The following is a 57,671-nucleotide window of genomic DNA, read 5'->3' on the forward strand; positions in this document are numbered from 1 at the left end:
ACATCCCCGTTTCAGATCTCAGCTTCTTATTAAAACACAAAACCCGCAAGATGGACACTTTTTTCAAAGTGTCCATCTTGCGGGTCACAGTTCAGTCTGAACTGGCGGGGCCGCTTTCTGTAACGCTGTATACTTGTGAAAGAGTTAAGCTTTAATGTTGTCTGCCTTCTCTTCCTTCTTCTCCACGACTGGCGCCGGTGCTGCTTGTACAGCTGCGCTTGCGGATACGACGTTGTTGATTGCGCTGCGATCAAACGTAATCTTCGTTGCGTCGTTTACGCGCAACACAACCGTGTCGTCGGTAAGCTCAAGAATCGTACCGTGCATGCCGCCGATCGTGACGATCTTGTCGCCTTTCTTGATCCCGCTAAGCATGAGGTTACGCTGCTTCGACTTACGCTGCTGCGGGCGAATGAGCAAGAAGTAGAATACCGCAAACATAAGTACAAATGGAAGTATCGATGCTGCTCCTGACATAATAGATTCACCTCTTTCCTCAAATTAAAAGCCTTTACTATTCTCGTTCAAGCCGTAAGTTTCAAAAAATTCGTTACGGAAATCAAGCAATCTGTCTTCCATAATCGCTTTGCGCACATTACGCATAAGCTCCAGCAGGAAGTGCAGGTTGTGAATCGTCGTAAGCCGGATGCCGAACGTCTCATCAGCCTTGATCAGATGGCGGATATACGCACGCGAATAGTTCGTACACGTATAACAGCTGCACTCCGGATCGAGCGGGCCGAAATCATCGGCAAACTTGGCATTACGGATAACGAGCCGGCCTTGGCTAGTCATCGTTGTACCGTTACGGGCAATACGAGTTGGCAGTACGCAGTCGAACATGTCGACACCGCGAATCGCGCCGTCAAGCAATGCGTCTGGCGAACCGACGCCCATCAGATATCGCGGCTTATTCGTAGGGAGAAGCGGAACCGTACAATCAAGCACATTGTACATCAGATCCTTCGGTTCTCCGACACTTAATCCACCAATAGCATACCCCGGGAAATCCATGGAAGTCAACTCTAGCGCGCTCTGGCGGCGCAGGTCCTCGTACATGCCGCCTTGGACAATGGCGAACAATGCTTGGGTCTCTGGGCGGGCATGTGCAGCAAGGCAGCGTTCCGCCCAGCGAGTTGTCCGCTCCAGCGATTTCTTCACATAATCGTACTCAGCGGGATATGGCGCGCATTCATCGAATGCCATCATGATGTCGGAGCCGAGCGCATTCTGAATCTCCATCGCCTTCTCCGGGGAGATGAACAGCTTGTCCCCGTTCAGATGGTTGCGGAACTCGACGCCTTCTTCATTGATTTTGCGCATGTTGCTAAGGCTGAACACTTGGAAGCCGCCGCTGTCCGTCAGAATAGGACGGTCCCAGTTCATGAACTTATGGAGCCCGCCAGCTTGGCGGACGATTTCATGACCCGGGCGGATGAACAGATGGTATGTATTGCTGAGAATGATATGCGCATCAAGCGTCTTCAGTTCTTCCGGGCTTACCGTCTTCACCGTTGCCTGCGTGCCGACCGGCATGAAGGTTGGTGTTTCGATGACGCCGTGAGGCGTATGCACGCGGCCAAGTCGTGCTCCGGTTTGTTTACATGTTTTAATTAATTCATAGGTGATTGCCACTGCAGCACGTCCTCTTTCTATTCCTAGTAAATAAACATGGCGTCGCCGAAGCTGAAGAACCGGTATTCCTGTTCGATCGCTTCCTTGTACGCATTCATCACAGCTGAACGTCCGGCCAGCGCGCTTACGAGCATCACGAGCGTCGACTTTGGCAGATGGAAGTTCGTCAGCAGTGCATTCACAAGCTTAAATTCATAGCCCGGGAAAATAAAAATGTCGGTCCAGCCGCTGCATGCCCGTATGTCTTCATACGTAAAACGGGATGCAACGGTTTCAAGAGTTCGGCAAGAAGTTGTACCAACGGCAACAATTCGTCCGCCCCGCGCCTTCGCATCACGCAGCATCGCGGCTGTCTCTTCGCTTAGCTCATAGTACTCGGAGTGCATCGTATGCTCTTCCACGGTGTCGACGGACATCGGACGGAACGTTCCGAGGCCGACATGCAGCGTGATATAACCGATCTGCACGCCTTTTGCTTGAAGCTGCGCTAGAAACTCTTTGGTGAAATGAAGCCCCGCCGTCGGTGCGGCCGCAGAACCTTCATGCTTCGCGTACACCGTCTGATAACGCTCACGGTCATCCAGCCGCTCCTTGATATAAGGCGGCAGCGGCATCTCGCCAAGGCGATCCAGCAGCTCATTGAAAATGCCTTCATAGTGGAACTCGATCTCGCGTCCACCCATCTCGCCTTCTGCAACGACAGTCGCCCGAAGGAGCGGCTCGCCATTCCCATCGTCGCCGAAGGAGAGCTGCGCGCCAACCTTCAGCCGTTTGCCTGGCTTTGCGAGTGTCTCCCAGCGGTCGCCCTCAAGTTGTTTGAGGAGCAATAGCTCTACCTTTGCTCCTGTGTCCGACTTCACACCCATCAACCTCGCCGGCATGACCCGCGTATCGTTCAAAATTAACGTATCTCCTGCTTGCAGCATTTCTGCAAGATACGGAAACGTATGGTGCCCGGCTTCGCCAGTCGCCCTGCTCAACGTGAGCAGCCGTGAAGCTGTTCGATCCGCAAGCGGCGTCTGAGCAATTAACTGCTCTGGCAATTCAAAATCAAAGTCATTTACATTCATAGGTTATTGTCATTCCTTAACGATCTGCACGTCTTTATAGTAGTATTGCATTATATATTTATAGTCATACCCAAGCTCTGCCAATCCGCGAGCTCCGTACTGTGACAGACCGACGCCATGGCCATTGCCTCCGCCTTCGAAGCGGAAGCCCGGCTCCTTCGTCGCAGCCCGAACTTGTCCATCTCCACTCAGGATAAAATAGTTCGGCTCCTTCAATTCTCGTGCCGAGCCGTCTCCCCCTTGGATATAAACAGAACCGCCGTCCGCAGGAAGATTGCGTACGGAATCATCTGCCCCCGACATCGTCACTCTCGCCGTCTCGTCGATCGTGAACAATGTGCTCGGCAAGCCGCCGAATGCAGAACGGAATCCGTCCGGGTTCTTCACTTGCAGCTTCTGCCCGTTGACCATAATTTCAGTCGGTCTGCCGGAAGGTCCGCGCTGGCTGACTTCAAGCGTCGATATCTTCCCGCTGATCGCCTTCTGAAGCTTCCCTTGCGTAAACCCGAGCAATGTATCGGCCGAGTACGTACCGCGCACCCACGACATCTCATTAGACTGCGTCACCTTGTCCAACTGAACAACCAGCGAGCCGCTGTTGACCGAATCTACGATGGGCACGTCGTCTTGAATGAGCGGGATTGGACGGACCTTCGAACCGTCTGACTTGACGCGCAGCAGAGGTTGCCCGCTCGCCGAGAATTGGTCAGTCGTATCAAGCAGATCCTCACGCATATAACCGACAGAACCGTCCGGTGTTACGATGCGATACCACTTGTAGAGCCCCTTCTCCGAAACTTCATCCGGACTTGTGACGCTCTTCAAGTAAGCAACATCGCTTCCCCAAATTTCTTTGGAATCCGCCGTAACGCCTCCTGCGCTTGAGGAAAATACCGTCTCGATCAGCTTCCCATTATACATCGCCACTTCGCCGTTTGTCGCATCAACCGCAGCGATCGTCGTCGGCTTCTCGGAGCCGATGCCCCCATAAGCCTGACTTAGTGTCGTATCGACGACATGCGCGATTTGAAATCCGAACCCTTGATAAAGGGCATATGTACGCGCCGCAATCGCTTGCGATTTCAGCGCTTCTGCCGGCCAGGACGCAGGCATCTCTGCACCGACTACAGCATAGACGTACTGCTCGAATGGCAGCTCATTAATAACAGCGAGCTTGTTGTTCAGCCCGCTCACCTCGAAGCTCCCCCGATAGCTGCGATTATATCGCTCGGTTAGCTTAATGCCCGTTGCCCCTGTTGTGGAAACCCACAGCTTCGCGCCTGCAGCAGGAACCGAATAGAGTGCAACCGGAGGCTTGGAGGCCGACTCAGCTGTCGTGTAATCGTCACGGATCAGCGAATAGATCGATGCTGCATCTGTCACACGCAGTGCCAGAGCGGGGTTCGCTTGCAGCGCCCCTGCCTTCGCCTTGCTAAGCGCCGTCTGGTCGCTTTCGGCACCGATCAGTACCGTGTACACTGCAGCTGCGCTGCCTGTCTGTTTCAATGCTGCATAAGCCTCGGCGCCGCTCGCGCTAAGCGCTCCAGCCGCTTTTACCGCATCGCTCTTCGACGCGTACGTCATACCGGTCTCCAGATGCAGCGGACCGATCAAGCTGGCGTTGCTTGATTTGCCGGCATAGCTGGCGACTGTTGCGTCTTTGAGCCAGCGGTCAGCCGCCGACTTCGCTTCCGCCGCCGTCCCGTAGGAGCCTTCAAGGATCTGATAGACTTTGCCTCTCGGATCACTTGACGCCGTCATCATGCCCGACCCGCCCATAGCCTTCAGCCGCTTGATCAGAGCAAGCGCCGTCTGGTAATTCGTCGTCTCCAGCAGCATTGGCTTGTAATCATCCATCGTGAATCGGATCATCTCGCCGCTCGCTGTTTCGAACATTGGTATGACGCCTGACGGCAGCCTCAGACCAACCTGCAGTGCCGCTGCTGAACTGAACGAAGCTGCAGCGGTATTCAGCTTGTACTTGCTCGTATCGAGGAATATCCCAACGCGTATCGTATCCAGATGAGGTACAGCCGCTCCGTTAGATGGGAGCGCCGTCCACACGGAAAGTCCAATTACACCAGCCAAAATCGCGGTAACCGTTCGCATCGTCTTCGGCATCGGAAACTGCATTCGTGCCGGCTCCTTCGTCTCGTTCGTATGAACGTTAACGCCATTCATCGGCCTCATTATCCTCCTCGCACTTAATCCTTTCGCGGCAGCGAACAAGCCCCTTCATGGCAGCTTTGGTCCGCTTTGCCGAACCATTCATAGCGTCTTGCTGCAATAATCCGGTACAAGCCATCAGCAGCAATGCGCAGGCCTGGTACACGGTACAGCCACGCCAGCCATCGCAGCCCTCTCGTCGTTCGCAGAATACGGACAATGCCTGCCGCTCCGGCATGCAGCGTCCCATTCATCTCTACGACATGAATCTTCGTTAGCAGCTGTTCGGTTGAAACATGATCAAGACCAGGAACCGTCTCATACGTCTCTTCCAGCGCTTGCACGGCGATAAAACGAATGGTCGCGCTAGACTGCAGCTCCTTCAAGCGCTTCACACTTGCCAAACATAAATTGCATTCTCCGTCATACAGGACAATCAGCTTCTCGCGACTTCGCTCCTCCGACTGTTTCTGTTCTCGGGCCATTAGAGGATGACGCCTCCTTCATCGGTATCGCTTTCCTGCTCCGCAGCGCCGCCTTTCTCTTCCGGAACGGGCAGCCCGAGATGCCGGTAAGCAAGGGGCGTCACCATCCGGCCGCGCGGTGTGCGCTGCAGGAAACCGATTTGCATCAAATACGGTTCATACACATCTTCAATCGTCTGGCCTTCTTCACCGATCGTCGCCGCGATCGTATCGAGCCCTACAGGTCCGCCGCGATAGATCGTAATCATCGCGCGGAGCATCTTATGGTCGATGCTGTCGAGGCCGAGCGGATCGACTTGAATGAGGCTCAGAGCGGATCGCGCCAATTCATGCGTCACAATGCCGTCGCCCCGGACTTGCGCGAAATCACGCACCCGCTTGAGCAGACGGTTCGCAATCCGCGGCGTTCCGCGGGAACGCATCGCAATCTCTTGCGCAGCTTCACCGATAATGCTCACGCCGAGAATTTCCGACGCACGCGAGACGATAAATGCCAGCTCATCGACCGTGTAGAACTCGAGCCGGCTTACAACGCCGAAACGGTCGCGAAGCGGAGCCGACAAGAGGCCTGCCCGCGTCGTCGCCCCGATCAGCGTGAACGGCGGCAAGTCGAGGCGAACCGATCTTGCGCTCGGGCCTTTGCCGATCATAATATCAAGCGCGAAGTCCTCCATCGCCGGATAGAGCACTTCCTCTACCGTACGGTGGAGTCGGTGAATCTCGTCGATGAACAGCACATCGCCTTCCTGCAGGTTCGTCAGCAGCGCGGCAAGATCGCCTGGGCGCTCAATTGCCGGTCCGCTCGTCGTACGCAGATTAACGCCAAGCTCGTTGGCGATGATATTCGAGAGCGTCGTCTTGCCAAGCCCCGGCGGCCCGTACAATAGCACGTGATCCAGCGCTTCCTTGCGCAGCTTCGCCGCTTCGATAAAGACTTTCAAATTCTCTTTCACTTGCGATTGGCCGATATACTCAGACAAATAGCGGGGACGTAAACTAAACTCCACCGCTTGATCTTCCATCATGAGGTTGGCGGAAATTATCCGATCGTCCATTTACGCTTACCTCCTTCAATCAGCCTTTGAACAGCTGCTGCAATGCCCGCTTCATGAGCGCATCAACGGTTTCATTCGGCACTTCGGTCTGCTTCATGCTCTGCCATGCGCGGTCAAGCTCTGCCGCGGTATAACCAAGCGCCATGAGCGCTTCACGCGCCTCTCGCCATACTTCTCCGCCTTCGAACAGCGTGCCGCTTGTGCCCGCATCATCAAGCGAGACGGCTGCTGCCGCGAAGCTGAATCCGCCTGGAATATGATCGAGCTTATCCTTCAGATCAAGCACCATCCGCTGCGCGGTCTTCTTGCCAATGCCCGGCAGCTTCGTAAGGAACGTCAAGTTCTCTTGCTGAATCGCCGCTGCAATCGTCTCCGGCTTGCCGCCTGCGAGAATGCCGAGCGCAACGCGCGGACCGATGCCCGAAACGTCAAGCAGCTTGCGGAACATCGCCTGCTCCTCGCGGTTCGAGAAGCCGAACAGCAGATTCGCATCCTCACGCACATGGTGATGCGTGTATATCGTAACCACATCTTCGCTCTTCACAAAAGCATACGGATTCGGCGTAAACACCTGATAGCCGATATCACGCACATCTACGACGACATATTCCGTATCCAAATGGACGACACGGCCGCGAATATAATCGATCATCCTCGGTTCACCTCGTTTATTTTATGTGTCAGAACCGACGAATGGGCATGGCAAATCGCCACCGCGAGCGCATCCGCAACGTCATCAGGCTTCGGAATGGCGGACAGCTTCAGGAACATCTTCACCATCTCTTGCACCTGACGCTTCTCGGCTTTGCCGTAGCCGACAATAGCTTGTTTCACCTGCAGCGGCGTATATTCCGTCACCGGCAGTCCGCGCTGCGCAGCGGCAAGAATCATGACGCCGCGTGCCTGACCGACCGAGAATGCTGTCGTGACGTTCTTGTTGAAGAACAGCTTCTCCACCGCAACGGTGTCAGGTTTGTAACGATCAATAAGTGCGCAGGTTGATTCGTAAACCTGCTTGAGCCGCTCCTCTTGAGGCGTATGCGCCTCCGTCTGAATGCAGCCGTATTGAACGGGAACGAGCTTGCTCCCGATTTTGTCAATAAATCCGAAACCGACAATCGCAATCCCCGGATCGATACCTAATACGCGCAAATCTACTCTCTCCCCAGGCCAACTTCATCCTTCTATCAAAAATTGGCTTCCCCCCATTATATCAAATGATGAGCAGTATGAGAACACGCGTTTTGTCCCCCGAATCGGCGGCAGGCAATCGAGTAGGAGGGGGCTGCTAGCCCCCGACCTCTCACACCACCGTACGTACGGTCCCGTATACGGCGGTTCGTCAAACTTGCCCAACCATGACCACACCATGACCACATGGTTGATGGGAGGAGTGGCGGTTCATGCCGGAGCCGATTAAGCCCACTTTTATGAGCCGTTCGGGCTTCACCCTTCTTTCTCATAACGTGTTCCAAATTTGGAATTCTGCTCTTGAACACCTGCTCACGAAATCCCCGCTTATTTCCACTGTCTGACGTTCGGTCCTTCCGTATTTCTACGTACTATGACCTCTGCTGACTTCTGCCAGTGTAGTCTTGCCTTCCGACAAGGGTTATTCCGAAGGAACACTTGGGCCTTCTTCACTTTCTGACAGATCTCCCCGGGTAAGAGCGATAACTTTCATTCCATGTACCCGCCCAATTTACTGCTGTATCCCTTGGCTGTATGGGGCTTTGTCTTGTCTTGGAGACTCGCCCAGATACAACAGCCTCACCTTGGGTTCGTGGTCCTCGGGTCGGAACTTTGCCGCCGGCTTCCTTCAGATCCCACCTCACGGTCGGCACCCTTGCCTTAGGCTAACGGTTGGTACAGCCAACCTCCGTTCAGGACTTTCACCTTAGAGTTATCGCCCATGCCGGGCGCACAAGAAGAAGGACGGACCGGGTTACCGGACCGTCCTTCTAGCTGTTTGCTCTGGTCAAAACGACCGTTTCATCACTTTCTCGACCTTCTCATTGCGGTCGAGCGCATAATCGCTGAACGTTGAAATCACACTGTTGAACTCATCTTTATCCGTGATGCGGATGCCGTTCATGAGCTGGTCAATCCGCTCCTTAGGCAGGCTGCTCTCCATGTAGTGAACATCGAGCTGGAAGAAGGTACGCATCACCTTCTTCTCCTTCGGCGAGCCGTCGAACAGCGTCAAATTCCCCGCCTTATCGAGGCTGATATAACCGTTGCGCTTGCAGGATTCGGATAAATCGTCGATGCGCTGTTCCATGACAACTGCACCGTCCGCATGCATGACCGCATTCCACTCCGGATGCTGCGAAAGCATGCGGAGCGCGGCTTTGGCACTCATTTTGCCGAGCGTTTTCATCTCGTCACCGCATAAGTAGATCATACGCAGCCTCACATTGACCTGTTCGGACTGCCCCGATAGTGTCTCGATGACACTGTTAGGAGCGTCATTCTGAGGCTGAGGCTTGTCCGGTTCAGCAGCAGCTGCACTGCCGCCCGTATAGCTGCTGATTAGTATCAATACGGCAGCGATTATACTGCCAAGCTGCCATATCGGGCGGCGGGAACGGCGCAGTTTCTGTTTTATTTTTTTCCACAGGCTGAATTCCATGTTGGGAACTCCCCTTTTTACCTTTTTTGCTAGTTTTTCATTAGCGCTGGAGAAATATGCATGGATTTCTTATAAAGTTATCCCCTTGCCAAAAAGCCCCGGCTTGCGCTCGGCATACGAGATGCCAATCGCTAACGCGGGGCTGTTTGATTATTGCTGGAGTCGATTATTGATTAATCCATGGAAAGCTTCCGCGGCGTTTCGGTTTTGTCGTGCGCACGGTACGGATGACTGGCTTTTTCTTGCGAGCCACTTTCGCTTTCGGCGCATTCAACTCGATGTTCTCTTCATCAACAAGCTCTTCTTCGTCTTCGCGGCAGCCGCAGTTGCCATTCTTATCGTTTGCGCCTGCGACGATTGGCGACACTTGACCGTTTCCCATGTAAGTGTAGCCTTGCGGTCCCATGTTTGCTGGCGATACCATCGAAGGGTCATAGCCGTAGCCATAGCCGCCTTGCGGGCCAACGTTAGCCGGGGATACCATCGAAGGGTCAAATCCGTAGCCATAACCGCCGTGTGGTCCCATTTCTGCTGGCGACACCATCGTTGGGTTGAAGCCATAACCGCCCTGTGGTCCCATCTCCGCTGGCGATACCATCCACGGGTTGAAGCCGTAACCGCCTTGTGGTCCCATTTCTGCTGGCGATACCATCGAAGGGTTAAAGCCGTAGCCGCCTTGTGGTCCCATCTCTGCTGGCGATACCATCGAAGGGTTGAAGCCGTAACCGCCTTGTGGTCCCATCTCTGCTGGCGATACCATCGAAGGGTTATAGCCGTAACCGCCTTGTGGTCCCATCTCTGCTGGCGATACCATCGAAGGGTTATAACCATAGCTTGGCGCGCCCCATGGCAATGTCATTGGAGGACCCCATTCCGGCCCTTCTTGTGCAGGGCTAACTGCAGTCGGTCCCATGTCGAAGCCATAGCTGCCCCCTGTTGATGCTGGGGACACTGCCGTCGGGAAGCCGTAGCCGCCTCCTGTCGATGCTGGCGATACCGCTGCCATGTTCATGCCGTAGCCGCCTGTCATCGCTGGCGACACCGCTGCCATGTTCATGCCGTAGCCGCCTGTCATTTCCGGCGACACAACGGTCGGATTGCTGAAGCCATAGCCATGCTTCATCGGTCCTTGCGATGCCGGCGATACCGCTTCAGGCATCTTCGGCATATCATAAAGCGACATCACTTCTGTTGCAGGCACGCCATACTGCTTAAACAGGTCAACATGCTGCTGCGCTTGGTATACTGGATATTTCTTCTCCACTACCGGCATTGGAGCTGGTAGCGGTGTAGGTACTGGTTCAGGAATCGGCATCGGAGTCGGTTCAACTGCTTCCGGAAGCACTTCTGGAATTGGCATTGGCATTGTGCTTGGCTTTTGGCCAGTTGGCTTCTTGCCTGTCGGGATCTTGCTCATCAAGCCTTGAACGCCTTGCATAACCGAGCTTGGCGACAGATGATGGTGGTGGCCTGTGCCTTTACCGTTGTTCTCGCTCATCTCATGCATCATCATACCCGAAGAGCCCGGCGTCGGAATGTTCACGATCTCGCCTGTGAGCAGTACGTTCGGATTTTTAAGCTGCGGATTCGCTTTGATCATATCGCCGAGCGGAACGCCCCACGCCTTCGACAGCTTCCACAACGTGTCCCCTTGCTGCACAACATGCTGGTGCATGATGTCCATTTGGCCGTTATGATGATTCGAGCCAGTAGGGACTTTCACTTTCATGCCGATGTCGATTTGGTCCGGATTCGTGATCTCCGGGTTAAGCTTAATGATTTCTTCCAGCGATACATTGTACTTCTGTGCAATTAGGTATAAGGTATCGCCTTTTTTTACAATATGGATTTTCACCCGCTGAAACCTCCTGTCACGTTCATGCGCCTTACCCGAAAGACGCGGCAAACGCCCGTTATCAATCCCTACATCCTATGCATCAGCTAGGCGAGTGTCACCCATCCACATAAAAAAAAGTTGAAGTCCTGTTGGCCTCTAAGCCTCACAGAACTTCAACTTTCCGTTAATTTGCCGCTATTCGTATACTTTCACGCCATCCACTTCAACTGTTTTACGGAATTCGCCAAGCAGATGAGTCGTAATCGGGCCGGCTTTGCCGCCGCCGATCGTACGTCCGTCCACTTCGCGAACCGCGATAACTTCCGCTGCTGTACCTGTGAAGAAGACTTCATCTGCTACGTAAACATCATGCAGTGTGAACGGCTCTTCCTTCAGCGAGTAGCCCAGCTTCTCGCAAAGCTCGATAATCGTAGCCCGCGTAATACCTTCTAGCGCGCCTACGTAGCACGGTGGTGTATATACGACGCCACGCTTGATAATGAAGATATTATCGCTGGAGCCTTCCGCAACATAACCTTGGGAGTTCAGCATAATCGCTTCGCCGACACCTGCAAGGTTCGCCTGGATTTTTACGAGAATGTTATTCAAGTAGTTCAGCGATTTGATCTTCGGATTCAGTGCATCCGGGATGTTGCGGCGCTGCGATACCGATACCGATACGAGACCGTCGCGGTAAGCTTCTTCCGGATAGATGGCAAGCTGTTCTACGATGATGATGACCCATGCTTTCGGGCAGCGCTTCGGATCAAGACCCAGGTTACCAGGACCGCGGGATACGACCAAGCGGATGTAGCCATCGCGCAGAGCGTTCTTACGGATCGTCTCGATCAACGCTTGCTCCATTTCATCGTATGCCAGCGGGATGTCCAGCATGATGGATTTTGCCGAGTCATAGAGACGGTCCAGATGTTCTTTGCATTTGAAGATGTTGCCGCCGTAAATACGGATTCCTTCAAAAATACCGTCGCCATAAAGAAAACCATGGTCAAATACGGAAATTTTCGCGTCTTCTTTGCTTACATATTCACCGTTTAAATAAATGACTTGCTCTGCCATGACTGCTCATGCACCTCCGGAATATTTGGTTCACCTATACGTTAACGACTGCTGCGACTCTTACTTCAAGCCCCCGCTGTTTCGTATTTAAAGCTAGGATAGCTTCCTAATACACGAACCTGACAACCGATTGCTTCGATTTCAGCAATTGCCGACGGAAGCAGCACAGTATCAAGCGACATCTCGATGTCGATAAGAAAATAATAATTGCCGAGCTTCTTCTTCGTCGGACGCGATTCGATCCGCGACAAGTTGATTCGGCGCCAGGAGAATGCCGAGAGCACCTGATGAAGGGCACCCGGGTAGTCTTCAGGCATCGTAATCAGAATGCTCGTCTTATGAGCTGCTGATTCGCGAACTGTGAATGGTTTATCGCCGACAAGCAAGAATCTCGTGAAGTTGTTGTCGTGATCGGTCACGGCGGTCTCTAGAACGGACAAACCATTGTCCGCTGCTGCGGTCACTTGGCCAATCGCTGCCCAGCCAAGGCCTGGATTGTCTCTTACAATTCGAACGGCTTCCGATGTACTGCCGACATGCTCAAGCTCTGCGTGTGGAAGATGACGCTTCAAATATTGCGTACATTGCGCCATCGCTACAGGGTGGCTCATTACTTTCGTAATCCGCCCGTAAGCAAGCCCTCCAGCATCATCGAGCAATTCGGTGGATGAACCGATCAAGTTCTGAATGGATGGATACACCCACTCCGCTTGAATCGGCAAGTTCACCTCATCTACGAGCCAATCGGTATGTAAGCTCACCGAGCCGTCAATTGTATTCTCAATCGGAATGATGGCGTAGTCGGTTCTACCTTCCGCAGTCGATAGAAACACATCTGCAATCATTCGATGGTACGTATAGTTGATATCATCATTATGCGCACCGAACAAATATTTGGCCGCCTCGTCTGAGGTGGAGCCTTTCGTCAAACATGCTACGCTTATCATGCCCTGACTTCTCCTTTAACCCGTTCCATGAACGATTGTCCACTCGGCTCTCGTACAATTGTGAGCTCCGGTCCCTGGCTGCATGGCTCAAGCCACATCGTCTCTGCTTTAATGCCATGCCCCTTCAGCGTGTCGACCAAGAATACTTCAAGATCCGCCTTCCGCGTGCTGCTGCGTTTCACAAGCGTCAGCAGCGTCGGCCCCGCTCCGCTAAGCGCAACCCCCAGCGCGCCATGCTCAGTGGCACGCTCAAGAATCTCCGCCATACCCGGCACGAGCGCCGCCCGGTAGGGCTGATGGAGCCGATCCCGCATCGCATGCGGGATCAAATCGAGATTGCCGCTCGCGAGAGCTGCCACTAGCAGCGAGCTGCTCGCCAAGTTGAAGACGGCATCCTTCATCGGAACTTGCGTCGGGAGCGCATGCCGCGCCTTCTCTGTCGCGAGCTCGAATGCCGGAATCGCAACGAGCACCTCCAGATCAGCAGGCGGATTAATGGTCACCTTCTCCGCACGGTTGCCGTCCCAAGATGCAACGACGATACCGCCGAACAGCGATGCGCCAACATTATCCGGATGGCCTTCGAGCTCAGTCGAGAGCTGGAACAGCTCGTCCTGGCTCAGCGGGCTGCCGATCAGGGCATTCGCGGCAACGAGGCCGCCAATAATAGCGGATGCGCTGCTGCCAAGCCCTCTCGTCAGCGGAATTTCAATATACATATCGATGGCGAGCTCAGGCACGGATACGCCTGCTCTGTCGAACACAAGCTGCGCCACTTTGAATATCAGGTTCGATTTATCAACGGGGATACCGTTCAGTCCATCTCCGTGCAGGTTGATAACGGTCTGGCCATCCTGGGGAATTGCCATCTCGATCCAAGCATATAGTGACAACGCCATGCCAAGCGCGTCAAAGCCAGGACCTAGATTCGCCGTGCTGGCCGGGACCTTCACCATTACCCGGCGGTTCATCACTTTGCAGCTCCTTCAAGCTGGCGGATGGCATTCATAACCGCTTCTTCCGTATCTTCAACGACGATCGGCTCGGCTTGTACGCTCTTGATCGCTATGTTCGGATCTTTCAAGCCGTGACCAGTAAGAACGCAAACCACAGTCTCGCCGCCTTGGAACTTGCCTTCGCGCTTCAGCTTGAGTACACCAGCGATCGATGCTGCAGATGCCGGCTCAGCGAAGATGCCTTCGCGGCTAGCGATTAGCTTGTACGCGTGCAGAATCTCTTCGTCTGTTACATAGTTGATTTGACCTTCGGACTCTTCCGCCGCAGCAACCGCTGTTTTCCAGCTAGCTGGGTTACCGATACGGATCGCCGTTGCAATGGTTTCAGGCTCAGCGATTGGCTCGCCCTTCACGATTGCCATTGCGCCTTCCGCTTCGAAGCCGACCATCTTCGGCAGCTTCGCGATCCGACCATGCGCATGAAGCTCCTTGAAGCCTTTCCAGTATGCCGAGATATTGCCCGCGTTGCCCACTGGAATTGCCAAGTAGTCAGGCGCTTCGCCGTTCAGTTGATCAACGACCTCGAACGCCGCCGTTTTCTGGCCTTCAATCCGGTACGGGTTAACAGAGTTCACGAGTGTAATCGGGTGCTTCGCCGTAATTTCACGAACGATTTCGAGTGCACGGTCGAAGTTGCCGTTGATCGCGATCACTTTCGCGCCATAGATAACCGCTTGAGCAAGCTTGCCCAGCGCAATGTTATTATTCGGGATGAGAACGATACAGTTCAGTCCGCCGCGAGCCGCGTATGCCGCTGCAGCTGCCGAAGTGTTGCCAGTCGATGCGCACATAATCGTTGTGCTGCCTTCCTCCATGGCTTTGGCAACAGCCATTACCATACCGCGGTCTTTGAACGAGCCTGTCGGGTTCAAGCCTTCATACTTGAAGAACAGGTTCAGCCCAAGCTCCTTGGACAAGTTCTCTGCGCGAACGAGCGGCGTATTGCCTTCTTGCAGTGTGAGCATCGGAGTTTTGTCCGTAACAGGCAAATATTCTTTGTACGTTTCAATCAAGCCAAGGTATCTCATTGTAGGTAATGCTCCTTTATGTCCATGTAATTAGTTAGCATTCAAGTCTTAAGCCTTCGATCCTTCTATCCTTCGTTCCTTTTAGCCATCTAGCCTTCTACGCGATAAACGCTCTTGATCGTCTTCACGACTTCCATATCCTCGAGCGAGTTCAGCACTTTCTTCATGGATGCTTTGTTCGCATCATGCGTAATGATGATGATTTCTGCTTCCGGATTGCTTGGGTTCGGCTGCTGCAGCACAGACTCCAGGCTGACTTCGAACTCGGCAAATGCTTGCGTAATCCGCGCCAGTACACCCGCACGGTCTGCAACATGAAGCAGCAAGTAGTACTTCGAAGCGATTTGCTCGTCAGTCTTCAGCTTCTTCTCTTTATACGCGATTTTCTCTTGCTTGCCGTTCACGCCGAGCTTGAGGTTCTTCACGACTGCTACAAGGTCTGCCACGACCGAAGTTGCCGTCGGCAGCTCGCCTGCGCCTGGACCGTAGAACATCGTCTCGCCCACTGCTTCGCCATATACATAAACTGCGTTAAATACGCCGTTAACCGAAGCGATCGGGTGCGAACGCTTCACCATCGTAGGCTGAACGCTTACGCTGATATAGTCATCTTGACGCTCTGCGATACCGAGAAGCTTCACTTCATAGCCCAGACGCTTCGCGTACAAGATATCTTCACGGGAAATCGCCGAAATCCCTTTTACATCGACATCTTCAAGCGCGACGTTGGCACGGAAGCCAAGCGTTGCGAGAATCGTCATTTTGCGAGCTGCGTCAAGACCTTCCACGTCCGATGTTGGATCTGCCTCTGCGTAGCCAAGCGCTTGCGCTTCCTTCAACACTTCGCTATAGTCTGCGCCTTCTTGGCTCATCTTCGTCAGAATGTAGTTCGTCGTACCGTTGACGATACCCATAATCTTCATGATACGGTCAGAAGAGAAGCCTTCAATCAGCGTACGGATAATCGGGATACCGCCGGCTACGGAAGCTTCATACAGCACATCGCAGCCATGCTCCTGTGCTTTAGACAGAATTTCAGGGCCATGCAGCGCCATCAAATCTTTGTTGGCTGTAACGATATGTTTGCCGCGAGAAAGCGCCTCAAGGATGTAGCTGCGCGTCAGTTCAATGCCGCCCATTACTTCTACGATGACGTCAATCTCCGGATTATGAATGATTTCCCATACATCGTCTGTCAGCTTATGCTGATCGATGCTGATCGAACGAGCTTTGTCCTTATTCTGAACGAGTATCTTCTCAATGACGATTGGGGAGCCGACTTGGCTTTCCAAATCGCTTTGATGCTTCTCCACGATGCGAACAACACCTGTTCCCACTGTTCCAAGGCCAAGCAATCCTACTTTAATCGGTTTCATTCCAGTTCCTCCACGTATGAAAATTTCTGTTTATCCCTGACCAATAATCGACGCCTTGCGGACGCCGTCATGCTTACGAATGTCATCCATCATTTCGGACATCGGCTTCGTCATCAATGACGTTTCGACCGAAATAATGACACTGGCTAATCCTTGCAGCGGAATCGTCTGATGGATCGTCAGCACATTGCCTTCGGAGCTGGCTACGAGACCGAGCACTTTGGACAAAACGCCTGAGCGATGATCCAGATCCATGGAGATCGTAACGATTGCTTCTCGCTGCAGCTGGTTCTGCGTATAAACGCCGTCTTTGTACTTGTAGAAAGCGCTTCGGCTTAAGCCCACCCGCTCTGCTGCTTCATGAACGGTAGCCGCTTCCCCGCGACGGAGCATTTCCTTAACCTGAATCGTCTTGACGATCGCTTCAGGCAACATATCCTCACGGACGACAAAATATCGTTCCTCCACTCGCCGTCCTCCTACAAAAGACATCTGTTCTTCCATAGAGGACATTATATCGAATATCGGCGAATGCGGCAATAGAAAATGTGCCATCCACAACATTTCTATTATACCTGAATGTTCCTGCATGCGTAATGAAAGAAAAGCTCCTTCAGCAAGCAAGCCTGCAGATTAAACTGCAAACTTGGCCAAAGGAGCCTTGAATCTGTTATTCGTGCTGTTATTCGTGATAATAGAAGTCGCTTCCCTCGAAGAACTCGAATGAAAAGTCGCCGATCCGAACAATATCGCCGTCCTTCGCACCAATCTTACGCAGCGCTGCATCGACACCCATCTGCCGCATCGTCCGTGCAAAACGCATGATGGCATCATAGGAGTTGTTCAAGTTGACGCGCTTCATGAACTTCTCGATATAAGCACTCTCGACATAGAAGCCTTCGTTCTCCTTGCCAACCTTGAACGAACGATCCTCCGCCGCATCGAGCGTATATACTTTACGTTCCGCAACATCCTTCACTTCTTCGATGGTCCGTGTCTCTGGAACCGTCTCAAGAAGATCTGCCGCTTTGTACAGCAGCTCCTGAACGCCTTGCTTCGTCAGCGAAGACATCGCAACGATCTTGTGATTCTCCGCAAGACCCGCTGCTTCCAGCTGTTCCTTGAACAGCGCAAGCTGCTCCTCCGACTCCGGCATGTCCATCTTGTTCGCTACGATGATTTGCGGTCGTTCAGCCAGGAGCGGATTGTACAGCTTCAGCTCCTGATTGATCTTCACCCAATCCTCGTATGGATCGCGGCCTTCGGAGCCGGACATATCAAGCACGTGCAGGATGATGCGCGTACGTTCAACGTGACGCAAGAAATCGTGTCCGAGACCAACGCCTTCGTGCGCGCCTTCGATGAGACCTGGCAAATCCGCCATGACGAAGCTGCGGCCATCACCGACATCAACGACGCCAAGGTTCGGCGTAATGGTTGTGAAGTGATACGCACCGATCTTCGGCGTTGCTGCCGATACGACAGACAGCAGCGTCGACTTGCCTACGCTCGGGAAGCCGACAAGTCCGACGTCAGCCATTACCTTCAGCTCAAGCGTAATCCAGCGCTCTTCGCCTTCTTCGCCGTTCTCGGCAAAGTCTGGCGCAGGGTTCGCCGCCGTCGCGAACCGGCAGTTGCCGCGTCCGCCGCGTCCGCCTTTCGCAACGATGATCTCCGAACCGTGCTGCGTCATATCCGCCAAAATCTCTTCCGTATCGGAATCCAAAATTACGGTTCCAGGCGGAATCCGAATGATCGTATTCTCAGCGTTCGCACCGTGCATCGACTTCACTTTGCCGCGCTCGCCCTTCTCGCCTTTAAAGTGCTTCTGGTAACGGAAATCCATCAACGTACGAAGCCCTTCGTCTACACGAAAGATCACGTGTCCGCCTTTGCCTCCGTCACCGCCGGCAGGACCGCCGTTCGGCACGTATTTCTCGCGACGATACGACACGATTCCGTTGCCGCCGTCGCCGCCTTTTACAAAAATTTTCGCCTTATCGACAAACATGTGTCAGCCTCCGTTTAGTTCCCAAGCTGCGCCTGCAGCCTCATGTATCCGCTGTCTAGTTCGCTCTCCGCCAGCTGCAGCGGCGATCCTTCCAGCGCTTTGTTGCATTGTGTTCTCCAATTGTCTATTTCGCCTATAGCTGTATCACAGCTGAACGTCACAAGAAGCTTCCGGTCTTCTTCCAACAAGTCGATGCACAGCGTAGCTGCATCGCCCAAACCCGGTTGCACCGTATACCGATAGGCATTAATCACTTCAATAATCGTCTTCGCACAGGCTTCCCCGTCCACATTCAGATCCGCCAGATTTAATTCCCCGTCAATATCCCAATCGATGACTAATGAGTGCGTTAACGTGCGAAAGGATTGAATAAATAAGACGAGCGACGGAATGCCAAGCTTCGCGATCTTGCTCTCCGTCATCATTCTTTCTCTTATCTGTTCCACGTACTGAACGGTTCTATCCGTCTTGTTCATTCGAATATAGCCATAAATCACCTGGAGATCATTCATCCAGTCGTGACGATGATGATTGAGCGTGCGAATTGCGATCTGCTGAATGTCAGCACTCGCCGATTCGATCCGCGATTCATATGCTTTGCGCTCCGTCCAAATCCAGTAAACCGAAGCAAGTGTAAGCCAGACTACGAACACAGCCAGCAGCCACAGCTGTGACGGCCAGATAATAACTGCAGCCGCAGGCACCACAATCGATGCAGCCGCCAGTTGTTTGGTGGGTTCGATCCGATTCATTCACCGAGCCTACTTTCCTATTCTTTCCTAGCTTAAACAGTATAGCACAAGCTGTCCCTTTTTGCCGTCTCCTGCGGTCTAAAAAATTTCGAGCTGTTTCGCCAAGAAAGACCATCAAAAAAAGAAAACCCCGGCCTGCAAGCAGACCAGGGAGAACTCTCTTATTCTGCTGCCGCTACAGGAGCAGCTGCAACCGGGTAGACGCTAACTTTCTTGCGATCGCGTCCCCAACGCTCAAACTTCACAACGCCTTCCACTTTCGCGAAGAGTGTGTCGTCTTTACCGATACCAACGTTGTTGCCCGGGTGAACTTTCGTTCCGCGTTGACGAACGAGGATGCTGCCCGCTGTTACCGTTTGGCCGTCAGCACGCTTTGCACCAAGACGTTTCGATTGGCTGTCACGTCCGTTCTTCGTGGAACCTACACCTTTCTTCGAAGCGAAAAGCTGGAGATTCAGTTTCAACATGGATGTTCCCTCCTTTATTCCCGAAATTGTTGACGAATATCAACATACTTACCGTACGAGGCTGCAATTGAATTCAGCATCACGATCATCCCTTCGAGCAGCAGCTGCGCCTTCTCGTCCGAGGCTGCGTCAGCTGTAACCGGAATATCCGAACGGAGCCAGCCGCTCTTCATGGAAGCTGGCAGCTCAATACCCGCCAGCTCCTCAATCGCGTTCACCGTACCGACCGATACAGCCGATACGCCGGCGCAGACAATGTCCTTGCCGGGCTTCGCAAACTTGGCATGTCCTTCAATTGCAAACGATACGATCCGTGCATTAGCAGCCGATTGGCGCTCAATCGTGACCGTGATCATAATGGAACCTCTTACGCTTGGATCTTGCCAATCGTTACTTTGGAGTACGGTTGACGGTGACCTTGCTTACGGCGGTAGTTTTTCTTCGCTTTGTATTTATAAACGATGATTTTTTGTCCTCTGCCATGTTTCTCAACAGTTGCTGTTACAGTAGCGCCGGAAACAACCGGAGTTCCTGTTACGAGCTCTGCACCTTTGGAAACAGCCAGTACGCGGTCGAAAGTTACCTCTTGACCTTCGAACTGTTCTAATCTCTCGATGAAAAGAACGTCGCCCTCTTGTACTTTATACTGTTTACCACCAGTTTCAATAATCGCGAACATATGTGTTGCACCTCCTTGTATCGAAGACTCGCCTGATGCAGGTGTCGGCTCGAGCCATGAGCTCAAACTGAGCTTATGTACCTGTTCTGTGCGGTACATGCGAGTAAAAGCCGAGCTTTCACAGGCACCAAAAAATAATATCACATTTAGCTGGTCTGTAGCAATCTTTTTCATAAATTATTTTACAATACGTTAGTTCATCGACTATACCATCTCTATAAAACTCTCATATGTTGACGTATACGTATCTATCAATGGCAGCTGCTAGATACCTATAAATGCCAAGGGAGGCGAATGAGATGCTCGTTCTGTTCATCATTGCGCTTGCAGGAGCTGGTGTTTTCTATATGCTTACGCCGACTACCGCCGCCAAACAGGAAGTTGTGATTCATGGAAGCACGGAGCTCGAGCTTAGTCAAAAGCTGCACGAAAGTCCAGTTCTCACCAAACCGCAGCTGTAATTACGACTGCAAACGACCAGATAGGGGTGATAACAAACCATGTACGGTACATTAGCGAATACGGTGACCATCTTCGCCTTCGTCATGACCGTTATCCTCATTCTGTGGCGGCCGAAAGAGATCAATGAAGCGATTCCTTCTACAATCGGCGCAGTGCTTGTCGTGCTCAGCGGGACGGTCTCCTTCTCCGACTTCATGGAGATCACCGAAACGGTCAGCGGCGCAGCGATTACCATTATGGCAACAATCGTCATGGCGGTCGTTTTAGAGAGCTTCGGCTTTTTTATTTGGGCCGCGGAAGGACTAGCCGCTCGGGCGAAAGGCTCCGGCATTCGTCTGTTCTGGTATGTGAACCTGCTTTGCTTCTTAATGACGCTGTTCTTCAACAATGACGGCAGCATCCTCATCACAACACCGATACTGCTTATTTTGCTGCAAAACTTAGGGCTTAAACCGCATCAGAAAATCCCTTATCTGCTCTCGGGCGCCCTCGTCGCGACTGCGTCCAGCGCTCCAATCGGCGTCAGCAACATCGTCAACTTAATCGCGCTGAAAATGGTCCATATGAGCTTGTACATGAACACGCTGATGATGTTTGTTCCTGCCACGCTTGGCCTGCTTTTCATGGTGCTGCTGCTGTTCCTGGTTAACTATCGTGCACTGCCGAAGCGTCTCCCGGCGATGCCGCGAGTGCACAGCAGAGGCAGACTCCACCTTCCAGGCGAGCATCCGTTGAAACAGCCGCAGCAAGCAACCGTTCCGATATTAAGTACGATGTCGGGCGATGCTCGGAACCGATTTATGCAGAAGGTGCTGCTGTTTGTGTTCGTTGTCCGTATCAGCTTGTTCATCGCTTCGTACTACGGCATTCCGATCGCATACGTGTCGGTGCTCGGATCCCTTATTCTGCTCGGCTGGCGCTGGTATTACTTACGAATTACTCCTGCCGACATGCTTCGCAAAACACCTTGGCACATCCTCGTATTCGCACTTGGCATGTACGTTATTATTTTCGGCATCCATAACATCGGCTTCACGAATTGGCTGGTCCATTTCTTTGAACCGGTTGTGAGCGGCAGCTTGCTTAATGCCAGCCTTGTCATTGGCGCTATTCAAAGCGTGATGTCCACTCTGTTCAATAACCATCCAGCGCTGATGATTGGAACGCTCACCTTAACATCGATGCATCTCGATCCGCTCACGCTGAAGATTGCCTACCTTGCGAATGTCATCGGCAGTGATATTGGCTCTCTCCTGCTGCCAATCGGCACGCTGGCTTCACTCATCTGGCTCCACATTCTGCGCAAGAACAAAGTCAAGCTCAAATGGACGGACTATACGAAAGTAACGATTCTCGTCATTCCGCCCACCGTGTTGTTTACGCTCGTCGTGCTTTATTATTGGGTTAGCTGGCTTTTCTGATTGGCTTATGTAAAAGAGCAATCAGCTGCCGCCCGAATAACTGCTCTGCTCGCGCACTTTCTTCCTCGTCATCTCGAGGAGTCCGAGCCTCGTCCAGCCTACGACTTGGCATTTGGTCCGGTCGGATCGGACGAGGCGCTCGAGCAGCTGCATCACCTGGTCACGATGCTCTTCTTTGTCCATATCGATAAAATCGACAATAATAATGCCGCCGACATCGCGAATGCGCAGCAATCTTGCGATTTGCTCAGCCGCCTCCAGGTTCGTACGAAAAACGGTATCTTCCAGATCGCTTGTCCCTACAAATTTGCCCGTATTCACATCAATAACGGTTAACGCTTCGGTCTGATCCCAGACCAGATAGCCGCCGCTCTTCAAACGGTAACGCCGCTCGAACGCTTCGTGCAGCTGCTCACGAATCCGGTACTGATGGAATAGTGAAGCGGCGTTGCCATGCTTCTCAAACTGCCTCAGCTTTGGCAGCATCGCCTTCGCCATCTGATGCATCATTGCCTCGGTCTGCTCATACGCAGCAAGGTCGTCGATCCAAACCTCGTCTATCGCAGACGTGAGCAAATCGCGCACGAGCCGATGTACGAGATCTGCCTCGCGGTGCAGCAATGCTGGTGCTGCAGCCTTATGAGCTGCCCCGTCAATTCGCTGCCACACTTCACGCAGAAACTGGACGTCATTCGCGAGAGAATCGCTGCACTCTCCTTCGGCCGCGGTTCTCATAATGACGCCTTCCTCGGCTTGCCTAATCTGCTCGCCGATGACGCGAAGCCGATGACGCTCCGATTCCGTGGATACTTTCTTCGATACCCCTACATAATCGGCAATCGGCATATAAACGAGGAAACGCCCCGGCAACGAGAAATGAGTCGTCACCCGCGCTCCTTTACCGCCAAGCGGCTCCTTGATCACTTGTACCGTAATCTCTTGACCGACACGAAGAAGCTGATTAATCTGCGGCTTCTCTTTGCTCTGCTTCTCGAGATGCGGATGCAGCACATCATCAATATAGAGAAATGCATTCTTCGGGAGTCCAATATCGACGAACGCCGCTTGCATGCCCGGCAGCACATTCACAACCTTGGCTTTATAGATGCTGCCGACGAGCTGCCCCGCATTCTCGCTCTTTTCCATATAAAATTCAAACAGCCGCTCTTGATCGACCACTGCGATCTGCAGCGACTCTTTCTGTTTCTGTACCAGCATTCGTTTCATAGGAACGACCTCCTTGAGTCAGTCGTCTGAACTGATACTTTATTTTACATGAAAAGCTCGAGCACTGCACGGTCTGGTCTTCCATCCGCCAAAAATCCGTTCACAAGCCGCTGTTCAGGGAGCACACCGATGACGTCGCCTTTCTCCTCCATGACAACGATGAGGTGATAGCTGTCCCGCTTGAACAAACGAAGCGCTGCGAGAATGGTGTATCCCTTCGGAATGACAATCGGAAGTGCCCAGACGCCGCGGGCGATGGAGCGTGAGGATGAGCCCGCGCGGTTTGCAAGAAATCGAATGAACAGAAACGGAATGTTCCGATAAGATGTCCAGTTCGACAGCAGCAGGAATATACCTACGGCGATCAAATTCATATGCAGATGGATGGCATTGCCGCTCATAATCGCTGGGAAGATCGCATAGCAGACCATGAGCGCACTGAAGAGAAGGCTGATGCGCGCGCCCCAGACGAGTGTGCTGTGAAACGTTAGTGTCCGGCTAAACGCCGCCTGCATCAGCTTGCCCCCGTCGAGCGGCAAAATCGGCAGCAGATTGAACAGGCCGATCATCATGTTCGCTTGGCACACATAGTTCGCCCACTCGTGGCTCCACAGGCCGAAATGGCCGAGCAGGTAGGCGATGCCGGCCATCCAAACATTTTGCAATGGTCCGGCAATGGCGACGATCGCTTCTTCTTTCGCCGGAAGTCCGCTCCCGTCCTCAACCTCTGCGACGCCGCCGAAAGGCAGCAGCTTGATCTCGCGCACATTCCAGCCGAAACCCTTCGCTGTGATGACATGCCCAAGCTCATGCACGAGCACGATGACAAACAAGGTTAGCAGCTCTATGAAATAACCCGTAACCACCGACGCCAGCATGACGAGCACAAATAGAGGATGAACGGACCACCGAATGCCTCCAAACTTAATCAAGCGGAACGACGTCAGCGGGATTGACGTACTTGCCTTTCTCCTTCACCGCGAAATACAGCATCGTTTGCTGCCCCTCCTGAGCTGCCGGGAGCTGACCGAGCTTCGTACCCGCTTCAAGCCAATCATTAACAGCGACCTTCACATCGCCGAGATGTCCATATAGGGTAACACGGTTGTTCGCATGCTGGATGACAACGGTCTCGCCGGTTTCATCGTCATTCGTGACATTGATGACTCTGCCTGTCTCTGCAGCAAGCACCTCTTGCGACGGCTGACCGGCAATCTCTACACCACTTAACGTTTCGGCGAAGGACCTGACGACACTGCCATTGATGAGCGGCGCTACGATGGGCAGCTCCACGGATCCTCCCGTGAGCTGCGTTTCCGGATTATCATGACTTCCGAATAGCGGTATGAAGGATGGTGCACCGGCAAACATGTCTTTGTACCATGCAGCAGCGGCATCGAAATTAATCTCATCGGTTAATGCAGCGGTGACGACATCCTGCCCCTTCTTCGCGATCGGCATATCCATCTTGAATACGGCGAAGACGATGACGAACAGAGCGACAGAGATTGCCGTCTGAACAAAGAGACCGCGGACGATAAATGAAAACCGCTGCGGCGATGGCGGAGGCGTTGGACCGCCCGCCTTGCCATTCCGGTCGTATTTGCTCGGCAGCGGCGCGATACGCCATCCGGCGCTTTCCCACGGATTCGGATTCGCTTTCCACAGCCGTTCCGGATCGTCATATTCACTTTGCGGCTGTTGCACAGCTGGTGCGAGTTCGTGCTGCGGCGGCAGCTGTTGATGCTGCTGATTCGAATTCGGATGGTGAATCAGCTGGTTTTGCTGATGCTGCTGTGACGGCCCAGGCAGCGCCTTCTGCTGCTTCGATGATGGCAAATTCTGCAGCGGCTCAGCATCGCGGTTCTCCTCCAATATCCGTCTGATCCGCTCCGCTCTGCGCTCGCGGATACTTGTTTTCGTATCCATAGCTATCCCTCCAACATTTGCAGCTTGTACGCTTATGTATATGAAGGGGCATGTACAGTTATGTTGGAGCTTGACCGCAGCTACTCGCAGAACGAAATAAAAACCGCCTTGCGCATGAACGCAAGGCGGCGGGCAGTTAAGCAGCCATTTGATATTTCTCTTGATGTGCTTTGACGCTGAAGACAAGACCGATGCATAGCATATTGAGCAGCAGCGAGGTACCGCCATAGCTGATGAACGGAAGCGTAATACCGGTAATCGGCATTAGGCCGATCATCATGCCGATGTTCTGGAAGACTTGAAAGACGTACATCGAGACGATCCCGATGATGATAAAAGAGCCCTTCAAGTCATAGCATTGGAACGCGATTATGATCATCCTGTATATCAGCAAGAAGTAGAGCATGAGCACGACGGCGGCCCCTTGGAAGCCAAATTCCTCGCCGATGACGACGAAGATCGCATCCGAGTACGGATACGGAATGAACTTCCGGTTCTTCGACTCGCCTTTCATATAACCGTCGCCGGTAAGCCCGCCGGAGCCGATGGCGATCTTCGCCTTGCTCACTTGGTAAATCTCTTTCTCCGATGCGCTTTCAGGATCAATGAAGGCGTTAATCCGCTCGTACCAGTGCAGCTTATGTTTCTCGACCAAGTAATCATGAATCTGCGTATTATAGGTATTGAACAAGAAAACAAACAATACAAGCCCGCCTGCAATGATCGAGACGCCGAGCAAAACATGAGAATATCGGACATTGCCAATCCACAGCATGCCCAGGACGATAACCAAGTAGATGATCGCATTACCAAGGTCAGGCTGAATCATGACGAGCATGAACGGCAAGATCGAGAACGCGGCAATGACAAGCAGATCTTGCCTTACCCGTAGCGGATCCCCCTGCCTTCTGCCCATCAAGAACGCGACTGTCAGGATCAGAATGATCTTGACCATCTCAGCAGGCTGGAACTGCAGACCGCCAGGAAGCATAAACCAACTCTTCGCACCGTTGATCTCCGGAGCGGTCAAGTAGACCACGACGAGCAGAATAATGCCGATCGCATACAATACCCACCAGGCTCGTAAGAATAGACGGTAATCGAAGAACGTCGAAAAGAGTGCGACAGCGAATCCCAAACCGTAGAAAATAACCGTCTTCACGTCATAGTTCGCGTAATCGGGGTTGCCGTAAGTGGCGCTGCGGACAAGAAGCGTACTGACCACCATCAAGGCAAGCAGGATGAGAATCATGCCGAGGTCCACTTTTTTTAGTTTATTTAGCACTGCTTAATCATCCTATTCCAAGGAACTTGCGAAACCGCTTCATCACGCCGGACTTCTCCTCCAGCGGCATAAGCGGAACCATATCGCCAAGCATCCGCCGCGCAATGTTGCGATAAGCGATCGCCGCGCGCGAGGACGGATCCATAACCGTTGGTTCGCCTGCATTTGCGGAGCGGATCACCTTCTCATCATCCGGCACGATGCCTAGCAAATCAATGGCTAATACTTGGCAGATCTCGTCGATATCAAGCATTTCGCCGCTGCGAACCATGTTCGCGCGGATGCGGTTAATGACGAGTCTCGCAGGGATTTGTGTCTGCTCGAGAAGCCCGATGACACGGTCCGCGTCGCGAACGGCCGCATTCTCCGGCGTCGTCACGACAATCGCCCGGTCTGCGCCTGCAACCGCGTTGCGGAAGCCTTGCTCGATGCCTGCAGGACAATCGATAATGACATAATCGAATTCCTTCTTGAGTTCGAGCACCATTTCTTTCACTTGCTCCGGCGACACATCCGATTTATCCTTCGTTTGCGCGGCAGGAAGCATATATAACTCATCGAAGCGTTTGTCCTTCACCAGTGCTTGATTGAGTCGGCAGCGGCCTTCCGCTACGTCGATCAGGTCATAAATGATCCGATTCTCAAGCCCCATTACAACGTCCAAATTGCGGAGGCCGATATCGGTATCCACCATACATACTTTTTTCCCCAGCAATGCAAGCGCAGTGCCGATATTGGCAGATGTCGTCGTCTTGCCGACGCCGCCTTTGCCAGAAGTTACTACTATCGCTTCTCCCATGATCAACACTCCCCGCTTACTACTTAAGCTCTAAACAATACAGGCAGCTTGCGCAAACGCTGCAGCTGCGTCATTTTGTCAATCTTCATAGCGCCTTCGCTTAAGTACGCGAACTCCATTGCCGCATCACCCGTCATCCATTCGTCCGGCGGACGGCTGATGACACCGCTGATTCGCAGCTGTGTCGGCTTCAGCAGCGAGGCTGCGATGATTGCCTCTTCATTCCCCTTATAGCCTGCATGCGCCAAACCGCGCAATGCGCCAAGCACATAGATGTCTCCAGTGCACAAAAGCGTACCGCCTGGATTCAAGTCGCCCATGAGCAGCAGATTGCCGTCATGCTCAAGCGTCTGTCCAGAGCGAACGATACCTGTCAGCACTTTCAAATTGTTGCCGTCCTCAAGCTGTGAAACAATTGGCGGCTCGCTCTCAATAGACTGCACGAGCAAATTCCCCTGCTGCCGAATGAGCGATCGCAACTGTTCCTTCTCATCTTCACTTACTTGGCGGGTGCCGAGCTTCACTTGTACGTGAACGATTGGACCTGACAGCAGCTGTTGATGCGATTTTTCCAACTTGAATTGCAGCTCATCCAGCAGCGAGGAAAATTCGCAATGATCGTCAAGAAGAAAGATGAGACCTTCTTTGACGCCTTTTATGGTTATATGCTGCTTCTCGGTCACGCTCGTCCCACCCCTTCTCTATACGATTCTTTGAACACGGTACGGATTCCTGCCTGGCCGGCACGTCAACTTTCGTCAACTTTCTTCTTCTTCCTTCTTCGCAACAAAGCTGCCCTCAAACCATCTGCGCGCAGGCACGTAGATTGCTAGTGAGAACAGCAGCTGTAGAAACAAGCTCGGAATCATATGCTGATACAACGCCCACTCGAACGTCTCGTTCGTCAACCGGAATACACGATAGATCATATAAACGATGGCATCACAGACAAGTGTCGACAAGCCGATCATCGTCAGCGCCATCAGAAGCGTGCTCTTTCGACGCTCCATCATCAGTGCCGTCATATAACCGACAAGTCCCATCGTAAAGGAATGGACGCCTATGATGCGTCCGTAAAATGCCAGATCCTGCAGCAAGCCGAAGGCCATGCCAAGGATCAAGGCGGAATGCCGGCCACGGTAGAGCGAGGCAAAGAGGACAAAAGCGAGCGTAAAATGCGGAATAATCCGATCTACCATGCTGCTTGGCACGAGCCAATAGAACAAGGTGCCTTCGACGAGGAAGAACAGCAGCATTACACCAATGATGCGCTGCATGCTCATTGCTCGCTCTCCTCTGTTTCAACAGGCTGTACGACAAACACTTCTGTCAAATGGTCAAAATCTGCAGCCGGCGTAATTGTCGCTGTATAGGTAAGACCAAAGTCACCAACCTGGCTCGATTCCACCGTTCCGATAACCATACCGCGCGGGAAGACGTTGCCAAGTCCCGATGTGATGATCGTATCGCCCTTCTTAAGCGGATCATGCTCGGAAATTTTGGACATGTAGAGCTTGCCTGTCTCTGCATCAAACGTATCGACGATACCGAATGAATCGAGCTCCTTGCCAAGAACAGTGGCCGCGATTCCCTTCGAATCCGGCGACGTCGGGCTCATCTTCGTCAGCGGCATAACCGATGAGAAGAACGGTTCTACCCTCGTAATGCGTCCGACCAAGCCCTTGTCGGTTACGACAACCATATTCAGCTTAATGCCGTCCTTCGAACCAAGGTTAATGCGAATGGTATCATCGTAAGGATCCTGGCTGACCGCCACGACCTGTGCAATCAAATAATTGTAATCGTAAAGCTTCTTCTGCCGTTCTGTGAAGTTCAGCTTCTCCTGAAGACGTTTGTTCTCCCGGTCAATCATATTAAATTTGATGCTGTCTCTGGCATACGCCGCAGCTGCAATGCGAAGCTCTTCATTCTCCTTGTAGATATTGTGCAAGTTCGACAAATCTTGAAACAAGCCCGCTACATAACCAGCGGGCCTGTACAACCATTGCTGCACAAATGAGGTGGAATCGAGCGCAAAGTTCTCCGGCCAAGTCAGCTTCTTCCGATCCGTGATCGAGAAGCCCATTACCGCAACGAACAAAATAAATACAATCATCAAGACGAACATTCGTCTGTTGCGCATCCAATTAAACAACTTCTTTACACCTGCCCATTCCGCGCTGAATGCTGAACGCACCTGAAGGTTCGTTCACACCAATCAGCCATTGCTCATCCGTTTTCCCCATCTATACACACGCCGGATTTTATCGTTTGGAACGGGAAACCGGGCCTCCGCGTGTTTTGAACATATCAATATTATCGAGCGCGCGGCCTGTACCGATGGCAACGCAGTCAAGCGGATTCTCCGCAACGATAACCGGCATGCCAGTCTCGCGGGACAGCAGCTTGTCCAGATTCTTAAGGAGCGCGCCGCCGCCTGTAAGGACGATACCGCGGTCCATAATATCCGCAGACAGCTCCGGCGGACATTTCTCGAGTGTAATCTTAACGGCTTCGACAATTGCGTTCACCGTATCCGACAGCGCATCGCAAATTTCTTCGGACGAAATCGGAAGCGTCTTCGGCAAGCCTGTCACCAAGTCGCGGCCGCGAATTTCGATCGTTTCCGTGCGCTCCAAGATGAGTGCAGAGCCGATCTCCATCTTCAGCTGTTCCGAAGTACGTTCACCGATCATCAGGTTGTACATGCGCTTGATGTACTGCATAATCGCTTCGTCCATTTCGTCACCGGCAATCCGGATCGAACGGCTCGTTACGATACCGCCGAGCGAGATAACTGCAACTTCAGTCGTACCGCCGCCGATATCAACAACCATGCTGCCTGTCGGCTCCCAAACCGGCAAGTCCGCACCGATTGCTGCCGCGAAAGGCTCTTCAATCGTGAACGCTTCGCGTGCACCCGCTTGCTCCGTCGCGTCTTTAACCGCGCGCTGCTCAACTGCAGTGATGCCCGATGGCACGCACACCATGACATTCGGATGGCGCGCGAACAACCCGCGCTGCTTCTGCGCTTGGCGGATAAAGTATTTGATCATCGTCGAAGTGGTGTCGAAGTCAGCGATAACGCCATCCTTCATCGGACGAATCGCACGGATGTTGCCCGGTGTACGGCCAATCATCTTCTTCGCTTGCTCGCCGACAGCTTCGATCGTTTTTGTATCAGTACGCAGAGCAACCACGGACGGCTCTCTTACGACAATCCCTTTTCCTTTTAGATAGACGAGTGTGTTAGCTGTGCCAAGGTCAATTCCTAGATCTTTCGTTCCAAACATGTTTGTATACTTCCTTTCTGCTTTCAGACAATCCCTCTTATTATATTACATGTGACCTCGCTCCTTCAAACTTATAAAGCGATTGTCACCTATTACCAAGTGATCGAGAACATCAATACCTACAAGCTCGCCCGCATCGATCAGACGCTTCGTAAGCGCTATATCTTCGGGACTCGGCGTTGGGTCGCCGCTTGGATGGTTATGTACGCAAATCAGCGAAGCGCTGCTGCACTTGATAGCCGCCCGAAATACTTCGCGCGGATGCACTAAGGTCGCATTGAGGGTGCCGACGGATAATGTTTCTTTTAAAATAACCTGATTCTTCGTATTTAAAAACAAGCAGACAAAATGCTCTTGTTTCAAATAGCGAAGTTCCTCCATTAATAAGTTCGCAGCATCGGCCGGTTTTCGTATGGTCGGAAGCTCGCCTTGCTGGCTTCTAGCAATCCGGCGCCCGAGCTCGATGCCTGCCCGAAGCTGAATCGCCTTTGCCGTCCCAATACCGCGTATCTTCGTCATCTCCGCTATGCTCATATCCACCAAGCCGCGCAAATCGCCGCATTCATTCAATATCCGCGAGGCGAGCAGAACGGCAGATTCCCGTTTCGTACCCGTTCGCAGCAGAATGGCCAGCAATTCCGAATGGCTAAGCGCCTCAGCCCCCGATGACATCAATCGCTCCCGAGGTCTATCGCTGTTCGGTACATCCTTCAATATAAATGACTTTGCTTCCACAGACATCCCTGCCTTTGCGAGAATCGTCTAAGCTGCTTAAATCACGTTGATGCCGAATTCGTCTAGCATGTCTGACAGGAGTGATAACGGAAGTCCGACCACGTTAAAATAACAGCCGTCAATCCGTTCCACGATCGTTGCGCCTAGCCCTTGAATACCATAGCTGCCCGCTTTATCGAGCGGCTCTCCGGAATCGACGTAGCGCTGAATCCGCTCATCGCCGAGCTTCTTCATCGTTACGCGCGTCATTCGGTGATGCACGAGCTCTCTACCGGTTCCCGGCTCAATAACGGCAACGCCGGTGTAGACCTCGTGCTCCCGTCCCTCGAGTGCTGTCAGCGTCCGGATGGCGTCGTTCTTGTCCACTGGCTTGCCAAGTACTTTGCTGTCCAGTACCACGATCGTGTCCGCACCGAGAATAAGCGAGCTATTCACAGCTTCACTGCTTAGCAGCTCACAGGTCGCTCTCGCCTTGCGCAGCCCGAGCTGCTCCACGATCATCGCTGGCGGCCAATGCTGCGGCGTGCTTTCATCCGCATCGCTGGACAAAATGAGAACCGGCAAGGAAAGGCCGAGTGACGCGACCAGTTCCTGCCGGCGGGGAGAAGATGAAGCCAGCACAAGCTGGCGGATTGTTGAAGAAGATGTAGAGGAAGATCTCACGTTCATGGTGGCGCTCCTTACGCATACTTAATAACCATTTAGAGCTTGCGGTAAACCCAAATCGCCGCAATAAGTCCAGCGATGCTAAGCAGGCTAATATCAATCCGAAGTGAGAAATTGTAACTGATCACGAGCAAATCCGCTGCCGGCGCCCATTTAATCGTTGTTGTCTTGGTGAGGAACGAAAGTCCTGGTACTTCAGACAGCCACCTCGAAATCAGTGCGCCTGTCAATAATCCAATGAGTAAAAATAGTAATAATACCCAGAAATTTTTCTTCATGTTGTTACGTCCCTCGCCATAATTTGACACGTACACTTTATTATACGCGCCAGTGGGACGCTTTACAATGCATCCATGGAAGCAAACCAACCTTTCTGTGTGAAGACGGCTTCCATCAGTGCCTTTTGCATCGACCACAAGTAAGCTTCGGACGGTTTCTTCACATAAGCATCAGCAGCGACCGCCGCCGTATTGATCGATTGGACCAGCTTTAACAACGCAGTTTTGTTCACTTTATCCGTCATTCCTGCTTCCATGAGCGAAGCGGATTGAGTCCAAGTCTCGTGAAGCTCTTTCCAGTCCTTCTGTGCAAAGCCGCCCAGGCCGCTGCTGCTGCCGCTTAGCTGCTCCAAAGTCAGCGAATCCAGCTTCGACATCAGGTCATTCGTCTGCGAGAAGAACGATTCAACGACAGAGCTGTCACCTTTGAAAGGGATCGAGGAAACCGGAGGCAAATCGATCTGTTTCACATAGACATCCATGCCCGTTAGAAGCTGGCCCAGCAGCTGGGCATTGTCTTTGTCCGATGACATGCCCACATAGACACGATAGTCCTCGCTCGAGCTCAACGAGGCTGCTGCAAGCCCCTTCTCATCCAGCTCGCTCACCGCTGCATCTAGACCTTCCTTATTGCTGAAGACGCCATATTGAAGCATATAGTACGATGCCGCAGGCACCTTTACTTGTACCATCGCAGATTGCGCATCGGTTTGACCGCTGCTGGTGTTATTCGTCGCGGTACCGGTCGTGCCTTTATTGTTCGAGTTTGCCGCTGTAGCATCCTTACCGGAGTTTGCAGCTTTGTCCGTGCCACTTGCAGCCGCATCTGTGCTCGTGTCTGACGAAGGGTTAGTGGTCACTGGCGCCGCATCATTGCCCGTCGCGCCTCCACCGCTCGTAAACAGCGTAAGCACAAAATAGCCAAAGAGCGCACCTGTTGCTATCGCGCCGGTGACCGAAGCAAAAACCTTAAACCATGACGGCCCTTTGCCTGGACGCCCAGCTGTACCAGGCAGAAAAGCGCCATAAGGGGATTTTGCTGCACGGTTATTACTGCCTGCACGGCGATAACGGTCTTCTTCCTCGACGTCTATGATCGGGTACATATCGATGATCTGAGGAGGCTGCGCCGGTTTCTTGATAGGCGCTTCTTCGTATTCATCACCTAGCAGAATCGGTTCGAGCACATCCGTCTCTGGATAGGGATGTATTGGGGTATGGGATGACTGCTGACGATCTGCGTGGAGCCGATGCTGGTGGTGATTTTGGTAGAATGGATCGGCAGCTTCTAGATCCTGCTCCGCTTGGCGTGGGTTCTGCTTCTGCGGCTGGGATGGTGTCTGCGATTGCTTTTGTTTTTGCTTCGGAATTTGACCGTCTGCTTCGCGAATAAGCTGCTCGAGCGCGTGGGCATCATTTTGAAAAGGGCTATTCCATGTACCTATATCAGATGTGAATTTAAGCTCCTCTTGAAAATAAGGTACGGCATTCGCGGAGTTGCCCTGCTGCTGCTTCTCCTCCTGCTTCGGCTCCATCCGTGCTCCGCTGCTTGAATCGAAACGATACGTAATGCGTCCTTTATTGTTCATCGCTCTCTCTCCTTGTCCAACATACTCTAGTACGATTCTATGAAAAAGTTGAGAGAATTATGCGCTGCTTTTTGATATTGGGAGAGGCTGCGTGAATTCGAATACCCATTCCTTGACAGGAATATTCCTTGTGAGGTATATTCGATTCATGAATTCGACTATGAATGCTCTTGCTGAGCCAAACCGATTACGTATTGTCGAACTTCTGCGTGACGGCCCTCTTACTGTGGGTGAAATCGCCGAACGGCTCGAATTGAACCAGCCGCAAGTATCCAAACATCTGCGCGTGCTTCTTGAAGCAGGACTCGTCGAGGTGCATCCAATCGCTAACCGACGGATCTACAAGCTTGGGACAAAGCCGCTTCAGGAGCTGGATGACTGGGTCAGTTCATTCCGCCGCTTCTGGGACGGGAAGTTCGATGATTTGGACCATTATTTGCGCAAGCTGCAGGCGAAAGAACCGAACCAAGAAGAGTAGGAGGATAGGAAGAAATCAACCCATATCGTAGATATGAAGCTGAGAATCGGCTGTCCGATTCTCGGCTTTTTTTGCATATATGGGGGAAAAGAAAGAGAATACTCTATCGTCAACAGCCGCGACGGATTGCTGGATTTTCACCAATGCAGCTACCTGGAGTACTCTCTTTCACTCATATTGCCGTTTTCCCGCCAATGTAGGTACCTGGAGTACTCTCCTTCACTCATATTGCCGATTTCCCGGCAAAGTAGGTACCTGGAGTACTCTCTTTTCCTCGTGTAGTCCATCAAATCAGCTATCTCCCCTCATTCTCCTCACTTTCACCCCAAGTAGTCCACCAAACCAGCTACACAACACAAAAAAGCTGAGAAATCGGAAACCCGAATCTCAGCTTTTTAACCCTACGTAGTAGTCTCGCCACTAAACCGTAACTCCGCCGCTTCTCTGTCACTCCAACGTTAGACCATTCGGGTGTCCAGAGGGACGAGTCCCTCGGAGTCCCTCCTCTGGAGGGATTTAGGGAGGGGAATTCGATTTAGGGGGGGACTCGGTTTATGGTAGTTGAAGTTGGATTTTAAATGATGGGAGAGTCCGGGAGAGCCTACGCCTTCCCGCGGAGCGTCTTCGCCAGAGCATCCGCAACCTTCCAAATATCTCCAGCACCCATCGTAATAACAAGATCACCCGGTTTCACTTGATCCGTCAACACCGCGAGCACTTCTTCTTTGGTCGGGTAGTATGACGTATTCGCGTTGCTGTTCTTGATGATCATGTCCACGAGCTTCTTGGAGTGAACGCCCTCGATTTGCTGCTCGCCTGCAGGCGAGTAAATATCCGTGATAAGCACCTCATCCGCTTCGGAGAACGCACGGCTGAACTGCTCCAGCAAAAAGAACGTGCGCGTATACCGCTGCGGCTGGAACACCGCAACGATCCGTTTGCCCGTCGATTTGGCAGCGCTGATCGTCGCCTGAATCTCCGTAGGATGATGTGCATAGTCGTCGATAACGAGAATATCGTTTACTTCGCCAAGCACCTGAAATCTGCGCTTCGCGCCGCGGAAATCAACGATCGCCTCCGCAATCGCCTCGAACGATACGCCCGCTTCGAGACATGTAATGACCGTAGCCATCGCATTGTACACGTTATGTCGCCCTGGAACGGACAGCTCAATGCGGCCAAGCAGCTGGCCATGGCGTGTCATATCGAACGACGCTTTGCGGTCGCCCAGCGTAATATTGGTCGCACGGTAAATCGCCTCATGGTCAATGCCGTACGACAGTACGCCTTCTTGGCCGAGAGGTCCTGCAATCAATTCCGGAAGCATAGCTTGCATGTTCTCATCGTCGGCACAGACGATCGCTTTGCCGCCATCCTTCACTTGGCTTAGAAACTGCACGTAAGCCGCTTTCAATTTATTGAAATCACCGTCGTAGTTCTCGAGATGATCAGGTTCGATATTCGTCACGATGGCAATTGCAGGATGGTACTGCAGGAACGAACCGTCGCTCTCATCTGCTTCCGCAACGACATAATCGCCCTTGCCGGCTTTAGCGTTCGTGCCGACATTGACGATTTCACCGCCAATGATATAAGTCGGATCGAGCTGGCACGTTTCCATAACCAGAGCGATCATCGAGGACGTCGTTGTCTTGCCGTGCGCGCCGGCGACAGCGACTCCTTTGCCGTTATTCATTAATCTAGCAAGCATTTGAGCGCGGTGAAGAATCGGAATGTTCAGCTCTTCCGCAGCGACGCGCTCGACGTTATCACGAGACAGCGCCGTCGAGTATACGACCAAATCCGCTCCTTTGACATGCTCCGGCTCATGGCCGATGTAAATTCGCGCCCCTTTGGCTGCAAGCTTCTCCGTAAGCTCCTGCCGGGCAACGTCCGAGCCTGTCACTTTATAGCCCATCTCCAACATGACGCGGGCGATGGCGCTCATGCCGTAACCGCCAATACCGATGAAATGAACGTGTTCTGCCGTGTTCAAAGACGGTTCACCAACCTTTTTCAGAATCCTTATTGTAGAGCAATTGGGAGCGGACGTCTGCAATTAAGTAGAGCGTTCCGGTAGCAACCGCCAAATCCGCTTCATTCGCCAAACCTTGCAGTCTCTTAAGCGCCTGCTTCCAATCCGGTTCAACGATGAGCTCAAAAGGACGGTCGACTGTTTCACGAATCTCGCTGATGAGCTCAGCCAGTTCCGCCGCAGGCATCGCCTTGCGGAAGTTTGGCTCAGTCACGATGAGCGTATCCACTAGAGGTAGTATATGCCGCAATGTGTCACGATGATTCTTATTAGCAAGCATCCCCATCATGAGATGCAGCCGATCATACGAATACGTGTCACGCAGTGCCGCCGCTAATGTTTCCGCGCCCTCTGGGTTATGCGCGCCGTCGATGAGCAGCCTTGGTGGCTGCTGGATCATCTCAAGGCGTCCCGGCCACGCTGCTGTGCGAAGTCCTTCACGAAGATCATCATCTTCGATAATGGCTGCATAATATTGCCGCATCACCTCGAGCGTCATAACGGCAACTGCCGCATTCGTCCGTTGATGAGCGCCATTCAGCGTAATGGTCAGCGAATCAATCGAGCGGAACAAGCCGTCAAAACGGAACGTCTGCTCATTTTCCGCCACATCCAGCGCTGTTTCGTGAAACTGGTCTCCCAGTAAATAAAGCGAACTGCGTTTCTCCTTCGCAGTTGAAGTAATGACTTCAACCACTTCCGGTTGTGTTACTGCGCTGACGACTGGAACGCCGGCCTTAATGATGCCCGCCTTCTCAGTTGCGACAGCTTTGATCGTATCACCAAGAAGGTCCATATGGTCATGGCCAACGTTCGTAATAACCGATACAATCGGGGTCACGATATTCGTTACATCCAGACGACCGCCAAGCCCTGTTTCCCACACGACAAAATCAGGATAGGACACTGTGCCGTAATACAGAATCGCCAGCGCCGTCGACACTTCAAACATCGATGGCGAGCCGAGCTCCGACTGTGCAATCTCCTCGACGTGGGGCTTCAGCTTGTTAGCCAGCATAAGCAGCGTTTCTTCCGGAATGTCCGCATCGTTATACTTGAAGCGATTCGTAAACTTCGTTATGTAAGGGGACGTGAACGTCCCTACATCGTAGCCGCAGCGCAGCAGCACGCTGGTCAAATAAGCGCAAACCGAGCCTTTGCCATTCGTGCCTGCCACATGAATAAATTTAAGCCGGCGTTCCGGGTGATTGAAAATTTCCATCAGCTTCTCGATCCGATCCATACCGGGGCGAATGCCGAATGGAACAAGCCCTTCAATCCACGCTCTTGCTTCCTCGTAGCTCGCAAGCGGCGCCGAAAACTGTTGTTCAGTCATTATGAATTCCTTCTTCCTTCTTCCTTCGTCCATCTGCAAGCGAAGGCTTGCAGCTGCTAGCAGCAAAGCGGAAAGGGCTAGATAGCCCTAGCCCTTCAGCTCTTCAATACGCGCAAGCACTTTCTCGCGTTTCTCTGCGTAGTCCGCCATTTTCGCGCGTTCTTCCTCAATGACCTTCGCCGGCGCTTTCGCTACGAAGCCAACATTACCCAGCTTCTTCTCCACACGCTCCACTTCGCTCGTCAGATGCGCAACCTCTTTGTTCAAGCGAGCAATCTCTTGCTCGATATCAATGAGGCCGGCAAGCGGCAAGTACATTTGAGCGCCTGTAACGATTGCAGCCATCGCTTTGTCCGGAGCTGCGAGCGACTCGCTGATCTCAAGCTTCGACGTGCCGCAGAAGCGGATAATGAACTCTTCGTTGCGCGTCAAGATCGCAGCTTCAGCCGCGCTCGAAGGCTTCACGAGCAGCTCGACTTTCTTGCTCATCGGTACATTAACCTCAGCACGGATGTTTCGAACCGCACGGATCATTTCCATCAGCAGCTCCATCTCGGCAACCGCTTCTGGCGCTTCCAGTGCTGGATCGTAAACCGGCCAAGGAGCGAGCGTAATCGTCTCGCCTTCATGCGGCAAGTGTTGCCATATTTCCTCGCTGATAAACGGCATGAACGGGTGAATGAGACGCTGTGTACGGTCGAGAACGTAAGCGAGAACGGATTGCGTCGCGCGCTTCGCTTCTGCGTCTTGGCCATTCAAGTTCAGCTTCGCGAACTCGATGTACCAATCGCACAGATCATCCCAGATGAAGTTGTACAGAACGCGGCCTGTTTCGCCAAAATCATAGCTGTCAATCAGACGCGTTACATCCGCAACTGCAGCATTCAGACGGTGCAGAATCCAGCGGTCAGCTGTTCCCAGCTTCACATTGATGTCGATGTCCGCAGCGGTAACGCCCTCGAGGTTCATAAGCGCGAAACGCGAAGCGTTCCAGATCTTATTCGCGAAGTTACGCGCTTGTTCAACGCGCTCCCAACGGAAACGAAGATCCTGGCCTGGCGTGCTGCTTGTCGAGATCATGAAGCGCATTGCATCAGCGCCATACTTCTCGATAACTTCGAGCGGATCAACGCCGTTGCCGAGCGATTTGGACATTTTCTTGCCATTCTCGTCACGAACGAGACCGTGAATAAGAACATCCTTGAACGGCTTCTCATCTGTAAATTCAAGCGCGGTAAAGATCATCCGAGCAACCCAGAAGTAAATAATATCGTAACCCGTTACTAGAACATTCGTCGGGTAGAACCGTTTTAAGTCGTCAGACTGCTCAGGCCAGCCAAGTGTCGAGAACGGCCAGAGCGCCGAGCTGAACCAAGTATCGAGAACGTCTTCGTCTTGACGAAGCGATTCGCTGCCGCAAGAGGAGCAGGATGTTTGATCTTCCCGTGCAACATGCATCGCGCCGCAAGAGTCGCAGTACCATGCCGGAATGCGGTGTCCCCACCACAGCTGACGGGAGATACACCAGTCGCGAACATTTTCGATCCATTGCAGATAGATTTTCTCGAAACGGTCCGGAACGAAGTTAACGCCTTTGCCGTTGTTCTGAGCTTCAATTGCAGCTTCAGCGAGCGGCTTCATCTCAACGAACCATTGTGTCGACAAGTATGGCTCAACAACCGCGCCGCTGCGCTCGCTGTGGCCAACTTGGTGAACGTGATCTTCAATCTTGATGCAAACGCCTTGTTCCTGCAGATCTGCAACGATACGCTTACGGCAGTCCGCACGGTCGATGCCGTTGTATGGACCTGCTTCCGCATTCATCGTACCGCTCTCGTCCATAACGACGATTTGCGGCAGGTTGTGGCGAAGGCCTACTTCGAAGTCGTTCGGGTCGTGCGCCGGCGTTATTTTGACCGCACCGGAACCGAACTCTTTCTCTACGTATTCGTCAGCGATGATCGGAATCTCTCTGCCGATGATAGGAAGAACGATCAGCTCGCCGATGAGGTGCTTGTAGCGCTCGTCTTCCGGATGTACCGCAACCGCCGTATCGCCGAGCATCGTCTCCGGACGCGTCGTAGCAACCGTAATGAAGCCGGAACCGTTCTTCAGCGGATATTGGAGGTGGTACAAATGACCGTTAACTTCTTTATGCTCAACTTCGATATCGGAGAGCGCTGTGCGCGCAGCCGGATCCCAGTTGATGATTTTTTTGCCGCGGTAGATCAGGCCCTTCTCATAGAGGCGAACGAACACTTCGCGAACCGCTGCGGACAGACCTTCATCGAGCGTAAAACGTTCACGCGAGTAGTCGAGCGAGAAGCCCATCTTGGCCCACTGATCACGAATCGTTTCATTGTACAGCTCTTTCCATTCCCAAACCTTCTCCAGGAACTTCTCGCGGCCGAGGTCGTAGCGGGATACGCCTTCCTCGCGCAGCTTCTGCTCAACCTTCGTCTGTGTTGCGATACCAGCATGGTCACTGCCTGGCAGCCACAGCGCATCATAACCTTGCATCCGTTTCGTGCGGATCATAATATCCTGCAGTGTAAAATCGAGCGCGTGCCCGATATGCAGCATACCAGTTACGTTCGGAGGTGGAATTACAATGGTATACGGCTCCGCTTCCGGGCGTTTGCCTGCTTCAAAAAATTTGCCATCCATCCAATAAGGATACCATTTGGACTCGGCTGCCTTCGGATCATACGTCGTCGGCATCTCTGTCATTCCTTGTTTCTGTGACATCACGAACTCCTCGCTTCCAATATATTTCAAATGATCAATAAACGGGTTGAACGCAAAAAAACCTCTCGTCCTTATAGCAAAGGACGAAAGGTTCTAATCTTCCGCGGTACCACCTTTGTTCCGAACTAGCCATGCACAGGCTTCATTCGACAACTTTATCACAGATAACGGCTGCAACCGGCTCGAACTAACGTTTTTAGTACCGTTTCATTCCAGCAACTCCGGGGCGACCTGCCAGCATTCATCACCTGCAGAACCTCTCAGCTAATTGGTCCCGCTCTCTGAAGGCATTCCTGCTGCTCTTCCCCATCAACGTCATTATAATAAGAGTATAACCCTATTTTTTCTATCATACACGTTCTTAATTGTCCACGTCAATCCCGCAGCCGCCTACACATTCTGACATTTGGAGATAAAAGGAAAAAAGCCTCTGAGCAGACCCGCTGGTGGTCTTTCGGAGGCTCTTTAAGTATGGTTGGGCTGGCATTACGGAATGTAAAGCACTTGGCCTTCGCTGACGCTCTGATCCGAAAGCCGGTTATAGAGCGCAATCTCGCGGGGTTGAAGCTGATAACGCCCTGCGATAACGTCGAGCGTCTCCTCGCGCTGCACGATACAGATACGAACTTTGCGGAACGACTGATCTTCGCCGGATCGGCCGAAGAACAGGTTCTTCCATTCGATATCATCGCCGCTCGTTTTGCGCGCTTCCTTCGCCGCTTTCTCAGCTGATTCCTCCGCAGCCGCTCGTGCTTCCTGCTCCCTGCGGCTTGATTGCAGCAAGGATCTGAAGTTGACGCTAGGCTGTGCAGCCTCTGCTTCTTCCTCAGCCGGCTTGCTTGCGAGAGCAACCTTCATCGGCTTAGGTGCTGCCGGTTCGATCTCTGATGCCGAAATATCGCCGAACCGCTGCGCAGCTGGCTCTTCTGCAATCGAAGCAGACGGCTGTCGTCCTATCGATACAGAGTCCTCCGCAGCATTGGCGATGAACGAATTTTCCTCCGGTTGCTGCGCGGAAAGAGCCGCTTCAATCGCTTCATCCGACACTTCCGGCTCAGCTGCTTGAAGTGCCAACTCCGCTTCACGAGCTTCAGCATCCGCTTGCTGCTGTCTCACTATTGCAGCCGCGCGAGCGATCTCTTCCTGCTCGAAAGCCGCCTGCGCCGCTTGAGCCGCTGCATCGCGCTGCGCCTCTTCACGGATGAGCGCATCGCCATAGGAAGGCGAGCTCCCCGCTGTCTCCCAGCCTTCATTACGGACCGCCTGCGGCTGCGCATAACCCGTCTGCTGCTCGAATAACGTCTCGTAATTCGGCACCTCCACCGGTTCTCTTTTGTGTACAACCGTAAAAGGCTCTTCCCGCTGCCATTCCTCCTGCGGGCTTGACTGGCCGAGCTCGATACCTTTCAGCGACAGCACACCCGTGATATTGAGCGTTCGTGTCGACAGCAAGTCGACGTCGAAGTTATCAATCTCCACGGAGATGTCATCCAGCCGGTGGATGCGATTCATAGGAAGCGTAATTTCTACAGGAATCCAGTGTTCAAGCGATTGTTCTGCTAAAGGCTCATCCTGAGCGCGGTAGATCCCGGTCAGGAGCAAATGACCTTTCAACAACACCTGCTCGTCTTGCTGAACAATTCCGATACGAGGAACAAGCTCGATTTCTTCCAGCTCGTCGATCGCCGCTACTTCATCAGGCAAGTGAACCCGTTCATAAATGTCAAATCGTAAACCGTTTGACTGATTGGGCACGGTTGTCGTCCTCCTTTCCCCTCTCACCAAAGCTTGGTTACAGCTTTCTTCCCTATTTATCTATATGGCAAGGGGGAGGTAGGCATGACTACGATTTTCACAGCAAGGCGTAGCGTTCTCGCACTTCTTGGAACCAACTCGGTTCATCCGCATGCACGGTCATCGTATCGAAGCTCCACGGATGAACGAAAGTTAACTGCTCGCCCCGCAGCGCTTGATGGCGAAGTTTGGCGTCGCTTCCTCCGTACAACGTATCGCCGACGAGCGGGTGGCCAAGATGGCTCATATGAACACGGATTTGATGCGTTCTGCCTGTCTCGAGCCATAGGCGAACGAGTGTCGCACGGCGGTATGAGGCAATCACTTCGTAGTGCGTAACGGCATGATCGCCAGAGCCGGCTGGCGTTACCCGTCTGCGCGCGCTGTGATGGCGATCTTTGCTGATCGGCGCATCTATCGTCCCTTTGGCTTTGCGAAGCACGCCTTGGACGAGGGCAACATACTGCCTGCCGATCGTCTTCTCGCGCATCGCCTCGTCTAATCGAAGCTGCGCCAGCTCATTGCGCGCATAGAGCACCGGACCCGACGTATCATCGTCCAATCGGTGAATATGCTTCGCGAGCTGATGCTCACCTCGCTCGATTCCAGCGAGAGCGGCTGCTTCATCAAGTGTTCCGCGCTGGCCAGGAGCATTCGGATGAACCGGCATGCCTGCTGGCTTGTCCATGACGAGGCACCAGTCGTCTTGATAGAGCACATTCGCTTGTGACAACGATGGCAATTGCTTAGAACCTGCCGCTACTTCACGCTGCTGCATCGCCATCCGATAAACCGCATCCTTCGCCGGATCTGCAGGGATGAAGGTGCGAAGCCGGATTGTTTTCCCATCCATCTGAATACCGCCTACCGAGAATAGACGATTGATATAACGTTCCGGAAACAAACCAAGGGCCAGCAGCCATTGCCGCACATGGTGCGGATGACTCCCGGCCTCTATCTGCTGAACGCCGGCAAGGGCAGCCCGGCTCGCCAGCGCATTCGCTGACAAGCTGAGCCACTCCCCGCTTCGTTCATAATTTAATGCGTTTTGACGGTCAACCACGGTTGATCAGCTCCTATTAAAGACGGCGAAGCGCCTCGTCATGTGCCTCGATCGTTGCATCGATTGCCGCTTCGTCATGCACGCCAGAGACGAACATGCCTTCGAACTGGGATGGCGCAACGCTGACACCAAGATCAAGCATCGATGCAAAATACACTTTGAACCGCTCGAGATCCGCTGTCTTCGCTGTATCGTAGTTGATGACATGCTTGTCCGTGAAGAATGGACACACCATCGAGCCGACACGGTTAATCGTTGCCGGCACGCCATGCTTCGCCGCATTCGCCTCGAAGCCGCGCTGCAAACGAACGCTCATCCGCTCAAGCTGCTCGTACGTTTCCGGCTTAAGCAGGCTAAGTGTCGTATAACCGGCAGCCATCGCCAGCGGGTTACCGGACAATGTACCTGCTTGATAGATCGGGCCGCTCGGCGCCATCATTTCCATAATCTCGCGTTTGCCGCCGTACGCGCCAACTGGCAAACCGCCGCCGATTACTTTACCCATACAAGTGAGGTCCGGAGTAATGCCGTACAAGCCTTGCGCACAGTTGTAGTGAACGCGGAAGCCTGTCATGACTTCGTCGAAAATAAGCAAGCTGCCGTATTGCGTCGTAATATCGCGCAGACCTTGCAGGAAGCCTGGCAGCGGCGGAACCACGCCCATATTACCTGCAACCGGCTCGACGATAATACATGCGATCTGCTCGCCGTAGTGCTCGAACGCCATCTTCACAGAGTTCAAATCGTTATAAGGAACGGTAATCGTGTGCGATGCAACGCTCTCAGGCACGCCAGGGCTGTCAGGCAAGCCGAGCGTAGCTACACCCGAGCCTGCTTTGATGAGCAAGCTGTCGGCATGACCGTGGTATGAGCCTTCGAACTTGAGGATCTTGCTGCGCTTCGTGTAGCCGCGTGCAAGACGCAGCGCACTCATCGTTGCTTCCGTGCCGGAGTTTACCATGCGGACGACTTCAACCGATGGCACACGTTCGCAGACGAGTTCTGCCATCAAAGTTTCGAGCTCAGTCGGAGCGCCGAAGCTTGTCCCTTTCTCCGCCGTCTTCTTGATCGCTTCAATAACCTCTGGATGCGCGTGGCCCATAATGAGCGGTCCCCACGAACCGACATAGTCGATATAGCTGTTGCCATCGATGTCGTAGACGCGGTAGCCTTCGCCGCGCTCCATATATACCGGTGTTAGACCGACAGATTTGAATGCGCGAACCGGAGAGTTAACGCCGCCGGGAATAACGGTTTTCGCTTTGGCGAACGCAGCTTTGGAACGATCATCCGACCTTTTCTGATTATTTACATTCATTTGTGACACCTGCCTGTTAAATAGTGACATTCCTATGTTACACTTCTGTAGAGATCGTACAGGCCGCTATATGTATGGAGAAGCCTGGTAATTCAGATGGAGAGGCTGATTGCATTGATCGAACTATTGAAGAAAGTACAGCTATTTGAAAGCCTGAGCAACGAACAGCTCCATCACATTTTGTCGATTGCGAACAAACAAACATTCCCACCCGGAATCGTACTGTTTCAGGAAAATGATCCGGGATCCGCCTTCTATATTTTGCTCAAGGGTTCCGTGAAAATATATACGCGCAGCACATCAGGCGAGGAAAAAGTGCTGTCGCTCATCCAAGCTGGCGAAAGCTTCGGCGAATTGTCGCTCCTTGATGGCAGACCGCGCTCGGCCTCCGCTCAGACGCTTGAATCGACGAGCTTGCTCGTGATCGCAGGCCATACATTCCACGACCTGCTGCGCAATCAATTCGAGATTACGCGTCATATCATGGCAGAGCTGTGCCGCAGACTGCGCGACACGAATCAGCATGTCTATGACCTGACTTTCGTCGATGCCCGCACCCGCGTGCTCAAGAACGTCATTCTGCTCGCGAACCGCCATGGCTCGCGTTCCGGCAACGTCATCTCCATCAAAGTCGCGCTGAACTATGACGAGCTTGCCCAGATGGCAGGCGTTACGAAGCAGGCATTATCTCAAGTGCTTCGTGATCTTGAAGATCGCCATATACTCACATTCGGACTAAATGAATATAAGCTCGACCTTGCCCGCCTGAACGGCTAGTCCGTTCAGGCTTTTTACTGTCTGTCCCTGTCCGTCCGTAAGGCCGACTATTCGCCGCGCAGCCAACGAGCAACATCAAGCGCATGGTACGTAATAATGATATCCGCGCCTGCACGCTTCATCCCCGTCAACGTCTCCAGCACAACCGCACGCTCATCGATCCAGCCGTTAGCCGCAGCGGCTTTCACCATAGAGTACTCCGCACTAACGTTGTAAGCAACAACCGGCAGGTCAAAAGTCTCCTTCAGCATCCGTACGACGTCGAGATAAGCAAGCGCAGGCTTCACCATCAGCATGTCCGCGCCCTCGATGACATCCGATTCCGCTTCACGCAGCGCTTCACGCGCATTCGCTGGGTCCATCTGGTACGTCTTGCGATCTCCGAACTGTGGCGCGGAGTGCGCCGCATCGCGGAAAGGCCCGTAGAAAGCAGAAGCGTATTTAACCGAGTACGACATGATCGGCACCGACTCGAAACCAGCTGCGTCCAGACCTTCACGGATCGCGCCAACGAAGCCGTCCATCATGTTGGAAGGCGCGATAATATCTGCGCCCGCTTCTGCTTGCGATACAGCTGTCTTCACGAGCAGCTCCAGCGAAGAATCATTATCCACAACCGCGTTTCCTGTGCGCGGGTCGTGGTGAATCATGCCGCAGTGACCGTGATCGGTAAATTGGCAAAGGCAAGTATCTGCAACGATAAGCAGTTCAGGCGCCCATTCTTTGATTGCGCGCGTTGCCTCTTGCACGATACCGTTATGATCGTAAGCAGACGTGCCGACTGCATCCTTCGTTGCCGGAACGCCGAACAGCAGGATTGCTTTGACGCCGCTTGCCACAACGTTATCGATCTCTTGCTTGAGCAGGTCCATCGACAGATGATACACGCCTGGCATCGATGCGATTTCTTCTTTAATGCCTGTTCCGACTGTAACGAATAGCGGATAGATCAAGTCATCCACGGTTAATTGAGTTTCGCGCACCAAGCTGCGAAGCCCAGCGGAGCCGCGCAATCTGCGGTTTCTTGTAATTGGAAATGCCATGTTAGTATGCTCCCTTCACCTTGCGATGCGTTGCAATTGCATCAATAAGTCCATCTATGGTAGCCTCTTCAGGCTGAATTGTGACCGTAAGTCCTGCCTCGGCAGCGGTTTGTGCCGTTACTGGGCCGATACATGCAATATCTATGCCTTGCAGCAGCTCTATAGGCTGTTCAACGCCCATGCGTCGCAGCACTTCAAGCAAGTTCGTGACTGTCGAGGAGCTTGCGAACGTAATGACGTTCACTTTGCGCTTCAGCAGCAGCTCGAGTGTCTCTTCGTCTTGATCTTCCGCAAGTACCGTCTCGTACACGTCGATCTCGACAGGCGTAAGCCCTCGTGCCTTCAGCTCGCGCGGCAGCACTTCGCGCGCAAGATCGCCCCGCGGCAGCAGCACGCGCTGCCCTTCAAGCAACTGCCCTTCCAAGCTATCCAGCAGGTTATCCGCTTGGAACTTCACGGGCAGCACATCGACCAGCAATCCGCGTTGCTCCAGCGCTTCTGCCGTCTTCGGACCGACCGCGGCAATACGCGCGCGGTGGAACTGGCGAATATCGATGCGCAGCTTGCTCAGCCAGCCGAAGAAATAATCGACGCCGTTGACGCTCGTGAACATGAGCCAGTCATACTGCTCCGCCGCTTGCAGCGCGGCTGCAATCTCCGCTGCCGCCTCAGCCCCGGCAGGCTCCCTCGTCTCGATAACCGGGAATTCGCATGGCTCGCCGCCAAGCTCTTCAATCTGCTCGACAAGGTCGCTGCTTTGCGCGCGCGCGCGCGTCACTAGCACGCGCGTGCCAAAGAGCGGCTTACGCTCGTACCACATGAGCTTCTCGCGTTGACGCACAACATCGCCGACGACGATCACCGCCGGCGGCTTGAAATCCGCCGCTTGCACGATCGCTTCGATCGTCGCAAGCGTCCCTGTGATCGTCTGCTGCTCCACGCGGGTTCCCCAGCGGACAAGCGCCACCGGCGTATCCGCAGGCTTGCCGTGCTTGATCAACTGCTCGGCGATGTACCCGATTTTCGCTACGCCCATAAGGAAGACGAGCGTACCGGTCGCAAGCGTCACTTTGTCCCAGTGAATCGAATTATCGAGCTTATCCGGACTTTCGTGGCCGGTAATGATGGAGAAAGATGAAGCCAAGTCGCGATGCGTAACCGGGATGCCCGCATAAGCAGGAACGGCGATCGCAGAGGTAATGCCAGGCACGATTTCGTACTCGACGCTGTTCTGCTGAAGCAGCTCCGCTTCTTCGCCGACGCGTCCGAATACGGTCGGATCGCCGCCTTTTAGACGAGTGACAACCTTGCCTTGCATAGCGAGATCCGCAAGCAGCTGGTTAATCTCTTCTTGTTTCATCGTATGACGATCAGGGAGCTTGCCGACGTAGATCTTCTCGGCACCCGGCTTCAGATATTTCAATAATCGCGGGCTAGCGAGCCGGTCATAGACCACAACATCGCAAGCTGCTATGCATTCTTTTCCACGAATCGTGATGAGCTTTGGATCGCCTGGACCCGCTCCTACGAGATAGACCTTCCCCTTGCCATTTCCCTGCAGCACAATAGCTCATCCCCTAACTTCAGCTAGTATACGGTCCGCTCCTCTTGCTTTAAGCAGCGCTGCAGCTTCAATGCCAAGCGCTACTGGGTCATTGCCTTTCAAGGTTTCTTTCAGAAGAACAGTGCCATCCGCCGAACCGACGATACCTGTCAATTCGAGCAGCGCGGAGCCATCTTCTGCTTCGCCCACGATCGTTGCGTGCGCGCCGATCGGAATTTGGCAGCCGCCGTTCAGCGCGCCAAGGAAACTGCGTTCCGCCGACACGGCAAGCGCCGTAAGCGGATCGTTCAGCAGCGCGAGCAGCTCGCGCACCTGTGCGTCGTCCTCGCGGCACTCGATGCCGAGTGCGCCCTGACCAACAGCCGGAACGCATAGCTCTTCCGAGAGGTAGGACGAAATCTTGCCGTCCCAGCTCATCCGGTGCAGCCCTGCAGCCGCGAGCACAATCGCATCGAAGCCCTCTGTCTCCAGCTTCTTGATGCGGGAATCAATGTTGCCGCGAAGCGACTCGATCTGCAGGTCAGGACGCGCATATTTCAATTGGCTGGAGCGGCGCAGACTGCTCGTGCCGACCTTCGCGCCCTGCGGCAGCTCTTCAAGCGACAAGCCGTTCGCCGAGATCAGGCAGTCGCGCGGATCGACGCGCTTCGGAACCGCACCGTTCATAAGCCCCTCTGGCAGCTCGTAAGGCATATCCTTCATGCTGTGAACGGCAAGATCAATCTCCCCGTCGAACAGCGCCTGCTCGATTTCTTTGACGAACAGCCCTTTCCCGCCGACTTTGGACAACGTCACATCGAGAATGCGGTCGCCTTTCGTCACAATTTTGCGAATTTCAAAATCATACGGCAGCCCGTGCTCCGCACAAATCGCTTTCAGCTGATCAATGACTTGGCCTGTTTGCGTCAAGGCCAAAGCGCTTTGGCGTGTTCCAACAACGATCACGCGGCGTCCATCCACAATATATGGCATGTTATTGTCTCCTCTCGGCTGCCTGCTGCAGCCTGTTCATCCACTCATCTATTGGTTCATTGCGGTCCAAGCCATACGCTGTCTCAGCCTCGGCTTGTGCTTCAACTAGCTCCTCCGCAGCTTGCCGCAATAGAATCGTTCGCCTTGCTTCATCTTTCACATGGGCTTGTACATGCACACGAAGCAGCCTAAGTCGTTCGACCAGCTCCTGATAGGCTGGCCCATATTGCTCCGCCAATCGCCGCCTCAATCGTGCAGTCAGCGCCGGACTTGCGCCGCCTGTCGTCACGGTGAGCAGCAGCTCGCCTTGCCTAACCGTTGCGGGCGTAACGAAGTCTCCCGTCTCACCGGCATCCGCAACATTAACAAGCACACCTTCACGTTCGCCAAAAACTGCAATTCTCTCATTCACTTCCCGCGAGTCGGTCGCTGCGAATAGAAGAAAAGCCCCGTGCAGGTCTTGTTCCTTGTATTCCCGCTGCACAAGGCCGATACACTCAGCATTCGCGAGCACTTTCAGCTCTTCAGTTATAATAGGTGCGATAACGACGACTTCGTCCGCCCCGCCTTCCAGCAGGCCGCGCACCTTGCGTACGGCAACTGCTCCGCCGCCAACGACGACGCAGCGCCGGCCTTTAAGCTTCACCATCATCGGATAATAATCTCTCATAGCTTACGGCGATGCGCCCCTTTCGCTACCTCTACGACCAGCTGTGAAAATTCGAAGCTTGATTCATAAACACATTGAGCAGCAGAACGCCGTAGCTGATCAGATTGAGTCTGGCAAACTTCCAGCCAGCGCCGTCAAACCACCGATGCCTGAGCACATTCCAAATATAGATCGCAAGCGCGACGAATGACGTCAGCACCTTCGGGTCAATCAACAAGCTATAACGGCTTTCAACGAGAATCGATGCTACCGCAACCGCAAGCGATAGCATGAGCAGCGGCGTACCAACGAGCGCTACCCGGAACATGAACCGATCCGCTACATCGAGACTCGGCATCCGTTGCATCTGCTTCGTCCACTGTTTACCTTTTAACCTTCTGAACAAGAACATATACATGCCTGAGAAAATAGCACTTAGCGTAAACGCCGTATACGCTAGAATCATGAGAATGACATGCAGGACCAGCATCTCATGCGCCAGCTCCCATCTCTCGAGCGAAGCGCCGGAACCGATGCCGAATAAATTGATCGTTATGACCGCGAAGCCGATAACATTGACGAAGAAAACGATAAGCTCCATTCGAAAAAAACGGCTCATCACTAAAGAAACCGTGATAAGCAGCCAAGAGAAGAGGAGCAAATATTCAAACAATGACAAGAAGGTCATGTCCAGGTGCGATATGATTCGATGAATAATGAAGCCCGTTTGCAGCACCCAGACGAAAATAAGCAGCCCTGTTCCCAATTGTTTCGCTTGCCGATTTCGATCCACGAAATCGGAGAAGTAAAACAGAAGGCTCAGGGCATAAACATACAGCATTCCATCATAAAACCAGTTTTGGGTAACCATAGGCGCCTCCGCAAACTTAGAACAACTTATCTAGTAATCGCCGCTATTGCTCCTGTGCCAAGCGAAGGCAGCATATCTTTGGCAGCAGCTTTGATTTCGCTTTGCACGGCAGCCTGCTGCTGCTTAGCTTTGTTCTCGGTTTGTTCTAGCGTATCTTCGAGTGCGAATAATTTCACGAACATGTCCATCGCTTCGTCAGCCTTCTTCTCGCCGGCCATCTCTTTAATACGAAGGATCGGATCATGCATCATCTGATTCACGATGCTCTTGGTTAGCTTCTGAATGATTTTGAGCTCCCGCTCGCCAAGATCAGGCAGCTTGTTCGCCAAGCTGTCCATCGTCTCCGCATGGATATCAGCGGCTTTCGTCTGCAGCGCACGAATGAGCGGTGCCACGCCAAGCGTCTTATACCATGTGCGATAAGCATCAAGCTCAGCTTGAATAAGTACTTCAATCTTCGCAGCCTCTTGACGGCGCTGCTCCATATTGCTCTCTACGATCCCTTCGAGATCGTCGATATCATACAGGAACACGTTTTCGACCGACGCGATCGCCGGGTCGAGGTCACGCGGAACGGCAATATCGATCATGAACAGCGGACGCGATTTGCGTTTCTGCATCGCAGCAGCCACTTGTTCACGCATAATGACATATCCGTCGGAGCCCGTCGAGCTGATGACGATATCCGTCTCATGCAGACGCGAGATCGCATCTGTCATCGAGAGCGGCGTTCCGTTAAATTTATCTGCAAGCTGTACGGCACGGTCATACGTGCGGTTTACGACAAAGACGCGGCTTGCGCCATTCGCATACAGATGCTTCGCAGTAAGCTCGCTCATTTTGCCGGCACCTACAATCATAATCGTCTTCCCGCCGAATTGGCCGAAAATCCGTTTGCCAAGCTCGACTGCCGCATAGCTGACCGAAACGGCAGCTTCACCGATTGCTGTATCGGAGTGCGCCTTCTTCGCAAGCGTGACAGCTTGCTTGAAGATCGAGTTGAACAACGTGCCTGTTGTTTTATGTTCTTGCGCAAGCGCAAAAGCATCCTTCACTTGACCTAAAATTTGCGTCTCGCCAATAACCATGGAATCAAGGCCGCAAGTAACGCGGAACAGATGATCGATCGCTTTCTCATCTTCATACATATATAAATCCGAGGTAAACTGCTGTCTCGGCGTATTAAACCATTTCTCCATAAAGCTGCGAATGTAATGGCCGCAAAGTGTAGGGCGATCAACAACAGCGTATAGCTCTGTCCGGTTACAGGTCCCTACGATGACACATTCCATAATGCTCTTCGTTTGTTTCAGCTGCTTCAAAGCATCTGGCAAATCTCGCTCAGCGAATGTAAACCGTTCCCGTACTTCAACAGGAGCCGTCCGGTAATTCAATCCGACAACGATAATGTGCATGCGCGTTCACCTGCCCTTCGACATCATTTTTCATCAATTAGTATAGCACAGTAAGGCGAGCTATACCCCTGCAATTATGAAAATTATTTGAAAATCCTAATGGTTGCGCGGGAATAAAAAAAGACTGCGGATTTCTCCACAGTCTCTTTACTATCCGATCAAAGAAATGCTACACAAGCTCTACTTGCTTCATGTCAGCTTCAACGACTTGCAGCTCACCCATACCGCGAACAAGCTTCTTAGCGTGCATTACTTTTGGTTTCAATACAGACATCATGTAGTCGATCGCAAGCTGCGGATCAACTGTTTCTCCACATGTATAACAATCAAGAGCAGCGAAACCTCTCTCAGGATACGTGTGAATGGAAAGATGACTTTCTGACAGCAGTACGAGCACAGTTGCACCTTGTGGTTCAAATTGTTTTGCCTGCACAGAAAGTACGGTTGCACCGCACGCTTCAGCAGCTTCTACCATTTGGGCTTGTAAAAATTCCGCGTTGTTGAGCAGGTCAAAATCTACACCCCAAGTGTCAACAGCAACGTGTCTTCCGAAAGTTGAGTATTCCATCTTTCGGTTCCCCCTTCCTAGGAATAAAATGTTTTGTAATTTCATCCGCTAGGACCTACGTCATTCACTGCCCGAGGGACTTTCCGCTCGCAACATTACCATGTCCTGAGTGAATCCTGGTTCCTAATTGTCTTTGCAACGAAAATAAAAATAACATCTATCACCCAGAAATGCAACAGTTTTTTTTGGAATATTTTTTTGGACCATGCTGCGCAAATTCCACTTTTCAACGTATGTTCGAACTGGACTTTTTGTGTGCGCCCTTACTCGTCCAAGCGCAATAAAAAAAGCCGCATTTCTGCGGCTTTCAGAGGTTCAATTATGAATTGTTTTTTAAGCTTCGAGCTTAAACAAATTGCGCGAATATAGAGCTAGGCGTTCATCGATAATAGCGATTTGTTCTTTATCTTTGCATTGATTCCGCAAATCGAGCAGCTGGTTGATCGCGCCGCGCGCGACTTCGATCTCCTTCTCCACATCCATAATACGAAACGCTGCTTCGAGCTGGCCAACCGTGTCTTTGAATTCAAAGACGACTCTTGATTCACCACCGCGAATTTCGACAATTTTGCGAACAGTACCTTCAGTATAATGATAGGTCATCGTGTAGTTCGGATAAATACGGTTAACGATTGCATCGCCGCGGAATACGGATACCGCTTTGCGCATTGCGTTCGTAAGCTTCGGATGCATAATGCGGCAGGATAGCTCGCATTCGAACCGATCTTGGTCACGCTCGAAAGTAAGGCGGACTTCTTCTTGTCCTGCGTCGTCCTCGAGAACCACCTCGTGATTGCCGTTATCCAGCACCCTCACTTGTTGTTTAATGTGCTGGTCTTCAAAAAACCGGACAAATCCCGCCATCTCTTCAGCCGTTAATTGCAGAGAAGCTTTGACATACTCTGTGGCTATCCGCTGAGCCATAAAAATCTCCTCAATTCTTTAAAGTAACGCATTTGTAAATCTTCTTGCTTACCTATATTATACCTGATCGATTTGCTTTATTCCTGCGCGCCAGCCGCGATATTCTCGCATATTTCTGAATAATCAAGGAGATTTTACGAAGAGTCCACGATTTTATGCGTTATCCTCACTTTTCGAGTGAAACTTCTGCGGTTTCTTCTGCTTCTTCGGCTTCATGCGCTTCTGCGGCTTCTGCCTTCGCTTCCTCGATTGTCGTGTTTATTAAGGCCCACAGCTCGTCGCGGCCAAGTCCAGTCTCTGAGGAGAAGAGTACATGGCGGTCTGCCGGATGGAAACCGAGCGATGTCTTAATCATCTTCACATGCTTATCCCACTTGCTTCTAGGGATCTTATCCGCCTTCGTCGTTACGACGCAGACGGGAATTTCATAATGCTTCAGCCAGTCGTACATGAGAATGTCGTCCTTGGACGGCTCGTGACGGATATCAATGATGAGCAGCACCATGCGAAGCGGTTCGCGGTCGTTCAAGAACGTCTCGATCATTTGACCGAACTGTTGGCGCTGCACTTTCGATACTTTGGCATAACCATAACCGGGAAAATCGACGAGATAGACCTGGTCGTTCACACGGTAATAGTTAAGCTGTTGGGTTTTGCCTGGCTGCGCGCTTGTTCGCGCGAGGCCTTTGCGGTTAATCATCCGGTTAATGAGCGATGATTTGCCGACATTGGAACGCCCTGCCAGAGCGAACTCCGGCAAGGCATCCACAGGGTATTGATCAGGCCTTACGGCACTGATGACGAATTCAACGTTAGTAATTTTCACTTAGGGTAACCTGCTTTCTTCAAACGAAACGGTTGCTCTCACTGATGAAGGACAGATCCAGCTTCCGTTTCCACATGATGCGCCTGATGCACAGGCGTCTCTGCCTTCGCTTCATGAAGCGCGTGCTTAAGCACTTCGTCCATCGAGCTGACAGGGACAAATTCCAGATCGTTCTTCACGCTGTCCGGGATGTCGCGCAGGTCACGCTCATTCTCCTTCGGCATTAGCACTTTCCGGATGCCGGCGCGGTGCGCGGCTAGCGATTTCTCCTTCAGCCCGCCAATTGGAAGCACGCGGCCGCGAAGCGTAATCTCGCCAGTCATCGCCACTTCCTTATTCACATACCGATTGGTCAGTGCAGAGATGAGGGCTGTCGCCATCGTAATGCCTGCAGAAGGACCGTCCTTCGGAATCGCGCCTTCCGGAATGTGAATATGAATATCGTACTTCTCATGGAATTTCGGGTCGATGCCGAGCTCTTCCGCACGTGAGCGCGTATAGCTGAACGCCGCTTGTGCCGATTCCTTCATAACATCGCCGAGCTTACCGGTTAACGTCAGCTTGCCGCTGCCTGGCAGCACCGTCACCTCGATGACAAGCGTATCGCCGCCGACTTCAGTCCATGCCAAACCGGTAACCGCCCCGATCTGATCTTCCGCCTCCGCCATGCCATAGCGGAACTTCGATGGTCCGAGCCATTCCTTCACTCGGGCAGAATCGACGTCAATCGAACTTGTATCTGTATCCGTTACGATCGCCTTTGCAGCCTTCCGGCAAAGCGCCGCGATCTGCTGCTCCAAGTTCCGTACACCAGACTCCCGTGTATACTCGCGGATAACTTGCAGCAGGCTGTCCTCGCTAATGTTCACCTGCTCATCGGACAGACCATGCTCGCGCTTTTGCTTCGGCAGCAAGTAACGATTCGCAATTTGCAGCTTCTCAAGCTCCGTGTAGCCCGGAATGTACAGCACTTCCATCCGGTCGAGCAGCGGTCTTGGAATGTTGTGAATGACGTTCGCTGTCGTTACGAACATGACATTGGATAGATCGAACGGCACTTCGATGAAGTGGTCGCTGAATGTGCTGTTCTGCTCTGGATCGAGCACTTCGAGCAGCGCCGAAGCCGGGTCGCCCCGGAAGTCCTGCGCCATCTTATCGATCTCATCCAGCAGGAACACCGGATTGAGCGAGCCCGCTGTCTTCATGCCTTGAATGATACGGCCGGGCATTGCGCCGACATAGGTCCGGCGGTGACCGCGAATCTCGGCTTCATCCCGAACGCCGCCGAGCGAAATTCGGACGAACTCGCGATTAAGCGACTTGGCAATGGAACGGGCAATCGATGTTTTACCGACACCCGGAGGGCCGACGAGACACAGAATCGGGCCTTTCATCTTCTTCACGAGCTGCTGAACCGCCAAGTATTCCAGTACGCGCTCTTTCGGTTTTTCCAGACCGTAATGATCCTCATTCAGAATCGTTTCCGCATGGTTCACATCGAGGTCGTCCTCGGTCTTCTTGTTCCAAGGCAAGGAGAGTAGCCAATCAATATAATTGCGGATGACACCGCCCTCTGCGGACGTCGATGGCATCTTCTCGAGCCGGTCGATTTCTTTCTCGACCTTCTCTTTCACTTTATCCGGAATGCCGGATTCGGCCATTTGCGTACGAAGCTCTTCCGCTTCGCCGGCACGGCCTTCCTTCTCGCCGAGCTCCTTCTGGATCGCCTTCATCTGCTCGCGCAAATAATATTCCTTCTGCGTCTTCTCCATCTGCTTCTTGACGCGCTGGCTGATCTTACGTTCGAGCTCAAGCACCTCGCGCTCATTGTTCAGAATGTCGAGCAGACGTTCTAGCCGCTCGCGCACATCAATCGTCTCGAGGATATCCTGCTTATCCTTGATCTTCAGCGACAAATGACTGGAGATCACATCGGCCAAGCGGCCTGGCTCATCGATGTCCGATACCGCCGCAAGCGTCTCCGGCGTCACCTTCTTGGACAAGTTGATATAATGCTCGAACTGATTGAGCACTGTCCGCATGAGCGCATCGATCTCCGGATCGGTCGATTCCGACTCCGGCAGCTCCTTGATCGACACTTCGTAAAATTCATCATTCGGCACGTAATCCACAATCTCGGCACGAACGACGCCTTCCACGAGCACACGAATCGTACCGTTTGGCAGCTTGAGCATCTGTCGTACCCGCGCTACCGTGCCCACTCGGAAAATATCTTCTTGGGTCGGCTCTTCAATATTCACTTCTGACTGCGAACATAGCAAAATCATATGATCGTCCAGCATTGCGCGATCGAGCGCGCGTACTGATTTCTCCCTGCCTACATCCAGATGAAGTACCATGCTGGGGTATACAAGCAGCCCCCGTAGCGGCAGCAGGGGCAGACGACGACCTTTCCATTTAGCAGGTCCCATTCCAGCACCTCCGTCTATGAAGCTTCTCATCGAACTTTCAAAGGCCGATGGGTATCGGCCTTTTTATATGAGCTTTTATCCATTTTATCACTGAGCGGAATCCGCCTGCAAATAAGGGAGGCCTGTTGCGATAAAAACATCAGCAGCCGGCGATGGCGCGGCAGCCGGAACAGCCGACTCTTCCGCCCCAAACACATGCTTGAACACCTCTTCGACATGGTCGACCGGGATCACTTGCACCCCTTGCAGCTCGGCAAAAATCGCCTGCCAGTTCTCGCGCGGAATGATGACCGTATCCGCACCAGCCTGGAACGCCGCTTCAACCTTGGCAAGCACGCCGCCTACCGGCTTCACATTGCCATGAATGCTCATCTCGCCTGTCATGGCGAGCTTATTGCTAATCGGCACTCCTCTGATGGCCGAGGCGATTGCAGTTGCCATCGCAATACCTGCAGATGGTCCGTCAATCGGCGTGCCGCCCGGAAAATTAATATGTAAATCGTAGTTTTCCGGCTTCATCCCCATACGGCGCAGCACGGTCAGCACGTTCTCAATCGAGCCCTTCGCCATGCTTTTGCGGCGAAGCGTGCGGCTGCTGCCCCCGCCAAGCTCTTCTTCATCCACGACGCCGGTAATCGTGTATACCCCTTTGCCTGCTCTTGCTCCAATCGCGCTTACTTCGATCTCAAGCAGCGTACCCATATTCGGTCCGTACACAGCCAGTCCGTTCACGAAACCGATCTGCGGTGCCGTTGGCACTTTGCGGTCCGGGCGCGGCGGAATCTGACTGCTGTTCACGACCCACTCGATATCGGCCGCGTTGATTGTCTCACGCTTCTCGGACAGCGCAAGTCCTGCAGCCAGCTGAATAATATTGACGGCTTCGCGCCCGTTCGTCGCATAGCGAGTGATCACGTCAATGGCCTCTTGGGATGGAGGCA

General features: G+C 52.9%; 55 protein-coding genes (1 of these 55 running past the window's edge). 4 read left to right on the forward strand and 51 right to left on the reverse strand.

Annotated features, from left to right (window positions below):
- Positions 1 to 144 precede the first annotated feature (144 nt).
- The 21 genes from yajC to rplU all read right to left on the reverse strand — a co-directional run bounded on the left by yajC (position 145) and on the right by rplU (position 20,233).
- Positions 145 to 477 carry a preprotein translocase subunit YajC gene (gene yajC, locus A8990_RS22865; RefSeq protein WP_116191373.1) on the reverse strand — a complete coding sequence of 111 codons (333 nt, stop codon included), beginning with the start codon at positions 475 to 477 and terminating at the stop codon, positions 145 to 147.
- A gap of 24 nt (positions 478 to 501) precedes the next feature.
- Entirely contained in the window at positions 502 to 1,635 is a 1,134-nt protein-coding gene (gene tgt, locus A8990_RS22870) for a tRNA guanosine(34) transglycosylase Tgt (RefSeq protein WP_116191374.1), read from the reverse strand.
- Between the two features lie 23 nt (positions 1,636 to 1,658).
- On the reverse strand, positions 1,659 to 2,705 hold the full coding sequence (queA, locus tag A8990_RS22875; protein ID WP_116191375.1) for a tRNA preQ1(34) S-adenosylmethionine ribosyltransferase-isomerase QueA: 1,047 nt from the start codon (positions 2,703 to 2,705) through the stop codon (positions 1,659 to 1,661).
- 9 nt (positions 2,706 to 2,714) lie between these two features.
- On the reverse strand, positions 2,715 to 4,886 hold the full coding sequence (locus A8990_RS22880; protein WP_245996160.1) for a SpoIID/LytB domain-containing protein: 2,172 nt from the start codon (positions 4,884 to 4,886) through the stop codon (positions 2,715 to 2,717).
- 23 nt (positions 4,887 to 4,909) lie between these two features.
- Positions 4,910 to 5,356 carry a thiol-disulfide oxidoreductase DCC family protein gene (locus A8990_RS22885; protein ID WP_116191376.1) on the reverse strand — a complete coding sequence of 149 codons (447 nt, stop codon included), beginning with the start codon at positions 5,354 to 5,356 and terminating at the stop codon, positions 4,910 to 4,912.
- Positions 5,356 to 6,411, reverse strand: coding sequence for a Holliday junction branch migration DNA helicase RuvB (gene ruvB, locus A8990_RS22890; RefSeq protein WP_116191377.1), 1,056 nt, complete (start codon positions 6,409 to 6,411; stop codon positions 5,356 to 5,358). Before ruvB ends, A8990_RS22885 begins: the two co-directional genes overlap by 1 nt.
- A gap of 19 nt (positions 6,412 to 6,430) precedes the next feature.
- The gene (gene ruvA, locus A8990_RS22895; RefSeq protein ID WP_116191378.1) at positions 6,431 to 7,063 is read right to left on the reverse strand and encodes a Holliday junction branch migration protein RuvA; all 633 of its coding nucleotides are present in this window, start codon (positions 7,061 to 7,063) and stop codon (positions 6,431 to 6,433) included.
- Positions 7,060 to 7,563 carry a crossover junction endodeoxyribonuclease RuvC gene (gene ruvC, locus A8990_RS22900; protein WP_116191379.1) on the reverse strand — a complete coding sequence of 168 codons (504 nt, stop codon included), beginning with the start codon at positions 7,561 to 7,563 and terminating at the stop codon, positions 7,060 to 7,062. The genes ruvA and ruvC overlap by 4 nt, the downstream gene beginning before the upstream one ends.
- Before the next feature lie 826 nt (positions 7,564 to 8,389).
- Positions 8,390 to 9,043, reverse strand: a complete 654-nt coding sequence (locus A8990_RS22905) for a BofC C-terminal domain-containing protein (RefSeq protein WP_116191380.1) — start codon at positions 9,041 to 9,043, stop codon at positions 8,390 to 8,392.
- A gap of 166 nt (positions 9,044 to 9,209) precedes the next feature.
- Positions 9,210 to 10,898, reverse strand: a complete 1,689-nt coding sequence (locus A8990_RS32270; protein WP_245996161.1) for a LysM peptidoglycan-binding domain-containing protein — start codon at positions 10,896 to 10,898, stop codon at positions 9,210 to 9,212.
- Positions 10,899 to 11,075: 177 nt separating this feature from the next.
- Positions 11,076 to 11,957 (reverse strand): branched-chain-amino-acid transaminase, encoded by an 882-nt coding sequence (gene ilvE / locus A8990_RS22915; protein ID WP_116191381.1) that lies wholly within the window; start codon positions 11,955 to 11,957, stop codon positions 11,076 to 11,078.
- 65 nt (positions 11,958 to 12,022) lie between these two features.
- Positions 12,023 to 12,904 carry a prephenate dehydratase gene (pheA, locus tag A8990_RS22920; RefSeq protein WP_116191382.1) on the reverse strand — a complete coding sequence of 294 codons (882 nt, stop codon included), beginning with the start codon at positions 12,902 to 12,904 and terminating at the stop codon, positions 12,023 to 12,025.
- Positions 12,901 to 13,875 carry a homoserine kinase gene (thrB, locus tag A8990_RS22925; protein ID WP_116191383.1) on the reverse strand — a complete coding sequence of 325 codons (975 nt, stop codon included), beginning with the start codon at positions 13,873 to 13,875 and terminating at the stop codon, positions 12,901 to 12,903. The genes pheA and thrB overlap by 4 nt, the downstream gene beginning before the upstream one ends.
- Positions 13,875 to 14,948 (reverse strand): threonine synthase, encoded by a 1,074-nt coding sequence (thrC, locus tag A8990_RS22930; protein ID WP_116191384.1) that lies wholly within the window; start codon positions 14,946 to 14,948, stop codon positions 13,875 to 13,877. The genes thrB and thrC overlap by 1 nt, the downstream gene beginning before the upstream one ends.
- 89 nt (positions 14,949 to 15,037) lie before the next feature.
- Positions 15,038 to 16,324: a homoserine dehydrogenase gene (locus tag A8990_RS22935; RefSeq protein WP_116191385.1), complete on the reverse strand. Its 1,287-nt coding sequence runs from the start codon at positions 16,322 to 16,324 to the stop codon at positions 15,038 to 15,040.
- A gap of 30 nt (positions 16,325 to 16,354) precedes the next feature.
- A complete protein-coding gene (locus tag A8990_RS22940) occupies positions 16,355 to 16,792 on the reverse strand; it encodes an ACT domain-containing protein (RefSeq protein ID WP_116191386.1) in 438 nt (145 codons plus the stop codon).
- A gap of 214 nt (positions 16,793 to 17,006) precedes the next feature.
- Positions 17,007 to 18,335, reverse strand: a complete 1,329-nt coding sequence (obgE, locus tag A8990_RS22945; protein WP_116191387.1) for a GTPase ObgE — start codon at positions 18,333 to 18,335, stop codon at positions 17,007 to 17,009.
- Positions 18,336 to 18,349: 14 nt separating this feature from the next.
- On the reverse strand, positions 18,350 to 19,087 hold the full coding sequence (locus A8990_RS22950) for a Spo0B domain-containing protein (RefSeq protein WP_116191388.1): 738 nt from the start codon (positions 19,085 to 19,087) through the stop codon (positions 18,350 to 18,352).
- 161 nt (positions 19,088 to 19,248) lie between these two features.
- On the reverse strand, positions 19,249 to 19,554 hold the full coding sequence (rpmA, locus tag A8990_RS22955) for a 50S ribosomal protein L27 (protein ID WP_116191389.1): 306 nt from the start codon (positions 19,552 to 19,554) through the stop codon (positions 19,249 to 19,251).
- 14 nt (positions 19,555 to 19,568) lie between these two features.
- Positions 19,569 to 19,910 carry a ribosomal-processing cysteine protease Prp gene (locus tag A8990_RS22960; RefSeq protein ID WP_116191390.1) on the reverse strand — a complete coding sequence of 114 codons (342 nt, stop codon included), beginning with the start codon at positions 19,908 to 19,910 and terminating at the stop codon, positions 19,569 to 19,571.
- A gap of 11 nt (positions 19,911 to 19,921) precedes the next feature.
- On the reverse strand, positions 19,922 to 20,233 hold the full coding sequence (rplU, locus tag A8990_RS22965; RefSeq protein ID WP_116191391.1) for a 50S ribosomal protein L21: 312 nt from the start codon (positions 20,231 to 20,233) through the stop codon (positions 19,922 to 19,924).
- 299 nt (positions 20,234 to 20,532) lie between these two features.
- Here rplU and A8990_RS31690 point away from each other — a divergent pair, with 299 nt between their 5' ends.
- Together A8990_RS31690 and A8990_RS22970 are read left to right on the forward strand one after the other, a co-directional pair.
- The gene (locus tag A8990_RS31690; RefSeq protein ID WP_181909735.1) at positions 20,533 to 20,694 is read left to right on the forward strand and encodes a hypothetical protein; all 162 of its coding nucleotides are present in this window, start codon (positions 20,533 to 20,535) and stop codon (positions 20,692 to 20,694) included.
- Positions 20,695 to 20,733: 39 nt separating this feature from the next.
- On the forward strand, positions 20,734 to 22,116 hold the full coding sequence (locus A8990_RS22970) for an arsenic transporter (protein ID WP_116191392.1): 1,383 nt from the start codon (positions 20,734 to 20,736) through the stop codon (positions 22,114 to 22,116).
- 21 nt (positions 22,117 to 22,137) lie between these two features.
- Here A8990_RS22970 and A8990_RS22975 read toward each other — a convergent pair whose 3' ends face one another.
- The 13 genes from A8990_RS22975 to A8990_RS23035 all read right to left on the reverse strand — a co-directional run bounded on the left by A8990_RS22975 (position 22,138) and on the right by A8990_RS23035 (position 33,917).
- Positions 22,138 to 23,343, reverse strand: a complete 1,206-nt coding sequence (locus A8990_RS22975) for an Rne/Rng family ribonuclease (RefSeq protein ID WP_116191393.1) — start codon at positions 23,341 to 23,343, stop codon at positions 22,138 to 22,140.
- A 44-nt stretch (positions 23,344 to 23,387) separates the two neighbouring features.
- A complete protein-coding gene (locus A8990_RS22980) occupies positions 23,388 to 24,275 on the reverse strand; it encodes a site-2 protease family protein (protein WP_116191394.1) in 888 nt (295 codons plus the stop codon).
- Complete coding sequence (locus A8990_RS22985; protein WP_181909736.1) at positions 24,268 to 25,272, reverse strand: M23 family metallopeptidase; 1,005 nt, start codon at positions 25,270 to 25,272, stop codon at positions 24,268 to 24,270. Before A8990_RS22985 ends, A8990_RS22980 begins: the two co-directional genes overlap by 8 nt.
- A 136-nt stretch (positions 25,273 to 25,408) precedes the next feature.
- Positions 25,409 to 26,557, reverse strand: a complete 1,149-nt coding sequence (locus A8990_RS22990) for an FtsW/RodA/SpoVE family cell cycle protein (RefSeq protein WP_116191396.1) — start codon at positions 26,555 to 26,557, stop codon at positions 25,409 to 25,411.
- Between the two features lie 7 nt (positions 26,558 to 26,564).
- Positions 26,565 to 27,356: a septum site-determining protein MinD gene (gene minD / locus A8990_RS22995; protein ID WP_116191397.1), complete on the reverse strand. Its 792-nt coding sequence runs from the start codon at positions 27,354 to 27,356 to the stop codon at positions 26,565 to 26,567.
- A gap of 23 nt (positions 27,357 to 27,379) precedes the next feature.
- Positions 27,380 to 28,039 (reverse strand): septum site-determining protein MinC, encoded by a 660-nt coding sequence (gene minC, locus A8990_RS23000; RefSeq protein ID WP_116191398.1) that lies wholly within the window; start codon positions 28,037 to 28,039, stop codon positions 27,380 to 27,382.
- A 75-nt stretch (positions 28,040 to 28,114) separates the two neighbouring features.
- Positions 28,115 to 28,639, reverse strand: a complete 525-nt coding sequence (gene mreD / locus A8990_RS23005; protein ID WP_116191399.1) for a rod shape-determining protein MreD — start codon at positions 28,637 to 28,639, stop codon at positions 28,115 to 28,117.
- A complete protein-coding gene (gene mreC / locus A8990_RS23010; protein WP_245996162.1) occupies positions 28,636 to 29,511 on the reverse strand; it encodes a rod shape-determining protein MreC in 876 nt (291 codons plus the stop codon). Before mreC ends, mreD begins: the two co-directional genes overlap by 4 nt.
- A 109-nt stretch (positions 29,512 to 29,620) precedes the next feature.
- Positions 29,621 to 30,649 carry a rod shape-determining protein gene (locus A8990_RS23015; protein ID WP_116191401.1) on the reverse strand — a complete coding sequence of 343 codons (1,029 nt, stop codon included), beginning with the start codon at positions 30,647 to 30,649 and terminating at the stop codon, positions 29,621 to 29,623.
- A gap of 45 nt (positions 30,650 to 30,694) precedes the next feature.
- Positions 30,695 to 31,384, reverse strand: a complete 690-nt coding sequence (gene radC / locus A8990_RS23020) for a RadC family protein (RefSeq protein WP_116191402.1) — start codon at positions 31,382 to 31,384, stop codon at positions 30,695 to 30,697.
- 36 nt (positions 31,385 to 31,420) lie between these two features.
- Complete coding sequence (locus A8990_RS23025) at positions 31,421 to 32,053, reverse strand: Maf family protein (RefSeq protein WP_116191403.1); 633 nt, start codon at positions 32,051 to 32,053, stop codon at positions 31,421 to 31,423.
- 32 nt (positions 32,054 to 32,085) lie between these two features.
- Positions 32,086 to 32,328 (reverse strand): DUF4321 domain-containing protein, encoded by a 243-nt coding sequence (locus tag A8990_RS23030; RefSeq protein WP_116191404.1) that lies wholly within the window; start codon positions 32,326 to 32,328, stop codon positions 32,086 to 32,088.
- A gap of 62 nt (positions 32,329 to 32,390) precedes the next feature.
- Positions 32,391 to 33,917, reverse strand: coding sequence for an SPOR domain-containing protein (locus tag A8990_RS23035; RefSeq protein ID WP_116191405.1), 1,527 nt, complete (start codon positions 33,915 to 33,917; stop codon positions 32,391 to 32,393).
- 148 nt (positions 33,918 to 34,065) lie between these two features.
- Between A8990_RS23035 and A8990_RS23040 the strand changes: the two genes are divergently transcribed.
- Positions 34,066 to 34,395 (forward strand): ArsR/SmtB family transcription factor, encoded by a 330-nt coding sequence (locus A8990_RS23040; protein ID WP_116191433.1) that lies wholly within the window; start codon positions 34,066 to 34,068, stop codon positions 34,393 to 34,395.
- A gap of 601 nt (positions 34,396 to 34,996) precedes the next feature.
- On the opposite strand, the gene murC is transcribed toward A8990_RS23040, so the two are convergent.
- The 6 genes from murC to hemL all read right to left on the reverse strand — a co-directional run bounded on the left by murC (position 34,997) and on the right by hemL (position 44,689).
- Positions 34,997 to 36,391 (reverse strand): UDP-N-acetylmuramate--L-alanine ligase, encoded by a 1,395-nt coding sequence (gene murC / locus A8990_RS23045; protein WP_116191406.1) that lies wholly within the window; start codon positions 36,389 to 36,391, stop codon positions 34,997 to 34,999.
- Between the two features lie 7 nt (positions 36,392 to 36,398).
- Entirely contained in the window at positions 36,399 to 37,766 is a 1,368-nt protein-coding gene (locus A8990_RS23050) for a bifunctional folylpolyglutamate synthase/dihydrofolate synthase (RefSeq protein WP_116191407.1), read from the reverse strand.
- Between the two features lie 87 nt (positions 37,767 to 37,853).
- Entirely contained in the window at positions 37,854 to 40,514 is a 2,661-nt protein-coding gene (locus A8990_RS23055) for a valine--tRNA ligase (RefSeq protein ID WP_116191408.1), read from the reverse strand.
- A gap of 486 nt (positions 40,515 to 41,000) precedes the next feature.
- Positions 41,001 to 42,269: a LysM peptidoglycan-binding domain-containing protein gene (locus tag A8990_RS23060; RefSeq protein ID WP_116191409.1), complete on the reverse strand. Its 1,269-nt coding sequence runs from the start codon at positions 42,267 to 42,269 to the stop codon at positions 41,001 to 41,003.
- Between the two features lie 97 nt (positions 42,270 to 42,366).
- Positions 42,367 to 43,371: an RluA family pseudouridine synthase gene (locus A8990_RS23065; RefSeq protein WP_116191410.1), complete on the reverse strand. Its 1,005-nt coding sequence runs from the start codon at positions 43,369 to 43,371 to the stop codon at positions 42,367 to 42,369.
- Between the two features lie 16 nt (positions 43,372 to 43,387).
- The gene (gene hemL, locus A8990_RS23070) at positions 43,388 to 44,689 is read right to left on the reverse strand and encodes a glutamate-1-semialdehyde 2,1-aminomutase (protein ID WP_116191411.1); all 1,302 of its coding nucleotides are present in this window, start codon (positions 44,687 to 44,689) and stop codon (positions 43,388 to 43,390) included.
- Between the two features lie 114 nt (positions 44,690 to 44,803).
- Between hemL and A8990_RS23075 the strand changes: the two genes are divergently transcribed.
- Positions 44,804 to 45,466, forward strand: coding sequence for a Crp/Fnr family transcriptional regulator (locus A8990_RS23075; RefSeq protein ID WP_181909738.1), 663 nt, complete (start codon positions 44,804 to 44,806; stop codon positions 45,464 to 45,466).
- Positions 45,467 to 45,513: 47 nt separating this feature from the next.
- Here the strand turns inward: A8990_RS23075 and hemB are convergent, their stop codons facing one another.
- The 11 genes from hemB to lonB all read right to left on the reverse strand — a co-directional run.
- Entirely contained in the window at positions 45,514 to 46,509 is a 996-nt protein-coding gene (hemB, locus tag A8990_RS23080) for a porphobilinogen synthase (RefSeq protein ID WP_116191413.1), read from the reverse strand.
- Position 46,510: 1 nt separating this feature from the next.
- On the reverse strand, positions 46,511 to 48,073 hold the full coding sequence (gene cobA / locus A8990_RS23085) for a uroporphyrinogen-III C-methyltransferase (protein ID WP_245996163.1): 1,563 nt from the start codon (positions 48,071 to 48,073) through the stop codon (positions 46,511 to 46,513).
- A gap of 6 nt (positions 48,074 to 48,079) precedes the next feature.
- Positions 48,080 to 49,045 (reverse strand): hydroxymethylbilane synthase, encoded by a 966-nt coding sequence (hemC, locus tag A8990_RS23090; RefSeq protein ID WP_116191414.1) that lies wholly within the window; start codon positions 49,043 to 49,045, stop codon positions 48,080 to 48,082.
- A 1-nt stretch (position 49,046) separates the two neighbouring features.
- Entirely contained in the window at positions 49,047 to 49,697 is a 651-nt protein-coding gene (locus A8990_RS23095; RefSeq protein WP_181909739.1) for a precorrin-2 dehydrogenase/sirohydrochlorin ferrochelatase family protein, read from the reverse strand.
- Between the two features lie 49 nt (positions 49,698 to 49,746).
- Positions 49,747 to 50,565 carry a cytochrome C assembly family protein gene (locus A8990_RS23100; RefSeq protein WP_116191416.1) on the reverse strand — a complete coding sequence of 273 codons (819 nt, stop codon included), beginning with the start codon at positions 50,563 to 50,565 and terminating at the stop codon, positions 49,747 to 49,749.
- Positions 50,566 to 50,591: 26 nt separating this feature from the next.
- Complete coding sequence (gene hemA / locus A8990_RS23105) at positions 50,592 to 51,980, reverse strand: glutamyl-tRNA reductase (protein WP_116191417.1); 1,389 nt, start codon at positions 51,978 to 51,980, stop codon at positions 50,592 to 50,594.
- Positions 51,981 to 52,149: 169 nt separating this feature from the next.
- Positions 52,150 to 52,548 (reverse strand): adenosylmethionine decarboxylase, encoded by a 399-nt coding sequence (speD, locus tag A8990_RS23110; protein ID WP_116191418.1) that lies wholly within the window; start codon positions 52,546 to 52,548, stop codon positions 52,150 to 52,152.
- Between the two features lie 333 nt (positions 52,549 to 52,881).
- Positions 52,882 to 53,472 (reverse strand): non-ribosomal peptide synthetase module, encoded by a 591-nt coding sequence (locus A8990_RS23115; RefSeq protein ID WP_116191419.1) that lies wholly within the window; start codon positions 53,470 to 53,472, stop codon positions 52,882 to 52,884.
- 166 nt (positions 53,473 to 53,638) lie between these two features.
- Complete coding sequence (gene yihA / locus A8990_RS23120; protein ID WP_116191420.1) at positions 53,639 to 54,298, reverse strand: ribosome biogenesis GTP-binding protein YihA/YsxC; 660 nt, start codon at positions 54,296 to 54,298, stop codon at positions 53,639 to 53,641.
- A 38-nt stretch (positions 54,299 to 54,336) separates the two neighbouring features.
- Positions 54,337 to 56,730: an endopeptidase La gene (lon, locus tag A8990_RS23125; RefSeq protein ID WP_116191421.1), complete on the reverse strand. Its 2,394-nt coding sequence runs from the start codon at positions 56,728 to 56,730 to the stop codon at positions 54,337 to 54,339.
- 87 nt (positions 56,731 to 56,817) lie between these two features.
- Positions 56,818 to 57,671, reverse strand: partial view of an ATP-dependent protease LonB gene (lonB, locus tag A8990_RS23130; protein WP_116191422.1) — the end only. The gene runs 856 nt beyond the window's last position; the window shows 854 of its 1,710 coding nt (coding positions 857-1,710); its start codon lies beyond the right edge, outside the window; the stop codon is at positions 56,818 to 56,820.

The organism is Paenibacillus taihuensis, assembly GCF_003386535.1.
In the GTDB taxonomy this organism is placed as follows: domain Bacteria; phylum Bacillota; class Bacilli; order Paenibacillales; family Paenibacillaceae; genus Paenibacillus_Z; species Paenibacillus_Z taihuensis.

What these genes read in the sequence shown, in the direction of transcription:
- yajC (WP_116191373.1), bottom strand. Translation starts at nt 477, where the DNA reads ATGTCAGGAGCAGCATCGATACTTCCATTTGTACTTATGTTTGCGGTA.
- queA (WP_116191375.1), bottom strand. Translation starts at nt 2,705, where the DNA reads ATGAATGTAAATGACTTTGATTTTGAATTGCCAGAGCAGTTAATTGCT.
- A8990_RS22880 (WP_245996160.1), bottom strand. Translation starts at nt 4,886, where the DNA reads ATGAATGGCGTTAACGTTCATACGAACGAGACGAAGGAGCCGGCACGA.
- A8990_RS22885 (WP_116191376.1), bottom strand. Translation starts at nt 5,356, where the DNA reads ATGGCCCGAGAACAGAAACAGTCGGAGGAGCGAAGTCGCGAGAAGCTG.
- ruvB (WP_116191377.1), bottom strand. Translation starts at nt 6,411, where the DNA reads ATGGACGATCGGATAATTTCCGCCAACCTCATGATGGAAGATCAAGCG.
- ruvA (WP_116191378.1), bottom strand. Translation starts at nt 7,063, where the DNA reads ATGATCGATTATATTCGCGGCCGTGTCGTCCATTTGGATACGGAATAT.
- A8990_RS22905 (WP_116191380.1), bottom strand. Translation starts at nt 9,043, where the DNA reads ATGGAATTCAGCCTGTGGAAAAAAATAAAACAGAAACTGCGCCGTTCC.
- ilvE (WP_116191381.1), bottom strand. Translation starts at nt 11,957, where the DNA reads ATGGCAGAGCAAGTCATTTATTTAAACGGTGAATATGTAAGCAAAGAA.
- pheA (WP_116191382.1), bottom strand. Translation starts at nt 12,904, where the DNA reads ATGATAAGCGTAGCATGTTTGACGAAAGGCTCCACCTCAGACGAGGCG.
- thrB (WP_116191383.1), bottom strand. Translation starts at nt 13,875, where the DNA reads ATGAACCGCCGGGTAATGGTGAAGGTCCCGGCCAGCACGGCGAATCTA.
- thrC (WP_116191384.1), bottom strand. Translation starts at nt 14,948, where the DNA reads ATGAGATACCTTGGCTTGATTGAAACGTACAAAGAATATTTGCCTGTT.
- A8990_RS22935 (WP_116191385.1), bottom strand. Translation starts at nt 16,324, where the DNA reads ATGAAACCGATTAAAGTAGGATTGCTTGGCCTTGGAACAGTGGGAACA.
- obgE (WP_116191387.1), bottom strand. Translation starts at nt 18,335, where the DNA reads ATGTTTGTCGATAAGGCGAAAATTTTTGTAAAAGGCGGCGACGGCGGC.
- A8990_RS22950 (WP_116191388.1), bottom strand. Translation starts at nt 19,087, where the DNA reads ATGAATCGGATCGAACCCACCAAACAACTGGCGGCTGCATCGATTGTG.
- rpmA (WP_116191389.1), bottom strand. Translation starts at nt 19,554, where the DNA reads ATGTTGAAACTGAATCTCCAGCTTTTCGCTTCGAAGAAAGGTGTAGGT.
- A8990_RS22960 (WP_116191390.1), bottom strand. Translation starts at nt 19,910, where the DNA reads ATGATCACGGTCACGATTGAGCGCCAATCGGCTGCTAATGCACGGATC.
- rplU (WP_116191391.1), bottom strand. Translation starts at nt 20,233, where the DNA reads ATGTTCGCGATTATTGAAACTGGTGGTAAACAGTATAAAGTACAAGAG.
- A8990_RS31690 (WP_181909735.1), top strand. Translation starts at nt 20,533, where the DNA reads ATGCTCGTTCTGTTCATCATTGCGCTTGCAGGAGCTGGTGTTTTCTAT.
- A8990_RS22970 (WP_116191392.1), top strand. Translation starts at nt 20,734, where the DNA reads ATGTACGGTACATTAGCGAATACGGTGACCATCTTCGCCTTCGTCATG.
- A8990_RS22975 (WP_116191393.1), bottom strand. Translation starts at nt 23,343, where the DNA reads ATGAAACGAATGCTGGTACAGAAACAGAAAGAGTCGCTGCAGATCGCA.
- A8990_RS22985 (WP_181909736.1), bottom strand. Translation starts at nt 25,272, where the DNA reads ATGGATACGAAAACAAGTATCCGCGAGCGCAGAGCGGAGCGGATCAGA.
- minD (WP_116191397.1), bottom strand. Translation starts at nt 27,356, where the DNA reads ATGGGAGAAGCGATAGTAGTAACTTCTGGCAAAGGCGGCGTCGGCAAG.
- mreD (WP_116191399.1), bottom strand. Translation starts at nt 28,639, where the DNA reads ATGAGCATGCAGCGCATCATTGGTGTAATGCTGCTGTTCTTCCTCGTC.
- A8990_RS23015 (WP_116191401.1), bottom strand. Translation starts at nt 30,649, where the DNA reads ATGTTTGGAACGAAAGATCTAGGAATTGACCTTGGCACAGCTAACACA.
- A8990_RS23025 (WP_116191403.1), bottom strand. Translation starts at nt 32,053, where the DNA reads ATGAACGTGAGATCTTCCTCTACATCTTCTTCAACAATCCGCCAGCTT.
- A8990_RS23030 (WP_116191404.1), bottom strand. Translation starts at nt 32,328, where the DNA reads ATGAAGAAAAATTTCTGGGTATTATTACTATTTTTACTCATTGGATTA.
- A8990_RS23035 (WP_116191405.1), bottom strand. Translation starts at nt 33,917, where the DNA reads ATGAACAATAAAGGACGCATTACGTATCGTTTCGATTCAAGCAGCGGA.
- A8990_RS23040 (WP_116191433.1), top strand. Translation starts at nt 34,066, where the DNA reads ATGAATTCGACTATGAATGCTCTTGCTGAGCCAAACCGATTACGTATT.
- A8990_RS23050 (WP_116191407.1), bottom strand. Translation starts at nt 37,766, where the DNA reads ATGACTGAACAACAGTTTTCGGCGCCGCTTGCGAGCTACGAGGAAGCA.
- A8990_RS23055 (WP_116191408.1), bottom strand. Translation starts at nt 40,514, where the DNA reads ATGTCACAGAAACAAGGAATGACAGAGATGCCGACGACGTATGATCCG.
- hemL (WP_116191411.1), bottom strand. Translation starts at nt 44,689, where the DNA reads ATGAATGTAAATAATCAGAAAAGGTCGGATGATCGTTCCAAAGCTGCG.
- hemB (WP_116191413.1), bottom strand. Translation starts at nt 46,509, where the DNA reads ATGGCATTTCCAATTACAAGAAACCGCAGATTGCGCGGCTCCGCTGGG.
- hemC (WP_116191414.1), bottom strand. Translation starts at nt 49,045, where the DNA reads ATGCCATATATTGTGGATGGACGCCGCGTGATCGTTGTTGGAACACGC.
- A8990_RS23095 (WP_181909739.1), bottom strand. Translation starts at nt 49,697, where the DNA reads ATGATGGTGAAGCTTAAAGGCCGGCGCTGCGTCGTCGTTGGCGGCGGA.
- A8990_RS23100 (WP_116191416.1), bottom strand. Translation starts at nt 50,565, where the DNA reads ATGGTTACCCAAAACTGGTTTTATGATGGAATGCTGTATGTTTATGCC.
- hemA (WP_116191417.1), bottom strand. Translation starts at nt 51,980, where the DNA reads ATGCACATTATCGTTGTCGGATTGAATTACCGGACGGCTCCTGTTGAA.
- speD (WP_116191418.1), bottom strand. Translation starts at nt 52,548, where the DNA reads ATGGAATACTCAACTTTCGGAAGACACGTTGCTGTTGACACTTGGGGT.
- A8990_RS23115 (WP_116191419.1), bottom strand. Translation starts at nt 53,472, where the DNA reads ATGGCTCAGCGGATAGCCACAGAGTATGTCAAAGCTTCTCTGCAATTA.
- lon (WP_116191421.1), bottom strand. Translation starts at nt 56,730, where the DNA reads ATGGGACCTGCTAAATGGAAAGGTCGTCGTCTGCCCCTGCTGCCGCTA.